General features: G+C 54.4%; 51 protein-coding genes and 1 pseudogene (1 of these 52 running past the window's edge). 19 read left to right on the forward strand and 33 right to left on the reverse strand.

Features of this window, described 5'->3' with window-relative positions:
- Positions 1 to 228 precede the first annotated feature (228 nt).
- The 3 genes and pseudogenes from OHL22_RS24160 to OHL22_RS24170 all read right to left on the reverse strand — a co-directional run.
- Positions 229 to 351, reverse strand: coding sequence for a hypothetical protein (locus OHL22_RS24160; protein WP_263342408.1), 123 nt, complete (start codon positions 349 to 351; stop codon positions 229 to 231).
- Positions 351 to 485, reverse strand: a complete 135-nt coding sequence (locus OHL22_RS24165) for a hypothetical protein (RefSeq protein ID WP_263342519.1) — start codon at positions 483 to 485, stop codon at positions 351 to 353. The genes OHL22_RS24160 and OHL22_RS24165 overlap by 1 nt, the downstream gene beginning before the upstream one ends.
- Positions 486 to 502: 17 nt before the next feature.
- Positions 503 to 637: pseudogene (locus OHL22_RS24170) on the reverse strand (cobalamin-dependent protein); the annotation flags it as partial.
- A 104-nt stretch (positions 638 to 741) separates the two neighbouring features.
- Between OHL22_RS24170 and OHL22_RS24175 the strand changes: the two are divergent.
- Positions 742 to 1,311 (forward strand): hypothetical protein, encoded by a 570-nt coding sequence (locus OHL22_RS24175; RefSeq protein ID WP_263342409.1) that lies wholly within the window; start codon positions 742 to 744, stop codon positions 1,309 to 1,311.
- Positions 1,312 to 1,566: 255 nt separating this feature from the next.
- Here the strand turns inward: OHL22_RS24175 and OHL22_RS24180 are convergent, their stop codons facing one another.
- Positions 1,567 to 3,588 (reverse strand): arginine--tRNA ligase, encoded by a 2,022-nt coding sequence (locus OHL22_RS24180; RefSeq protein WP_263342410.1) that lies wholly within the window; start codon positions 3,586 to 3,588, stop codon positions 1,567 to 1,569.
- A 125-nt stretch (positions 3,589 to 3,713) separates the two neighbouring features.
- Here OHL22_RS24180 and OHL22_RS24185 point away from each other — a divergent pair, with 125 nt between their 5' ends.
- The 5 genes from OHL22_RS24185 (at position 3,714) to OHL22_RS24205 (ending at position 9,083) form a co-directional block, all read left to right on the forward strand.
- Positions 3,714 to 4,211 (forward strand): DinB family protein, encoded by a 498-nt coding sequence (locus OHL22_RS24185; RefSeq protein WP_263342411.1) that lies wholly within the window; start codon positions 3,714 to 3,716, stop codon positions 4,209 to 4,211.
- Between the two features lie 138 nt (positions 4,212 to 4,349).
- The gene (gene metG, locus OHL22_RS24190) at positions 4,350 to 6,488 is read left to right on the forward strand and encodes a methionine--tRNA ligase (protein WP_263342412.1); all 2,139 of its coding nucleotides are present in this window, start codon (positions 4,350 to 4,352) and stop codon (positions 6,486 to 6,488) included.
- 67 nt (positions 6,489 to 6,555) lie between these two features.
- Entirely contained in the window at positions 6,556 to 7,395 is an 840-nt protein-coding gene (locus tag OHL22_RS24195) for a TatD family hydrolase (RefSeq protein WP_263342413.1), read from the forward strand.
- 99 nt (positions 7,396 to 7,494) lie between these two features.
- A complete protein-coding gene (locus OHL22_RS24200; RefSeq protein ID WP_263342414.1) occupies positions 7,495 to 7,995 on the forward strand; it encodes a YajQ family cyclic di-GMP-binding protein in 501 nt (166 codons plus the stop codon).
- Positions 7,996 to 8,093: 98 nt separating this feature from the next.
- Positions 8,094 to 9,083 (forward strand): polyprenyl synthetase family protein, encoded by a 990-nt coding sequence (locus tag OHL22_RS24205; RefSeq protein WP_263342415.1) that lies wholly within the window; start codon positions 8,094 to 8,096, stop codon positions 9,081 to 9,083.
- A gap of 36 nt (positions 9,084 to 9,119) precedes the next feature.
- Here OHL22_RS24205 and OHL22_RS24210 read toward each other — a convergent pair whose 3' ends face one another.
- The 10 genes from OHL22_RS24210 to cpaB form a co-directional block, all read right to left on the reverse strand.
- Positions 9,120 to 10,208 (reverse strand): AI-2E family transporter, encoded by a 1,089-nt coding sequence (locus tag OHL22_RS24210; RefSeq protein ID WP_263342416.1) that lies wholly within the window; start codon positions 10,206 to 10,208, stop codon positions 9,120 to 9,122.
- Between the two features lie 245 nt (positions 10,209 to 10,453).
- Positions 10,454 to 12,052 carry a hypothetical protein gene (locus tag OHL22_RS24215; protein WP_263342417.1) on the reverse strand — a complete coding sequence of 533 codons (1,599 nt, stop codon included), beginning with the start codon at positions 12,050 to 12,052 and terminating at the stop codon, positions 10,454 to 10,456.
- Between the two features lie 317 nt (positions 12,053 to 12,369).
- Positions 12,370 to 13,158, reverse strand: coding sequence for a glycosyltransferase family 2 protein (locus OHL22_RS24220; protein WP_263342418.1), 789 nt, complete (start codon positions 13,156 to 13,158; stop codon positions 12,370 to 12,372).
- On the reverse strand, positions 13,151 to 14,959 hold the full coding sequence (locus tag OHL22_RS24225) for a hypothetical protein (RefSeq protein WP_263342419.1): 1,809 nt from the start codon (positions 14,957 to 14,959) through the stop codon (positions 13,151 to 13,153). The genes OHL22_RS24220 and OHL22_RS24225 overlap by 8 nt, the downstream gene beginning before the upstream one ends.
- 254 nt (positions 14,960 to 15,213) lie before the next feature.
- Positions 15,214 to 15,405, reverse strand: a complete 192-nt coding sequence (locus OHL22_RS24230) for a Flp family type IVb pilin (RefSeq protein ID WP_263342420.1) — start codon at positions 15,403 to 15,405, stop codon at positions 15,214 to 15,216.
- A gap of 626 nt (positions 15,406 to 16,031) precedes the next feature.
- Positions 16,032 to 16,223: a Flp family type IVb pilin gene (locus tag OHL22_RS24235; RefSeq protein ID WP_263342421.1), complete on the reverse strand. Its 192-nt coding sequence runs from the start codon at positions 16,221 to 16,223 to the stop codon at positions 16,032 to 16,034.
- A gap of 259 nt (positions 16,224 to 16,482) precedes the next feature.
- A complete protein-coding gene (locus OHL22_RS24240) occupies positions 16,483 to 17,625 on the reverse strand; it encodes a glycosyltransferase family 87 protein (protein ID WP_263342424.1) in 1,143 nt (380 codons plus the stop codon).
- Positions 17,626 to 17,730: 105 nt separating this feature from the next.
- Positions 17,731 to 18,159 (reverse strand): DUF192 domain-containing protein, encoded by a 429-nt coding sequence (locus tag OHL22_RS24245; RefSeq protein WP_317890920.1) that lies wholly within the window; start codon positions 18,157 to 18,159, stop codon positions 17,731 to 17,733.
- A gap of 47 nt (positions 18,160 to 18,206) precedes the next feature.
- Positions 18,207 to 19,781, reverse strand: coding sequence for a type II and III secretion system protein family protein (locus tag OHL22_RS24250; protein WP_263342426.1), 1,575 nt, complete (start codon positions 19,779 to 19,781; stop codon positions 18,207 to 18,209).
- Entirely contained in the window at positions 19,778 to 20,632 is an 855-nt protein-coding gene (cpaB, locus tag OHL22_RS24255; protein ID WP_263342428.1) for a Flp pilus assembly protein CpaB, read from the reverse strand. The genes OHL22_RS24250 and cpaB overlap by 4 nt, the downstream gene beginning before the upstream one ends.
- 320 nt (positions 20,633 to 20,952) lie before the next feature.
- Here cpaB and OHL22_RS24260 point away from each other — a divergent pair, with 320 nt between their 5' ends.
- On the forward strand, positions 20,953 to 22,551 hold the full coding sequence (locus OHL22_RS24260) for a hypothetical protein (RefSeq protein ID WP_263342429.1): 1,599 nt from the start codon (positions 20,953 to 20,955) through the stop codon (positions 22,549 to 22,551).
- A gap of 186 nt (positions 22,552 to 22,737) precedes the next feature.
- Here OHL22_RS24260 and OHL22_RS24265 read toward each other — a convergent pair whose 3' ends face one another.
- The 6 genes from OHL22_RS24265 to OHL22_RS24290 form a co-directional block, all read right to left on the reverse strand.
- Positions 22,738 to 23,154: a DUF192 domain-containing protein gene (locus OHL22_RS24265; RefSeq protein WP_263342430.1), complete on the reverse strand. Its 417-nt coding sequence runs from the start codon at positions 23,152 to 23,154 to the stop codon at positions 22,738 to 22,740.
- A 384-nt stretch (positions 23,155 to 23,538) separates the two neighbouring features.
- Complete coding sequence (locus OHL22_RS24270; protein WP_263342431.1) at positions 23,539 to 24,450, reverse strand: type II secretion system F family protein; 912 nt, start codon at positions 24,448 to 24,450, stop codon at positions 23,539 to 23,541.
- Between the two features lie 9 nt (positions 24,451 to 24,459).
- Positions 24,460 to 25,431, reverse strand: coding sequence for a type II secretion system F family protein (locus tag OHL22_RS24275; protein WP_263342432.1), 972 nt, complete (start codon positions 25,429 to 25,431; stop codon positions 24,460 to 24,462).
- Positions 25,432 to 25,449: 18 nt separating this feature from the next.
- Positions 25,450 to 26,730: a CpaF family protein gene (locus tag OHL22_RS24280; protein ID WP_263342433.1), complete on the reverse strand. Its 1,281-nt coding sequence runs from the start codon at positions 26,728 to 26,730 to the stop codon at positions 25,450 to 25,452.
- Positions 26,731 to 26,760: 30 nt separating this feature from the next.
- Entirely contained in the window at positions 26,761 to 27,951 is a 1,191-nt protein-coding gene (locus OHL22_RS24285; protein WP_263342434.1) for an AAA family ATPase, read from the reverse strand.
- Between the two features lie 85 nt (positions 27,952 to 28,036).
- Positions 28,037 to 28,543, reverse strand: coding sequence for an A24 family peptidase (locus tag OHL22_RS24290; protein WP_263342435.1), 507 nt, complete (start codon positions 28,541 to 28,543; stop codon positions 28,037 to 28,039).
- Between the two features lie 572 nt (positions 28,544 to 29,115).
- Between OHL22_RS24290 and OHL22_RS24295 the strand changes: the two genes are divergently transcribed.
- The 7 genes from OHL22_RS24295 (at position 29,116) to polA (ending at position 39,044) form a co-directional block, all read left to right on the forward strand.
- Entirely contained in the window at positions 29,116 to 30,513 is a 1,398-nt protein-coding gene (locus OHL22_RS24295) for a sigma-54 dependent transcriptional regulator (RefSeq protein WP_263342437.1), read from the forward strand.
- Between the two features lie 50 nt (positions 30,514 to 30,563).
- A complete protein-coding gene (locus OHL22_RS24300) occupies positions 30,564 to 32,003 on the forward strand; it encodes a hypothetical protein (RefSeq protein ID WP_263342438.1) in 1,440 nt (479 codons plus the stop codon).
- 158 nt (positions 32,004 to 32,161) lie between these two features.
- A complete protein-coding gene (locus OHL22_RS24305) occupies positions 32,162 to 33,064 on the forward strand; it encodes an ABC transporter ATP-binding protein (RefSeq protein ID WP_263342439.1) in 903 nt (300 codons plus the stop codon).
- The gene (locus OHL22_RS24310) at positions 33,057 to 34,325 is read left to right on the forward strand and encodes an ABC transporter permease (RefSeq protein ID WP_263342440.1); all 1,269 of its coding nucleotides are present in this window, start codon (positions 33,057 to 33,059) and stop codon (positions 34,323 to 34,325) included. The genes OHL22_RS24305 and OHL22_RS24310 overlap by 8 nt, the downstream gene beginning before the upstream one ends.
- 51 nt (positions 34,326 to 34,376) lie before the next feature.
- A complete protein-coding gene (locus tag OHL22_RS24315; protein WP_263342441.1) occupies positions 34,377 to 35,090 on the forward strand; it encodes a lysophospholipid acyltransferase family protein in 714 nt (237 codons plus the stop codon).
- Positions 35,087 to 36,208 carry a tRNA preQ1(34) S-adenosylmethionine ribosyltransferase-isomerase QueA gene (gene queA / locus OHL22_RS24320; RefSeq protein WP_263342442.1) on the forward strand — a complete coding sequence of 374 codons (1,122 nt, stop codon included), beginning with the start codon at positions 35,087 to 35,089 and terminating at the stop codon, positions 36,206 to 36,208. Before OHL22_RS24315 ends, queA begins: the two co-directional genes overlap by 4 nt.
- 22 nt (positions 36,209 to 36,230) lie before the next feature.
- Positions 36,231 to 39,044 carry a DNA polymerase I gene (polA, locus tag OHL22_RS24325; RefSeq protein ID WP_317890921.1) on the forward strand — a complete coding sequence of 938 codons (2,814 nt, stop codon included), beginning with the start codon at positions 36,231 to 36,233 and terminating at the stop codon, positions 39,042 to 39,044.
- Between the two features lie 16 nt (positions 39,045 to 39,060).
- On the opposite strand, the gene OHL22_RS24330 is transcribed toward polA, so the two are convergent.
- From OHL22_RS24330 to OHL22_RS24360, 7 genes are all read right to left on the reverse strand, one after another.
- Complete coding sequence (locus tag OHL22_RS24330; RefSeq protein WP_263342444.1) at positions 39,061 to 39,492, reverse strand: PIN domain-containing protein; 432 nt, start codon at positions 39,490 to 39,492, stop codon at positions 39,061 to 39,063.
- Between the two features lie 271 nt (positions 39,493 to 39,763).
- A complete protein-coding gene (glmM, locus tag OHL22_RS24335) occupies positions 39,764 to 41,125 on the reverse strand; it encodes a phosphoglucosamine mutase (protein ID WP_263342445.1) in 1,362 nt (453 codons plus the stop codon).
- Positions 41,122 to 42,711 carry an exodeoxyribonuclease VII large subunit gene (xseA, locus tag OHL22_RS24340; protein ID WP_263342446.1) on the reverse strand — a complete coding sequence of 530 codons (1,590 nt, stop codon included), beginning with the start codon at positions 42,709 to 42,711 and terminating at the stop codon, positions 41,122 to 41,124. Before xseA ends, glmM begins: the two co-directional genes overlap by 4 nt.
- 25 nt (positions 42,712 to 42,736) lie before the next feature.
- Complete coding sequence (locus tag OHL22_RS24345; protein ID WP_263342447.1) at positions 42,737 to 42,961, reverse strand: DUF2905 domain-containing protein; 225 nt, start codon at positions 42,959 to 42,961, stop codon at positions 42,737 to 42,739.
- Between the two features lie 40 nt (positions 42,962 to 43,001).
- A complete protein-coding gene (locus OHL22_RS24350) occupies positions 43,002 to 43,337 on the reverse strand; it encodes an Hpt domain-containing protein (protein WP_263342449.1) in 336 nt (111 codons plus the stop codon).
- Between the two features lie 16 nt (positions 43,338 to 43,353).
- Positions 43,354 to 43,725: a response regulator gene (locus OHL22_RS24355; RefSeq protein ID WP_263342450.1), complete on the reverse strand. Its 372-nt coding sequence runs from the start codon at positions 43,723 to 43,725 to the stop codon at positions 43,354 to 43,356.
- Positions 43,726 to 43,758: 33 nt separating this feature from the next.
- Positions 43,759 to 47,253, reverse strand: coding sequence for a PAS domain S-box protein (locus OHL22_RS24360; RefSeq protein ID WP_263342451.1), 3,495 nt, complete (start codon positions 47,251 to 47,253; stop codon positions 43,759 to 43,761).
- A 277-nt stretch (positions 47,254 to 47,530) separates the two neighbouring features.
- Here OHL22_RS24360 and OHL22_RS24365 point away from each other — a divergent pair, with 277 nt between their 5' ends.
- A complete protein-coding gene (locus tag OHL22_RS24365; RefSeq protein ID WP_263342452.1) occupies positions 47,531 to 48,454 on the forward strand; it encodes a S1/P1 nuclease in 924 nt (307 codons plus the stop codon).
- 63 nt (positions 48,455 to 48,517) lie between these two features.
- Here OHL22_RS24365 and OHL22_RS24370 read toward each other — a convergent pair whose 3' ends face one another.
- From OHL22_RS24370 to cdd, 6 genes are all read right to left on the reverse strand, one after another.
- Entirely contained in the window at positions 48,518 to 49,048 is a 531-nt protein-coding gene (locus OHL22_RS24370; protein WP_263342454.1) for a DUF2062 domain-containing protein, read from the reverse strand.
- Between the two features lie 275 nt (positions 49,049 to 49,323).
- The gene (udk, locus tag OHL22_RS24375; protein ID WP_263342455.1) at positions 49,324 to 49,986 is read right to left on the reverse strand and encodes a uridine kinase; all 663 of its coding nucleotides are present in this window, start codon (positions 49,984 to 49,986) and stop codon (positions 49,324 to 49,326) included.
- Entirely contained in the window at positions 49,983 to 50,885 is a 903-nt protein-coding gene (locus tag OHL22_RS24380; protein ID WP_263342456.1) for a purine-nucleoside phosphorylase, read from the reverse strand. Before OHL22_RS24380 ends, udk begins: the two co-directional genes overlap by 4 nt.
- Before the next feature lie 36 nt (positions 50,886 to 50,921).
- Complete coding sequence (locus tag OHL22_RS24385) at positions 50,922 to 52,187, reverse strand: NupC/NupG family nucleoside CNT transporter (RefSeq protein ID WP_263342458.1); 1,266 nt, start codon at positions 52,185 to 52,187, stop codon at positions 50,922 to 50,924.
- Between the two features lie 55 nt (positions 52,188 to 52,242).
- Positions 52,243 to 53,601 carry a thymidine phosphorylase gene (locus OHL22_RS24390; protein WP_263342459.1) on the reverse strand — a complete coding sequence of 453 codons (1,359 nt, stop codon included), beginning with the start codon at positions 53,599 to 53,601 and terminating at the stop codon, positions 52,243 to 52,245.
- 67 nt (positions 53,602 to 53,668) lie between these two features.
- Complete coding sequence (cdd, locus tag OHL22_RS24395; RefSeq protein ID WP_263342460.1) at positions 53,669 to 54,109, reverse strand: cytidine deaminase; 441 nt, start codon at positions 54,107 to 54,109, stop codon at positions 53,669 to 53,671.
- A 246-nt stretch (positions 54,110 to 54,355) separates the two neighbouring features.
- On the opposite strand from cdd, the gene OHL22_RS24400 reads away from it, so the two are divergent.
- The 4 genes in view from OHL22_RS24400 to OHL22_RS24415 are tightly spaced (at most 40 nt apart) and all read left to right on the forward strand, a layout consistent with a single transcriptional unit that may run on beyond the window.
- Complete coding sequence (locus OHL22_RS24400; protein WP_263342461.1) at positions 54,356 to 56,674, forward strand: chemotaxis protein CheW; 2,319 nt, start codon at positions 54,356 to 54,358, stop codon at positions 56,672 to 56,674.
- Entirely contained in the window at positions 56,671 to 57,150 is a 480-nt protein-coding gene (locus tag OHL22_RS24405) for a chemotaxis protein CheW (protein ID WP_263342462.1), read from the forward strand. Before OHL22_RS24400 ends, OHL22_RS24405 begins: the two co-directional genes overlap by 4 nt.
- Positions 57,151 to 57,190: 40 nt before the next feature.
- Entirely contained in the window at positions 57,191 to 57,559 is a 369-nt protein-coding gene (locus OHL22_RS24410; RefSeq protein ID WP_263342464.1) for a response regulator, read from the forward strand.
- Positions 57,560 to 57,671, forward strand: the 5' portion of a protein-coding gene (locus tag OHL22_RS24415; protein ID WP_263342465.1) for a protein-glutamate methylesterase/protein-glutamine glutaminase. It continues 1,076 nt past the right edge of the window; only the first 112 of its 1,188 coding nucleotides appear in the window; it begins with the start codon at positions 57,560 to 57,562; its stop codon lies off the right edge, out of view.

A 57,671-nucleotide genomic window follows, 5' to 3' on the forward strand; every position in this document is an offset into this window, starting at 1 on the left:
CTGCGATAGCTCAGTCGGGCATTCTTATGAATGTCCATTCGATCCTCCGAAGATTCCTAGTTGCTCGTCACAACCAGCTTCTCCGGTCCAAATCGAATGGACAACCTCCTGAAAGATCACAGGTGCCCCACATCTCGATTTTGAGATGTGGGAACCATAAAAGCCTGACAGTGTCACCTCACCGGCTCTTGCTTTTATTGTCCCTCACTCCCGAAGGGAATCTGTTTTTCACTGACCTAGCGCCAAACTCTGCAGCACCGCCGTCTTCGGCTTAACATACCCCCGCAAAAACGTCACCACAGTATCCAGCGGCGTCCCCGGCCCAAACACCGCGACCACACCCATCGCCATCAGCCCGGCATATCCATCTGCGGAATCGTCCCGCCGCCGATCAGGATGTCCTCAGCCCGCTGCTCTTTGAGCAGAGCGACAATTCGTGGTACCAGCACATTGTGCGCCCAGAGAGAATGCTCAACCCGATGCAATCCATATCCTCCTGAATCGTTGCATGCACAATACTCTCCGGCGTCTTCCGCAGCCCGGTGTAGAGCACCTCCATACCCGCATCGCGCAGCGCCCGCGCAATGATCTTCGCCTCCCGGTCATGGCCATCCAGCCCAGCCTTAGCCACCAACACCGTATTGGTCGAGTTGAGGACTAGATTGACACAAGCGTAATGTTAGCTCATGTCCGCGAAGAGGTTGCTACACTCTCGTAGATATGGCTAGAGCAGAGTCAATTATGAAGTGGGGGCAAGAAGGGGAATATAAGTGGATTGAGTTGGCTCAAGGTTCGAGGGCGCATTTGAGAGTTCTGTTAAAGCGCTGCCCTCAGCTATTTGCCGGAAAATGCGTGGTTATAACGTCTTACGATTCAGGACCACTAACGCCAAACGAGAAAGAAATCGCTAGAGGCTGGAAGAAGTGCGGAAATTTGTTCATCGTGCCGAGCGTCGAAGACGTAAGCGATCTTCCCTTCGAGCAGTACGATGAATGGTATATATTTCCGGAGTACACAAGACCTGAAATAGATACTGTCTTTGTAAATTGCGGATTGTTCAGTATCAAGAGCCCACAGGCGCTAATTGAAGAGGAGGTAGCAGCGATGGGGCAGTATGTTGATCTCGTAGGAGCCAAGTATCGTGCGAACATTTTGTATGAGATGCAATTGTGCTTTTGGGATCAACTGAGGCGTGTGCAGCCGGAAAGCTTCATAGCTAGCGGTGACAGGTTTATCTTCGTAACTTGCAAACCGCAGCAGTTCGAAGCGATCAAAGACATCTTGGGTTACCAGACGTGCTTTGTTCTTTGAGCAAAGACTTGCCCCACTGAGAACCAGTGGCAACATAACGATCAATTGCGTGGAATTAATCGCTATTAGTTCACAATAAATACAGCCAATTCCGGCGCAAACCAGTATTGATGAGTTGCGGACAACTTCATCCCTGTTATCAAAACCGTAATCAGTTTACCAATCCGTTATCACCCAGAAAATTAATTACCCCCTCCCCCCTTTCTGACCGTAAGCCAAGCAGAATCAGCAAAGGAAGTCGGTAAAACAGGCGAATTACATTGCCTCAGGCGCTTCAATTCCAAGCCAGGAAAGCAGCGTAACCATTTCGCGTAGTGCAACAGCCGCAGTTGCCAGTAACAATGTCTTCCGAGCGGGATCCTCTTCAATCAGAATCCGGTGCTTGTGGTAGAAGTTGTTGAACTCCTGAGCCAATTGAAAAACATGCCGCGCCACATACGCCGGCTCCGAAGCCGCAATGCATTGGTCCAATGTCAGCGATCGTTTCGCAGCCCGTAGCCACAATCCCCAGATGTCATCGGCCTCAGCCAGCAGGGAAGTAACCGCAGCCTGATCTAGCGCCGCAAACTCCGTCAACGCAGCCTCCGGCTCAATCCCCGCCTTGCGGAAGATATTCCGCGCCCGAACGATCGCATATTGCGCATACGGCCCGGTATCGCCTTCAAAACTAAGCGCATCCTTGAAATCAAAAGCAATCACCGAGTTCCGCGTAAACTTCAGCATGAAGTAGCGCAACGCGCCAATCGCAATCTGGTTTGCAATTACGGCGCGCTCGTCGGCTGTTCGTTCGGTCTGCCGCGCGTCCACTTCCTTCCGTGAAGCGGCAATGAGCTGGTCGATCAGGTCATCGGCTTTCACGCCAAAGCCCTTGCGCCCGCTCACCTCGATGTATGGTCGCGCAAGATCCTCCTCGGCGACCGTATAGCCAAGCTCCACCGCGCAGCGCGGGGTGAGCGCAACCATCTCATAGCTGAAGTGGGTATAGCGGTCGGCCTCAGCCGTATGTCCCATGCCCCGCAGCGCGTGAATTACATTCGCCTGCGGATCGCTCTGCCGCGAATCGATCACGTTGTAGATCGCCTGCGCTCCGCCAAAGTGCGGATGCTCAGCTTCACCCTGTTCCGCCGAGATCCAGCAAAGATGATCCAGATACTGAAAGAACGGCTTGTACCCGAAATCACGTCCCAGCAGCCCAAACTTCCAAAGGTGATAAGCAATGTCCTTGCCGACGTAAGTCACCGTTCCGTTCGACCGGACAATCACCTTAGCGTCCTCATCGACACCGCTCTCCTGGCCATCCTCAGCAGCAGCCGCGTCCGAGCCGTTTCCGGAACCAGGACGGCTCATAACCCAACAACCCTTGTTCTTACCCTCGGTCTCGAAGTACAGCACTCCAGACTTCTTCAGTAGCTCAAACGCCAGCTCCCAGAAATGCAGGTGCAGAATCTCGCTCTCACGCGGCAGAAAGTCATACTCGATATTCAGCCGCAGCATCGTCTCCAGGTGACGCCGCAGCACCGCAGTAGAAATCAGGTCAGCCGCCTCGGCCGTCTCATTGCCGCCGCGCTCAATCTCGTGCAGCGTGGCATAACGGATCGCCTTGCGCTGCTTGTTCTCCTCTTCCGTACCTGCGTCGTACCACTGCGAGACCCGCGCATAAAGATCCCAGCAGAGGTAGTCGAACTTCTCATCCTTCGCCTCGCATGCGGAGATAATTGACCCGATCTCGGCCAGCGATCTGTTTTCCAGATGCAGAAATCCGACGACCACATCGGCCACCTGAACGCCAGTGTTATCGATGTAGTTCTGCACATCCACCGTTTGCCCGTTGGCGCGCAGAATGCGGACGAAGGTATCGCCGAGGATAGCATTGCGCAGATGGCCAACATGCGCTGCCTTGTTAGGGTTAATGCTCGTATGTTCAACTAATACATGAAGTCCCGCGCCGGAGTTTAAGCCCTCGTTTTCCACAGAGAGCCGCAATGCTGTGGCAACTCGATTCAGCTTCACGTTCAGGTAGCCGGCACCTGCTGCCCCAAAGCTGGTAAAAGCGGAATCGTCACTTTGAGCAGACAGAGCTTCGGCAAGTTCGCCTGCAATGATCTTTGGAGCCTTGCGCAGCTTGCGGGCCAATTCGAAAGCTACCGGAGTAGCAAATTCGCCAAGCTTCACATCCGGCGGCTGCTCGATGGCAATCGACACCAGCTCAATTCCATATTTGCTTTGAATCGTCTCCCGGATCCGCTCCGAAAGCTGCTGTTGCAGTTCAAGATACACGTACAAAACCTCAAATATGCTTGTATTCCTTGGCGATTTTAGCAGGGCTTGCCTTCCGCAGGATGGTCTCGCATCTTCGGACGTAAACCCATATCCTCGATCATAAGGAGTGGAGGTCCATCGAAATGGTTGCGATCACTGGAGAGGAATTGCTGAAATGGGGAAAACACATCTCCGATAGCTGGAAGCAGGTGCTTTCGGAACATCCGGAGGCATTGGCTTTCCCATGCGATATTCGCGAGACGAAAACTGTCGCGCAGCTGCTGCAGCACATCGTCGCAGCTGAATTGCGCTATGCCGAGCGACTCAATGACCTTCCACAAACGCAGTATGATGCAATTCCATTCGATTCGGTAGAGGCGATCTATAAGACCCATGACCGAGCGATGAACTTATTGCGGCCTCTGTTGGATCGGGACGAAGCCTTCTGGGAGACGGTCACAGATTTCCAGACAAGATCGGTCGGGACCCTACATGCATCCCGTCGCACCTTTTTTGTACATCTGCTGACGCACTCGATTCGACACTACGCGCAACTCGCAACCTTGGTACGGCATCAAGGGATAGAGCACAATTGGACCGCCGACTACCTGTTCATGGGACTTGAACGGCCAATTGCCTGAGCCAATCGCGTGAGGCTGTTGCGTTCTCTTCAACGCAGTGGTTACGTTCAGATTGGAAGAGACGCAATGCCGTAAGATGGAGTGTTGTGCCTTCCACTCTGCACGGTGGTTGCAGTTCATTTATCAGTTCCTTTATTCATGACAAAGCCAGAGACAAAGCCCGATTCCGGTGCGAACCGCTTCTATATCACCACGCCGATCTATTACGTGAACGCGCGGCCGCACTTGGGGCACGCCTACTCCACGATCGTCTGCGACGCTATCGCTCGGCGCAAGCGCGCGCAGGGCGTCGATACCTGGTTTCTGACCGGCACGGACGAGCACGGGCAGAAGATCGAGCGTTCGGCAGCTAAGGCCGGTAAGAGCCCATCTGAGTTTGCCACCGAGGTCTCAGCTCAATTCCGCAGCCTATGGGATCGGATGGGCCTGACCTACGATGATTTCATCCGTACCACCGAAGAGCGGCACAAGCGTGGGGTGCAGAAGCTTTTCCGCACGTTGAAGGAAAAGGGATACATCTACAAGGGCACCTACACTGGCCAATATTGCATTACGGATGAAGCCTTCGTCGATGTGGGACCGGGTGCGCCATGCCCTGATTGCGGGCGAATCACCGAAACGGTGAGCGAAGAAAACTATTTCTTCAAGCTCTCGGCTTTCGAGCGCGTGTTGCTGGAACTTTACGAAAAACATCCTGAATTCATTCAGCCAGAAGCACGGCGAAACGAGGTTATCGCCTTTGTTCGTAGCGGTTTGCGTGATCTTTCCGTGAGCCGTTCTAGCTTTACCTGGGGCATTCCTGTGCCGGACGACGAAAAGCATGTCATCTATGTCTGGATGGATGCGCTCGCCAACTATGCGACTGCAGTCGGCTATGGTTCGGACGATCCAGCGGACAAGGTAAAGCTCGAGAAGTTCTGGCCCGCTGATATTCATCTTGTTGGTAAAGAGATCATTCGCTTCCACTGCGTCTACTGGCCCGCATTTCTACTTGCAGCCGAACTTCCCCTACCGAAATCAGTCATTGCCAACGGTTGGCTGCTCTTCGACAAGGCCAAGATGTCGAAGTCGGTGGGGAACATTGTTCGCGCAGAGACGGTTCTGGAGGTGCTGGGAGCCGACGCGCTTCGCTATTTCCTGCTGCGTGAGATCAGTTTCGGCCACGATGGCAACTTCACTTTTGAGTCGCTTGTGCAGCGCTACAACGCTGATCTCGCCAACGGCTACGGCAACCTGGTGAGCCGAGTCGTAAACATGGTCCACAAGTACTTCGGCGGCGTTTTACCGGAGATAGGACCGCCAGGAACGCCGGAAATCTCGATCCAAAACGATGCAGCTCTCACAGTTACCGAGTTTGAAGCTCAGTTTGACGCACATGATTTTTCGCGCGCGCTTGAAACTCTCTGGGCATTGGTAGCAGCCGTAGATGGTTATTTGACAGCATCGGCGCCGTGGAAGAAGCCGGTGGATATAACTCCGGAAGAGCACGCAAAGACTCAGGCCCGCGTGTTGTCCACAGCTGCCGAAGCCATCCGGATCATTACAGCACTGGCTTATCTTGTACTTCCGGATTCGACAGCTAAAGTATGGCAACAAATTGGTTTAGGCGATTTATCTGAAGCCGCAAGACGAGGCGATCTAAAATCTCTATCCTGGGGTGGTCTGAAAGCTGGAACCCGCTTTGGCGATCCCTCTCCACTCTTTCCACGGGCAGAAAAGGACGCAGTTGATCGTATGCAAAACCTTGAAAATCAGTCATCTACGCCTGTTTCTTCAAGCGAGGCGGAGAGCAATTCGCCTGTCGTGAGTGAAGCGACAGCTCCTCCGTCGGAAACTAAAGTGGCTTCTATTCCAGCGGAGACATTGCCCTCCGCTCCGGAGCCCGAGCCGCGTTCTACATCTGCAGCTGCGACGCCTGAGGTGTCAACGAGTAGTCCTGAGGGAGTAGCGCACATCCCAATTGACGACTTTGCAAAAGTTGATTTGCGTGTAGCACAGATTCTTGTGGCCGAGCGTATCCCCAAGGCAGACAAGCTTTTGCGGTTGGAAGTTGATCTAGGTTATGAAAAACGCCAGATCCTCGCGGGCATCGCTCAGTACTATGAGCCAGAGAAGTTGATCGGACGCAAAGTAGTCATCGTTGCCAATCTGGCTCCGCGCAAGATGCGCGGCCTTGAGTCAAACGGCATGGTCGTGGCTGCATCGGTCGGCGATCAAGGAGCGCCGGTGCTGGCCGGGTTCTTGGAAGATGTACCGCTTGGCGCGCGTTTGCGATGAGAGTCAAGACCCTTTTTGTAAACAGATAGGAAACTTTCTTCAGGGGTTTGCCGGCAGGGAGAGAACGTTGCTCGTCGATTCGCACGCACATCTGGATAGTGATAGCTTCACTGCTGAACTTCCCGAAATCCTGAATAGGGCTGGAGAAGCCGGGGTCGGTGCTATTCTCGCAATCGGCATCGGCGAGGGTCCGGCAGAAATGCATCAGGCACTAGATATCTGCCGGCGGTACAACGCCGCCGACTCGAAGCTGCCACGGCTCTATGCCAGCGCCGGAATATATCCCCACAGTACAACGGAAGCGGACGATGCAGCATTTGCAAAACTAGACGTCTTGCTGGCTGAGCCGGAAGTGATTGCCTGCGGCGAGATTGGCCTTGACTACTACCATCAGGGAGCACCGCATGATGTTCAGAAGCGGGCCTTTATCCAGCAGATGGAAATTGCAGCTCGGCGTAATCGGCCGATCCTGATTCATTGCCGACCAAATGATGGCGACGATCAGTGCTGGGAAGATACGCTGGCCTTGCTGGCGGAGCATTGGCGGGTCACAGGCTCGGACGGTGAGTCCGTTGGAGGGATCCTTCACTGCTTTTCAGGCGAATGGTCTTATGCCGAGCGAGCCATGGAACTCGGATTTATGATCAGCTTTGCAGGACACCTGACATATCCCAAATCTCTGGTGCTGCAGGAAGTGGCCGCGAAGGTCCCGCTGGATCGCATACTGGTTGAGACCGACGCACCGTATCTGGCTCCCGTTCCATATCGCGGTCAGCGCAATGAGCCGGCATATGTAGCTCAGACTGCCCGCTTTCTGGCCGATTTGCGCGGTATTTCCCTGGAAGAATTAGCTTCGGTCACAACGAAAAACTTCGAGCGGCTGTTTCGCTTGCCCCCTGGCATGTGAAACTTAAGGTGGAGGCTCCGCTTACGCGATCATCACTTGAACGTCGGCAGCGGACCTCTGGCATCAAATCAGAGCAGGTATGACAGCAGGACAATTGCGATGGCGCAAGACAACTCATTCGATATCGTCAGCAAAGTAGACATTCAGGAAGTTCGGAACGCAGTTGATCAGGCTCTCAAAGAGATCAACAATCGCTTCGATCTCAAGGGCTCCAAGTCCGAAATCAAGCTTGAGGGTGAGAAGGAGATTCAACTCGCCTCTGCCGATGAATACAAGCTTGATGCCGTGAAGGAGATCCTCGGCCAGAAACTGGTCAAACGGGGTGTTTCGCTCAAAAACCTGACCTACGGCAAAGTGGAACAGGCGCTGGGGAGCAGCGTCCGGCAGAAGATAACGCTGCAGCAGGGTGTTCCGGTTGAAAAGGCCAAAGACATCGTGCGCATCGTGAAAGACTCGAAGCTTAAGGTGCAGGCATCGATTCAGGGAGATACAGTGCGAGTGAGTGGCAAGGACCGCGACAGCCTGCAATCAGTGATCGCTTTGCTGAAGGGCAAAGATCTGGGCATTGATTTGCAGTTCACCAATTACCGTACAAATTAGCGGTACATCGCGGGACTGGAAACATCCAACAAAGCGGATACTGGAAGTATTAGCCTCAGACGGCACAGATACGCCATAAGAAAGCGAACTTCTCAACCTTGAGTACATTGGCGATAGCAACGGCACAGGAAGTTTTCGATCTACTCCGCGACGACCTTACGGCCATCGAACGCGAGTTGGAGCGCGATGCCGTTTCCAGCGTGACCGCGATTACGGAAATTGCGGAGTATCTAAGAGCTGGCGGCGGCAAACGCATTCGCCCATCACTGCTGCTGCTTGCCGCTCGATCGCTTGGCTATACCGGCCATGGCATGATCCGGCTCGGCGCGGTCGTTGAGCTGGTGCATACAGCCACGCTGGTGCACGACGACATTATTGATGGCGCCGATACGCGCCGTGGACGCCCTAGCGCCAACACCACCTGGGGTAACGAAAAGTGCGTGCTGGCAGGCGACTGGCTTTACATGCAGGCCTTTCGCATTGCGCTCGAAGAGCGCAACTTCAAAGTGCTTGACCTGTTGATTGGTCTGACCCAGCAGATGGTTGAGGGCGAACTGCTGCAGATTCAGACCCTGGGCCGTGCCGTAAACGAAGCTGAGTACTATGAGCTGATCTATCGCAAGACGGCATGTCTGTTTTCCACCTCGATGCAGCTTGGCGCGACCCTTGCGCAGGGTACGCCCGAACAGGAAGAGGCGCTCGCCAATTACGGACGATCCGTTGGCCTGGCTTTTCAGATCGTCGACGATGTTCTTGACCTGACTGCGACTGAGGAAGTGCTCGGCAAGCCGGTGGCGAGTGATCTGCGGGAAGGGAAGACTACGCTGCCTGTCATCCATGCATTGGAGCACGGTACAGCGTCTGAGCGGGAGAGCATCCTGTGGGTTCTTGAGGATGGTGGCTTTCGGCGTACACCTCGGGAACAAATACAGGAAATTCTGCATCGGAATGGCTCGGTGGACTACGCAATGGTTGCCGCCGACCGCCACGCTGAACAGGCGCGCGAATCCCTGGTGGATCTTGAGGACTCTGAGTTCAAGCGTGCTCTGCTCTGGGTGCTGGATTTTGTCGTAGCTCGCGACAAGTAGCTAAGCCTGGCTGTCCCTAAAAACGGATATAAAAGGTCATGACTGTCCCTTATGGGTTTCTTCGTGACCCTTTAACGCCCGCGCAGAGGGTTTGGGAATCGTTTTTTTGGGTGCTTCTGGCAAGAGAACAGCGGATATCCCAATGATTGCTGCCGCAAATGGAGCAGCCAGCGCTACGCCGATAGGTCCCACGATCGTCGCCAACAGTAGCTGCATGGTCAGCGTGAGGGCCGGTGGCAGGCGAACGATATTGCGCTCAAGCAGCGGAGTAACGACGTAGCCCTCCAGCATGAAAACGATCGCGAAGACAAGCAGCGTCAGAAGGCCTTTCATCGGGCTGATGGCGAGAGCCAATAGTGCTGCTGGCGTGATTGCCAGGAAAGGCCCGATATTTGGGATGAAAGTCATGGCTCCGGCGATAATGCCGAGTGTTCCGGCCAGCGGCAAACCGACAACCGCGAGTCCGATGGTGGTGAGGATCCCCACCATGGTCATGGCCAGAAACTTGGTTAAAACCCACCAGCGCAGCACTTCTGTGACGGCTGAGGCGCAAGCGTCAAGCTTGGCTCGGTAGTCTTCTGGCACCAGTCGCCGCAAGCCGTTGTAATACATTTCGGGCTCGACCGAGAGATAGACGCTCAGGCTGAAAACGATGAATAAACCGACAAGGATGGTTGCACCACTGACGACAATGCCACCGATGTGTGTCACAGCGAAGCTGAAGCCGTTCGCAATCTGTTCCGCGCCGGGAGTTTGCCGCAGCAACCATTGACCCCATGCATGGGACTGCATCTGCTTAAGCAAGGACTGAGCCGCCATTGGCAACTGCGTTTCAAGTTCGGAGAACTGCTGCACTACATTTGGGCCGAGGATCCAGATGACCAGAGCGATCACGCCAAGAGAGACGAGAATAAAAAGCGCCATCGCCGCACCATGCCGGATTCGCAGGCGGCGATGCAGCCAGTCGGAGATGGTGGTCAGGATGGTCGCACCGACGATCGAGGCGAAGAGCAGCAGGAAGATGACTCTGCCCATCCAAAGCAGCGCGATTGTTAGCGTGAACCCCGTGATGATCAGAAGCGAAAAGATGACGCGATTTCTGAACTTGTCATCAACTTCGTGCATGCGTTCCCACACCGGCCTTTCCTGTCGGTCTATCGAGTCTATCGTGAATCTTTCCGACGGAGTGGATAAGGACTATCTCGCATAGCAATTCTTGCTCACATCGATCTCACGGAGGTAGAGCCACGAATCGGCCCCTTCTGTCAGTTCTTGCAGCTGTCGATAATCTTTACTGTTGAGATTATTTCTTTGCAGGTCGTCACTTTTACTGGAATCTGAATCTTTCGGAAAAGAGCTTTTGTTGTCAGCTACTGCCGGGTTCTTTCTGGCTCGAAGATCAGATGACAGCTTGTGAGATAGGGGCTGAGGCGTGCGGGCATGGTTCCACAGAAACGGTGTGTCAAGTGGTAGCCATTCCGAGCCAACTCCCAAACTTTTGGATGGTTGAGATCAATTTTAGGGATCGCACCTGCGTTTTTTGTCTCGACAATGACCAAGTCCGGGTGGGTAGGTAGGAGGTCGTCAAATTCTTTTTCAGATGGATTCCCATCCTTCCATGAGTAGAATGGCATCGCTTGGTTTAGATAGATGTTGCGGTCGAAATAGGGGAGAATACCCGTGGCACTGGCTCCCGAGCCCAACCCATCCGCATTGCGAATGTAGGTGATCAGAATGCGTGCTTTGTTATTGACATAGGGCCTGAGGAACTGTGCGGCGGCCAGATCTGGAGAATACGGATTTTCTAGATCCCATTTCAGTGCGTATATAGACCATGCGATCTGAATTCCTATCAAGTAAACAAGTGCAATTCGACCAATTAGCTCGAAACTCGGTAGCGGAGAAGTTCGCTGTGGCCATGTGATCCAGAGGACCACGATGAGCAGGGGTACAAACAGTCCATAATGCCAATAAAACGAAGGAACGACGGCGGCAAATGCAGCGAGGAATACCAATGGCAGCAAGTAACGAAGGCTACTCCGTTGCTTGAGCATCAGAACCATCGCTATCCAGAAGGGCAGTGCGAGAATATATGGCTCTCCCGTGGGCAAAATCAGAACAGCTATGATTCGAGAAAAATATGGCGCTGGCACGTTATGGAGAGCCGCGATATGGTTAGCAAGATCAGCCGGAGGCCATGCGGTCCAAAGCGCGACAGAGTAGAGAGTGCCTAATATAGCCGCGCTTACGAAGAACCTACGACGCGAAAACTTCAGTGCACGGATACTTTTGCGATGTTCCCAGATGAAGATTATTAATAATGCTCCCGAGATCAAGCCAGCGTGAAGTGATACATTAGCGAGAACCCCGAGCAAGGCCGACAATTTTAGAGGGCCGCCCTTCCAGAAAAACGCGATTAGAAAGAGTAGAGGCGGCACGAGCACATAACTGCGGGCAACGATGGCGTATTGAAAGAGCAAGAAACAAGTGAATGGGATAGATAGCTTCAGGTATCGAGGAAACGGGGCTCCATAGACGAGGATGGCTGTGGATGTGATGGCTATGAGCCCGCATATCCAATGTAAACCGGTATATGTGACGTGTAGGTGGATCATGATCCACAACAAGAAGTGCCAAAGGCCTGGCGAACCTTCATAGCGAATGTATGAATGAAACATCTCGGCGAGCGTTGTGGTGCGTGCAATCTGCCAGGCTTGTGCTTCGTCAGACCATGCCTCGTGGTATGGAATGGCAGCAAAAACGATCGAGGCAAACGCCGTAATCGTCAACAATTCCGGCCAGCGAGCGCGGATAAAACGATCATTAATGCTTGAGCCGACGGAAATCGCGGTAGCTTGCCACGAGGGGGAAGCTGGGAAGCCTTTGTCGGACTTCAGTTGTGCGTCTGATGTCGGATTTAGTGATTGAAGATTTGAGCCGGATTGATGCTCTTGATAAGAGTGCTCCATCGTCTTCCATCTTTCCGCATTCTCTGAAAGAAATCCATGCCAAGAGTTATTGAACCCGGCGGTAGAATCCGGCGTTTGGTGAATTCGATTGAATGATCTTCCAAAGCGACTAGGTTACCAGCTGACCTGAGGTAGATCAGAACTTATGACGATCATTTCATCGGTCAGCATAAATTGCTGTCGAAGGGTTCAAGGAAAGTATTAGGGGAAGTGCATGTCCACTAACCCGGTGCGACGGCGTTGTGAAATTCGCTGGCACTTGGGGCGAGGATTTCCGGCTGCTGTTTGGTCAGAGCTCTGGTTAGATCAGCGTGTCATTATGACTGCTGAGCCATTCCCGCATAATACTTTTGCGTCACCTTCCTTCCTGTATGATCGAAGCGCGGTTGGTGAATCCAACCGAGTCTGTGCGCGACAAATGAGACTGTGGTGCCGAGCACGCCGAGACCATACTTCACACTGCGATGGAAGTTGATCGAGGACGCCTCTGGGAAGTACTTTGTGGGACAAGATATCTCGCCGATATTGTATTTGAACATCACTGCCTGAGCGATCATCTGGTTGTCAAAGACAAAATCATCGGAGTTCTCAAGCAGCGGAAGCGTCTGCAGCAATTGCTTTGAGAATGCGCGATACCCGGTGTGATATTCCGATAGTTTGACGCCCAGGAAGAGATTCTGAAAGGCAGTCAGCATGCGATTGAAGACGTACTTGTACAGCGGCATGCCACCTTTCAGAGCACCCCTGCCTAGAATGCGCGAAGCCAGAACCATGTCATAGACTCCGCTGGCAACCATGCTGGCCATGGCAGTCACGAGTAGAGGTGTGTATTGATAGTCGGGATGAACCATGACGACGATGTCGGCACCGGCGGCGAGAGCTTCGCGGTAGCAGGTCTGCTGATTGCGGCCATATCCGTAGTTAGCGTCGTGGACATAAGTTTGTACGCCAAGCTTTCGTGAGAGGTCTGCAGTGTCGTCCTTGCTTGAATCATCAACCAGGATCTTGATATCGACGATATCGGGCAGTTCGGCCACCGTCATCTCGAGTGTCTTGGCAGCATTGTAGGCTGGCATGACTACCGCTACGCGCTTTCCGTTAATCATGGTTAAATTCCTCCGCTTCGATTGATCCCTGCCCTGGCATGGGGTATGTCTTGGGATGTTGCAACAGATTAAGCAGTGTTTGATCTGAATACGGTGTAACAGTCGCTGGAAGATCATCGGCATTAACCAGCCATACTCGACGATCTTTGTAGTACCGGATTAATTCTGAATTATCTCCCGGACTCATGGCTCTTGCCCATATCACTTTTTGACTATCGATGTCTGCTCCGTTGTAGACCCACTCGTCAAGTACGTTACGCCGCGAGCCGCGGTACACGATTGCCAACTGCTTTCCCGGCTGATTTTCAAGTTCGTCCGCAATTGCGGCTCGTTCCGTTCCAAAGTGTCCTGGCCCGTACCACATCGGGTTCCATTTGATCACAGGCCACGCTGGCTCAGGAATGCCAAGTGGAACCGCAAGAACTCTCACCACTGTCAAAACTAAACAGATCGACACGCATAGACGCGTTATAAGTAACCCAACTGGTTTTTTCTCGGGCCTCCACTGACGAAGGTGACGCATTGCCTGCAAGCCAATGGCATAGAACGACGCAGTAAATGCCGCAACATAATGTGTTATGGTGTATACCTGAATAACCATACCGCATGCGAACAACACCAAGCCAATAACTAAAAAGCGAACTCGACGATCCATAAACACTCTGCGGATCATCAATAAAGGTGGAGCGAGTGCAAATCCTGAGAAGAAAAAGCATACAAATCCAGCCTTTAACAAGGTTTGCGTGACGAATTCTCTTTTCACGTCGTAGTAGTAATCAAGTTCTCCGCGGTGATAAAAACGCCGAAGATCGGGATGACGATAGGCTGGCTCGGGGCGCGGATGCTGCCAGATGAAATAAGGAGCGATTGCGTAGGTAGCTCGATTAATCGCGTAGGGAAGAGTCGTTGCTTTTCCAAAAGCAGCTTTGTCGTAATATCCAAGCCAGCCAAGTGTTATGGCAATGATCGCCAACGGAATGATTGCACGCCGCATGAGGATGGAGGGTGCCGGGCGATTTTTCCCTTTCACGATCCAGATGCCCAGAGATACAGCGACTGGGACGCAAAGCAGCATTCCTTCATACGGTCGAGTAAGGATGAGAAGGGATATCCCAACTGCCATCAGAATGCCGTGTCTCAGCTGGCATCTCTTCTTGAGCCTGGGTAGAGCCCCCAGAATGAGTGCTCCACCAATCACGCCGGGCGTTGCTGCAGCGTGATAGGTGTTGACCCAATACGTGAAGAGTGCAAGATGAATGACAGAGATGGCTCCGCCGAGGAATGCCCAGCGTGCAGGAAGCCATGCCTGCAGCATCCAGCAGATGGCAGAGCACATCAGCGCGCCACTCAGCAGAACTCCGAACCACGGATTTCCGAAGAGCACCTTACCGGCCGCAAGCAGCAGACCGTAACCCGGAAAGTACATGGATCCGTAAGTCGGCAACATGTCGACGTGCGGAGTCTCGAAATGAACCCACATTGCCGGCGTTGGATTTGCCAGGCGGCCATGCAGAAAAGTGTCAGCGGACAGCAGAAAGCTGAAGTCGTCCGTGCAGAAAGGCAACGGTATCGGACACAACGGAAGAATCGCCAGACGAAGCACAATCGTAGCGACTCCACAAAACAGCACCGCCAGACGTTTGTTGCGGATGATTGGTGTAAATGCGCGTTCGACTCGCGAGAAGAAACCTGCGCCGATGGTAGGAAAAGCGAAACACAGTCCGACGCCGATTGCCGTCAGTGCGCCATCGATAAATGCAAGAGAGATTGATGAGGAGTCCGATGAGGGGGGGATAGTCATCCGATACAGTCCCGGGCTTAGTAAGTCTCTCTCATTTGGCAGAGAGAGGCAGTCTTATAAGACCTGTATAAACTTTCACAGAGGAATGAATCCAGTGAACTGGGAGGATCATTCGCGATGGACGATGATTTTCAGATCCTGTCTTTTCACTCATGAGACCCAAAAAGCGATGGGGGCTGTTTCTCCCACCATCGCTTCTGAGTCCTAAACTTCATGAGCCTGACGGTACTGCTTGTCCGTCGAATTGGCCAAAACTACTGAGCCATCAGTGATGTGCCGATGTTTCCGAAGAAGGTGTTGATGTCGGTGGCAAGGCCCTTCATACCGGTGATTGCGCCGAGGGCGATCAGGGCGACGACGAGAGCGTACTCAACCAGATCCTGGCCTTCTTCGCGCTCGATCAGGTTGCGGAACGAAATGTGCAGCTTGTTCATCAGATTGTTCATGAGTTTTCTCCCCTAGATTGAATCCCAGTTCCTGACTGGTTGTGCCGTATACGTTGCAAGCTCTATGCCAAACTCGAGAAAGCATATATAGAATTGAAAACAAAAAACTTACATTGATTCTTCGATTTGCTGTGTGAACCGGCGTATACACTCGTTTCTTGTTTTCCGCACGCCGCGTATACATGACCGGAAAGTGTAGTAACCGAGGAAAGTGTTAGTTGGTACGGCCGGATATCTCCTTTGGGTGACCTAAGTGCACTATCGTGTCATTAGGCGACTTGAGCAGAACGATCCAGCCGTTGCGGCATTTATTGGTTCTTCCGGGTCGCGATGATGCACTGAAAAACCTGTTGATAGACCGTGAAAGGCGAGCGTCAGCTCCAGGGTAGTTTTGTCAGATACGCGAAGGAAAAAGGAGTACCTGCCTCTTTTCTCGGCAAAGTACAACCACTAACCTACAGAAAATCTTCAACAAAGGATTAGCTGAAAAGTACGGGGTAGGTCGTTCGATCCATTCTTTTCAGGTATTGAAAAAGCGATGGGGGCTGTTTCTCCCACCACCGCTCATCAAGTCCAAACTTCACTAGTTTTTCTTAGCTAATCAGTTGCCTCGAACATGGGACAGGCTACTGAGCCATCAGTGATGTGCCGATGTTTCCGAAGAAGGTGTTGATGTCGCTGGCAAGGCCGTTCATGCCAGCGATTGCGCCAAGTGCGATCAGGGCGACGACGAGAGCGTACTCAACCAGATCCTGGCCCTCTTCGCACTCGATCAGGTTACGGAACGAAATGTTCAGCTTGTTCATTAGATTGTTCACGAGATTCTCCCCAAGGTTAAATTCCAGCTCCTGACTGGTATCTTATTTGTGCAATGCAAGCCTTATGCCAAACTTAAATATTTTTATATTATTGAAAATACAAGATTTAAATAAGATTATGCGGTAATTGTGTGAACCGGAGTATACACTCTGCCCGTATTTCCCATACGGCGCGTATACACGACCGAAAATGCAGTAACCTCAGAAAATCTTGTTCGGGCAGGCATGTACCCCCTGGATGACCTCAATATCAGTCAGATCAGGAGGCGGTCGGAGCATCGTTACGGAACCACTGCTGGTCCCCGTCGATTTTCTTCCTGGTTGCAAAGATATACCAAACCAACCATGCAAGCGGCAGCACGATCGTAATTCGCCAGTTTGCGCAGATCAGAATCAGTGCAACAATATTTAGAATCACCAAACTTTTTATTACGAAGCGGCGCGGCGTGGGATCAAATGCAACCATGATGGCCGGCAACAGCACAACTTGGTCCGACAGCCAGCTGTAAGGCGAGGTAGCAATCGATAGCAGTAAGATCAGCGTGCCTTGCCGCGCCCAGTCCCACTCAACACGGTTTTTCCAGTAATAAGCCAATGCCCAGACAGTTGCTATGGTCATAGGTACCAGCGCGAGCCACACCCATTGAACATGGATGGAAGCACGCAAAAGCGTAGGTAACGTGGGGAAGTTGTTTTTGGTTAAGGTGGAATTACTGATCAGGTTTAAGTAGTCCCGCCAGATATTGGGCCGCATCAATGTTACTGCGGCAGCGGCGGTAACTGTTGCAGAGAAGCAACCAAGCAAGACAGCGATACTTCTCTTATAGATACTATGCATGAGCAGCACGGCCCAGAGCAGTACAAAGAGATGAGGTTTGATAGTCAGTAAAGCGAGAGCCACACCACTCCAGAAAGGCCGCGATTCTCGATAGCGAAGAAAAAGAGCCCATCCCAGCAGCAGCAAGGGGGATATTTGCATCATGAGAAAATTGGCGAGGACCGGCGCGAAAAGAAAAGCCACAATTCGATGTTGTTTGGGTATATCAAGTAAAACGATGGATGCAGCAATACAAGAACCAAGAAACAGAACCCAAAGATTTAGGCCCATGCGTTCGCTGAATATCCCTAGCCACGCGATGAGTGGAAGGCTCCATGGAGGATTAAGCATGATCAATGGAGAATTCAGCAGAAATCCGTGCGCCTGTTCCAACGCCAATACTCCAGCCGAGGAGTAAGGATTGGCTTGTTGCAAAAGAAGCGTTGCCGAACTCCAGTACTCTACATAATCGTTTGAAGTTGCGTGACTGCCGGCGGCAGCTATGATAGCGACTCCAGCAAGAGTAATAACAAGAATAGCGATAGCTCGCAGAATTGTTCCGACTCTCATGGTTGCTATGTTCATCCAAATTGTCCTGATTTATATGTCGCGACTGAGCAAACGGACCTCGTATTAAAGTCCGATATACAAGCCTGGAGATAGCAGCAAAGATAAATCGCAAAAATATGACTACAACCGGGCATCAGCCAGTTGAGATAGTTCCAGTTGATCCCCAACGCACGAGTCGCTTTTTGTAACGGCCCCGGCGGGTAGCTCTAGAATCGAATGCGCGATCAGACATGCTGAAATTCGCCACGGTTTTACGCCGTGGCGGATCTTCCGAATCCTACTTTTACGATCGAGATAGACAAGATCAATGGCGAATCGCATACCGAAGGTATGTACTGATTCGCAGGGTACGATCCAAAGCCCTTCTCCTTGCGACAGACTTTCTCTGTCCAGAAGTCCACGAATTCGTTCCGAGCTCGTACCCGCTAGTTGCGCGTGTTCAGCAAGAATGGTCCCGCGTGTACGGTTTAGTACACGGAAATACTTTGCTTTCATTGCGGGTTGAGCTGTTGAAGCTCGCGCAAAATCGTCGGATTGGGTATTCACCATGTAGTCATGATCTCTCTTGCAAAGATGTCTACCCAATCCATTGCGTACTATTGCGGAGCTGTCGTGGTGACAGGCGCAGGTGTCTGAGTGGTTTGAGCGCCCGTTCCAGCTTGCGCACTGCCAGCGCCAAAGCTGATTCCACCCGACTCGATGCGCATGGCTGGCTCAGGCTTCAAAGAATCCTTGAGCTCTTCGACGGGCATCGACTTCAGCGCGGGCGCCATGGTGTTGGCTGCAGTCTTAGCATCCGGATGATTCATTGGGATGTTGCTGTTTGGCGGCATGAAGCTTTCAGGGTAGTGCAGCTTGGGTAACTCTGCGCCGGCTTGAAGTGGAGCAACCACCTCCGCCGTTACGATGACAAGCAATTCCGTGTTCGATTTCGTTTTCTGAATCGATTGAAAAAGTTTGCCCAAAATTGGAACATCGCCAAGGAAGGGTACCTTTTGGAAGGTTTGTGTCTCGCGATTATCCAGCAGGCCGCTGATTGCGAAGCTCTGGCCATCGCTCAGTTCGATTTCGGTATTCATTTTGCGTGTGTCGATCGCGGGAATATCGAAACCGGATATCTGGATGGCATTGCTAAAGTCCAGTGAACTGACTTCCGGCGCAACCTGCAGGCGTATGGTTCCCCGCGGAGTGATAATAGGAAGGAAGTTGAGGCGAACTCCGTATTCTTTGAATTCGAGAGTCACTGCTCCGGCGCCGCCTGAAGCAGTTCCCTGAACGACTGGATAGGGGTATTCACCGCCGGCGAGAAAGCTGGCCTGTTTACCATTGGTTGTCATGACATTCGGTTCGGCCAACACTTCCACGACACCTTTGGTTTCCAGTGCCTCAAGAGTTGCACCAACGTTCAGACCAGGCAAGAAGGCGAAAAGATTCAGTTCATTGCTGATCGTGGTTGTTGCAGAATTGGTTCCACTCGGCAAAGTGGTACTGGGTGGACTGAACTGCCCAGTGGTGATACCACCCAGAACGTTGCCAAACCCATTGCTAAAAAAGTTGATGCCCAATTGCCTTTCCATAGTGCGATCCACGCTGGCAAAACGAACCTTCAGCAGAATCTGCGGGTCTGAGTTCGGGATATTTACGTAGAGCAGATTGACCACCTTACCGAGAGAGGACGCCATTTCTACTGCACGCTCCGAACTGGCAAGGTCTTTTGCCGTTCCACGGAGAAATACGGTATCGTTCTCGACTGAGATCTTGATGTCCTGCCCGGGAAGTGCAAGCTTCATCTCGCGGCGTAAACCTTCAAGCTTCGTTGACCCAATCAGAGCTGCCGAACGTACCGAGACGTTGAAAAACTGCCTTTCACCACCGGCTTCCCAGATGATCAGGCTGGTTTCTCCAGGTGCTTTGCCGTTGATCATGATTTCGTTAGGAGTGACTGCGGACGCTTCTGCAAAATCACCCAGTCCGACCGCTACTCGCTGAATTGGATGTGTAGTGTCAACAAGCACAGTTTTACCAACGGAGACCGTTAGTTCGTTTTCCGAGTCCTGGGTTGAGATGCCAGACGCAGCTGGATTTTGCTGGGCATACGCCATGCTTCCATGCAGAAGCGAAAAGGCAACTGTGGTCAGAGATGCGAGGGTAATTCTGATTCCTGCGTTCACTTTTGTCCCTCGGGTGTAGAGAATTTCTGATTGCTGCGCAGCGCGCCATTGATGACTTCAACCGTGTACGCCGGAGGAGCTTTCTTCACTACAATTGCTACCGGCCGTGTCTTCGATGGGGTGGGCGTCTTTGAATCTGCAAACAAGTTGCTCACGAAAGTTCCTGAGGTCTGCGCAAGCTGAGTATCCAGAGGATTGCGAAGCACTAGCTGAATATGAGTCTGAGAACTTGCGAGACTAAGCAGTTCCGCTTGTTCTGGGCTAACCTGAAGGTTGACTACCTGTACTTGCTGCGGCTTACCTTCTTTATCCTTCTGAATATCTGTGCCGGCTGATAGCACCAGAATGTTCTGCAGCAGGGTTTTTACCTTTTGACCGGTCGTATTTACGTTTTCGCGGCCCGGAGGATCCCCCGATATCAGAACATCAACGTGCATACCTGGAGTAACGAATCCGGCAACACCCACGACCTCGTCGACCTTAACGGCACATGCCCTCATTCCTGCCGGAATCGTTGCTGCGAGCCCTCCACCTGATCCGACCGGTGCAAGCCGCTCGTCGAGGATCGGTTCACCCTGATATAGGTCGGATACCACACCGCGGCCTACTGCCTGATCAGGCTTAAGAAGCGCACCCTTGGGCAAGGGGCCGGCAATCTCGACAGTTGTAATGTCGGACGGGGTCAGAACTTTGCCGAGTTTGATGTCATTGGCAGCAGCAACCACGGAGACCGTCGCTGACTGCTTTGTCGCCGCCTGCAAGCGGCTGCCAACCATGCGCCATACCATCAAGGCACAAATAGCGGCGATCACGAACGCACTGAAAAGAATTGTTAGAAGTCTACGGTTCATCAGAAATCCTGTGGCCTCTGGTTTCTAGGGGCACTGTCGCAATTGCCCTGCCAAAGTAGAAAAGTCATAACTCCGTGCGAAATCACGCATTTAGAGTCCAGAAATCCTGAAGGGTGTGAACACATGTATACCAATGCTCGCCCTTGTGTAGACGGGTAGACACGTTTATCGCAAAGATGGAGATTTCTCAAGGATTTAGAAAGAGTTTGGGTTGGCGTGTAAATTGCAACTTTCCAGGTAGAACTCGCCACACAGGCACTTCGGATGATTCAGCTCTTCCACTGTACGAACAGCACATTTGGACAAGAGAGCCAAGAGAGATGAGATTCGCGCCAATGACAACGCTCTTCGCAGAGCCGGTGCCATCCAACTCTTTTGTTTCGCCTTATCTCGTCTCTGTCACCCTGCACGCGGTCGCGTTCAGCTTCATTGGCATGCATATGTACCAGAGAAATCGCATCATCGAGCGATTTCCCGGTAGCGATCGTTTCTCTGTCAGGGTTCTCGATCTTCACAAGCCACAGCCGACTCCAGCTAAAGACGCAGGAAGCACGTCATACTCCCGCCTTATACCTTCATCTGCCGGTTCAAGCGCGCAAGAGGGACTGGCATATCGTGGCTCAGGTGCGTCAGCCGCTGCAGCGCTTCAACTGCCTGTGCCTCACGTTATGCCTGCACCCCGCCTATTGATCCAGCCAGAAGCCCCGAAAAACGTTCTTTTGCCAGAAAAGGCGCAGATTCCGCTTCTTGTCCTTTGGGGGCCAGAAAAAGTGGTTGTCAAACGGGCGATGCCCCCGCTTCCACAAACACCTTCTATCTCAGAGGTTCGTCCTTCCCTTGAGACGCCGATTAAAGAAGATAACTTGTCGGAGTTCAAGATCGCTTCGTCGCCACTCTCGGCAAGCCGACTTCCTACTCCTACAGGAACTACATCTCCAATCGTCGTCCACGGGCCCGAGCCGCAAAAGAAAATGCCGGAAACAACATCCTTGGCGAATCAGCCCAAGGCCCCTACTCCGGCCAAGATACTTTCGCTCTCGGATGTACGAGTGCACGAAGGCACAGTCGTGATTCCGCTCGCGAATCAGGGCTCTCCAAAAGCTAATCCCGGAATGGAGATTCCTGGCATATTGCACGATCCGTCTCCGGCAGGGACAAACTCCGCAAGCGGAGCTGGAAGCGGAGTCGCAGCAGGAACAAAACTGGGTACCGATCCAAAAGCGCTGGCAGAGGCAGGCAACGGTACCGGTAACAGAGGTACCGGTACTGGAGGAGCAGCTTCGGCAATGCCTGGCTCTGGCGTAGCCTCTGCTAAATCAGGTGCAGTTGGCGCAGGTTCGCTTGATGCAAAGAATGCACCGCAAGGGAGTTCCGGAAATAGCTCTTTGGGAGGAACAACTATTTTCCCTTCACAAGGCTCAGGTACTGGAAATGCTGCTGCAGCGCCCGGAGGAGCCGTTCATATCAGCTTGTCCCGCGATGGGCAGTTTGGAGTAGTTGTGGTCGGATCTTCCGTCGCTGATCAATACCCTGAGACCGCCTCGATGTGGAGCGGGAGAATGGCATCCACGGTCTATCTTCGCGTGGGGCAGCGCAAGAGCTGGATTATGCAATACTCCTTACCAAGTCTTATCGAGGCTGCGAATCCTGCTGGAGGAAAATTGGAAGCGCCGTGGCCGTATGAGATTGTTCGTCCCAATATCGATCCGGACGATGACGATTCCGACGCCATCATTCTTCATGGCTTTGTGAATCAAGAGGGGCGCTTCGAAAAACTTCAGGTGGTGTTCCCGCCCCAGGTGACGCAGGCAGCCATGCTCACCAACATGATGAATGAGTGGCAATTTCGTCCCGCGCGGTTCAATGGCAATGCCGCCGCTGTCGAGGTTCTGATTATCATCCCCGATCAATCGGAATAGACAAGCTTGCACTTCGCGTTCTTGCTCGCCATCATGAGGCTTGGAGAGCAGTGCCAGTCCAAGAATACGCTGCAGCGGTGGCGCCGCTATTCGCGGTGACCTATGGCGATTCTTTGAAGAGGTCCAATTCGGTGGGTTCAGTGGCCTTTCCCAAAAGCCACATTTCCACTCCATTCCGGACAGCCATCAGCTCGATAAGCCAAGATTTGTTGTGGCCATTTTTAACTGGCTTTCCATTTCCTCGCCGAGACAAATGAGTAACTGATCGCCGGGCTGTGTCTGAGATGAGTATATTGTGTGTGTGGGGAGCTCTAACACGCTGGTTGCATGGGTAATTAAAGGCGACACGCGAAATGTTGGGAAAGACTCGACTACATGAATTACCTTCAACGCATCGTCGAGATAGATCAGGTCAATAGGGAACAGTACCCCGATAGTGTGTACCCCTCTTGATGGAACTATCCAAAGCCCCTCGTCTAGTCCAAGAGAGAGTTTGCCAATGAGCCCTTTGAGCCGTGTCATCGTGGTATCAGCTACCGCAACGCCAAGGCTTAGAAACGACTCTCGGGTTTGGTTGTACACACAATATCGCCGCTTTTGCATTACGCCCTTCGTCGGTTCTCGTAATCGGCGCCGAGGTTAATTATGCCGGCGCCGATTACAAGAGTGCCTGTATCCCATGAGTATGTATTTAGTCGGACTATCATGTTAATAGTTGGGGGAGGCCAGTCCGTAAGCCTGTTAAGGTCAAAATTTGGCAATACATCTCCACAGGATCCAGAGCAGATCACCAATGACATGAGTCTCGGAACTCTGGGCCGGAAGAACGAAGAGTAGACATCGTCTATCTACTCTTCTATGTACGATGCCTCGTTACCGAACCCGGGTGCGACGGCGCTGAATCAGAACAATCAGCACGATCACAGCAAGCACGCCAGCTACAATCTGGATCATCGTGGTACTGTTCATGTCGTTTCTCCCTTCGTGTTATTTAGAGAACAAAGTCTTAAACGAGTCCATCATGGAGAGAATCGCTGGACCCAGGACAACCAGAAAGAGTGAAGGAAATATGCAAAGTACCAGTGGAAATACCAATTTCACGGTAGTCTTTGCCGCCATTTCTTCAATCTTCTGAATTCGTTGTGTGCGCAAATTTTCTGAGTGCGTTCGCAGCGTTTTAGCAACACTGGTGCCGAACTGCTCAGACTGAACCAGAACCGACACCAGATTGCGCACATTATCCACGTCGGTACGCTCTGCCATGTGTCGCCAGCAATCCGTTCTCGGTCTTCCAGCCCTTTGTTCCAGAACTACAATTTTCAGCTCATCGCAGAGCATCGGTTGAGCTTTCTCTAAGTCTTCTGCGGTTCGCTTCACTGCCTGATCGAGGCTGAGGCCTGCTTCAAGGCAGACAACTATAAGATCCAAAGCATCTGGTAATCCACGACGTATCTTATTCTGCCGTTTCTTAATCAGGCGTCCAAGTATCATGTCTGGCACAATGAAGCCTAGTCCTAGTGCGCAGAGGTAAATAACGATTGGATTATCATTACCGAAACCGGTAAAGAAAACGGTTGCCACAAGAACAGCCATTGCGACCACTTTGGTGCCACGAAAGAAAGCTACTGCGGATTCCTCCCGATAGCCTGCCCGAATGAGACGCTGTTGCAGAACTCCAACTTCCGCTTGACTTTTGGGGATTACCTTTTCTAGATGCTCGACAACACCTGCTAGAGAGAATCCGGATTGTTGGATTGTTCCAATAAGATTCTTGGGCTTAGTTTCCGGCGCAATGACCGCTGACAGGCGCTTGGACATCTGCTCTCGATAAAAGAGCAAGACCCCCCCGCTGGCGATCAGCAGAAAAACAACCAGGAACGAAATGATTGCAATGCCCATGAAACTCCCTTATACGTCGATGTTTACGATTTTGCTTATCCAGAGACCACCGAGAATCGTCATGCCAAGCGAAGCCCAAAGAAGCTTGATTCCGATCGCACGTGTCCAGAGCAGGCTAATGAGCTGCGGATTGATTAAAAAAATTAGTATGCCCAAGACTGGCGGCAGCAATGTCAGGATGATGCCTGTTAAACGGCCTTGTGCGGTGTGAGTCATAATTTGCCGTTTAAGACGGAATCGTTCGCGGATTACGTGAGCCGTATTTTGGAGGACCTCAGCGAGATTACCGCCGCTTTCTTTCTGTATCAGGATCGCAGTAATAACAATTTTTAGATCTTGAAGAGGGACTCGTGTAGTCAGGTTATCCATGGCGGTCCTTAGTTCCAGGCCATAGTTTTGTTCGTCGTAGCAAATACGAAATTCGGTGCTTACCGGGTCGGGGCATTCTTTCGAGACCAGGCTAAGAGCAGAGTTAAGGCTATGACCCACACGCAGCGCACTCACCATCAAGTCTAGAGATTCCGGCAATTCAGTCTCGAATTTCTTGAAGCGGCGGCCTCTCTTGAAGAGAACAAAGAGAAAAGGGAAAGCACCTAAAACAAGTCCGGCCAGAATTGCTATCAGCGAATTGTTGAGCTTCAAGTTAACCAGATAAGAAGAGACCATGAATGCTAGAAGGCACATAAGAATCAAGCCGCCAGCGGTCCATTTCAGATTGGCTTGATACAGCATCAATCGCAATCTGGGCGCGAGTTCTATCTTGCTAAGCCAACGGTTGATCCACGGCACAGCACTTAAGAGTTCCTGCTTACGAAGATCTACGACCTCGTCATTGGAATGGATCCAACTCGTGGCGAGTGCCGAATCGAGCCTCGCCAGCACCTTCTTGGTTTGCTGTGACGAACCAGTCCCTGTCGCTATCAGTACCATAGCGGCAACGCTGAATACGCCGATAAACACAACCAGAAAAATCAGACCCATCTTTACTTCCTCTACCTGCTAGTTCACTTCAAGTACGTTCTCGAAGAGGCTCGGTGGCAGGAAGATACCTGAGACACGGAGCCGCTCGAGAAATTTAGGACGAATATGCGTTGGTTGAAACATTCCGATTACCTTGCCATCGGGGCCGATACCTTTTTTCTGGAAGGTGAAGATATCCTGCATGCTGATTACGTTCTCTTCCATGCCGACGATTTCCGAAACGCTCATGACTTTACGAGTTCCATCACTCAGCCGCGATACCTGCACAACGATCGTGACAGCGCTGGAAATTTGTTGACGCACTGTTTTTTCCGGCAGGTTGAGGTTGCTCATCGCAACCATCGATTCGAGACGGCTCAGTGCGTCGCGCGTTGTATTGGCGTGAATTGTCGCCATAGAGCCTTCGTGACCAGTATTCATGGCCTGCAACATATCGAAAGCTTCTTCACCGCGCACCTCGCCGAGGATGATGCGGTCTGGACGCATACGCAGGCTGTTAATCAACAACTGCCGTTGACGGATTGCACCTTGTCCTTCCACGTTGGGTGGACGGGTTTCCAGGCGAACGATGTTTTCCTGGGCCATTTGCAATTCAGCCGCGTCTTCGATCGTGATGATGCGTTCGCTCTGCGGAATGTACGAGGAAAGAATGTTTAGAAAAGTTGTTTTGCCGGCACCGGTGCCGCCGGAGATCAGGATTGTGATTCGGGCCCGTACTGCAGCCGCCAGCACCTCCATCATTTCCGCAGAAATGCTCTTCAGAGCGACCAACTGATTTGCTGCGACAGGTCCGGTGCCAAAGCGGCGGATAGAAATAGAAGGGCCATCCAATGCCAGAGGAGGAATAATCGCATTGACACGCGAGCCATCCGGCAGGCGCGCATCCACCATCGGCGACGATTCATCCACGCGTCTGCCCACGCGCGAAACGATGCGGTCAATAATCTGCAGAAGATGCCGGTCATCGCGGAAGCTCGTATCCACGCGCTGGATACGGCCTCCTTTTTCAACGAATACATGGTCCTTATCATTGACCAGGATGTCGGAAATTTTGGAATCTTTCAGCAACGGTTCCAGTGGCCCAAGGCCGAAGACTTCATCCAGCAGGTCTGATTGAATCTTTTCCTGCTCTTCAAAGCTCAGCGGCACCTTCTGTTCGGAAACGATCTCGTTGACGAGACCCGCAACCGCTTGGCGTGCCTGCGTCGAGTTCACGCGAGACAACTTCTCCAGATCCAGCCGGGAGATCAAGGTCCGGTGTATATCCGCTTTGAAACTTTCTAAATTCAACTGTTCCACGTTATTTCCGTCCTAACGTTCGGATATCGATCAGAAGAGGCCAAACTTCTTTTTCTTTTCAGCAGCCGGAGGTAGTCCCGCTGCCGTGCGTGCCATTTGCTTGATGACTCGCGCAATCGGTGTGTCTTCCAGGGATAGCGGTGTGGCTGTATTCTGGGTGCGCCTTGCGGTTGCGTAATCATTCGGTATTTGCCAGGTTGCAGGCCGGGTCAAGGCCTTCGTAATGTGGTCTTCATCGACTCCCAGTGAGCGAGGCATGTAGCGGTTCAACACAATCTCGAGTTTGGTTGAGGTCTTCGTGAAGAACTCAGATACGAGCCGATTCGAGTTTCTAAGCTCAGGGATGCTTACCTGGGTTATGAGGTAAATGATCGTCGCCTGATCGAACAGTGATGAATCGGCTAGATCGAGCCGCGTGCCTGCGTCTACTACGACGTAATCGAAATCCTGCCGTGCCACGGCAAGCAGTTTGTCCACATCATCATGCGTTGTTTGAGATTGGGCAAATTTGCCTGGTGCAGCTAGCACAGACAATCCGGAATCATGCTTCGTTAGGAGCTTCGAGAGGAAGTTTGAATCCAGTCGGGCAGCATTTTGGAGAGCATTTACGGTTGAGTATTGTGCAGTAATTCCAAGATCCAGAGCCGCATCGCCCAGAGGCAGGTGAAGGTCAATCAAAAGGCTGTTCTGGCCGGTTTCAGTTGCTAAAGACACGGCGAAGTTACAGGCCAGCGTAGTCACGCCGGACCCGCCTTTGGCTCCCAGAAATACAAATAATTTACCGATGCTCTTTTTCGCGGGTTTGACTACGGGCTTTCGGACGGACGCTCGAACCATCGCCTCGGCGATCGTGTTTGCTTCAAAGGGCTGCGTCAAAAATTCGCGTGCACCTGCCCGCATGCAGCGGACTAACAATTCCGGATCGGTGCGTCCTGAATACACCATCACAGTTGGCGATCCCCCGCCGCATATCGCTTCTATTAAATCGAGTGCATATTCGGGATTGCTATCGAGATCGACCATGATAACGTCGTAGCCGTCGTGCAGTATGCGAGGTACTTCGTCCAGCTCTGGATAGGCCGTGAACTCGCGAGTCAGGCCCGACTGCAATCCAGCCAGAGTGATGGCAATGCCATTGCGCCGCTGTTGATCGGGACCAATAAGCGCGATCGTTAAAACGTTCGTTCCGAGAGCATCGGGATCTTGTGTCGGCATTGGCATCACTAAACCGGAACTCCTACTCAGCCATGCAATTCTGGCTGATTACCTGTTGGCCGGACTAGCCGGCATTACTGCTAATCCCAGATCAGCGGGAGAAAAACGAAAGCAATGTTCCTACTGCAATTGCTGGTGCGTATGGAATCTTCTGACGAAACGGGTCATTCACAATGGACTGGTCTGGAGCCCCTCCATCCAGTTCCGAAATCAGTTGTTTCTGTTGCCTCCAGTTTCGATATTTGTGAAACGCCAGCGTGCCCAGCGCCATCAGGCCACCGACCACGGCTGTCAATACCATTGCGAACAAGAGTTGCCGTGGTCCCACCCAGGCCCCAATCGCCGCCACTAGTTTTACGTCGCCCATACCCATTCCGCCGAAGATCGCTAGAGCTCCGTACACCAGGATTCCAAGAGCAAAGCCCTCCAGGCTTTGAGTTAATGAGTGCCAGCCATTTGCCACGGCAGGTGCAATAAAACCGAGCGCAAGGAAGGGAAAGACCAGCCAATTGGGAATGCGCCTGCTGCGGAGGTCTGTAAAGGTGGCAACGGCTAAGGCTGCGACTGTTGGCCACCAGGCAAATGCGTGCGTTCCCATGAACCCATCCTGAATCGCGTTCGTGAAGGATAGTGCAATTCTCCGGCCAAATGGGGAATTGTCATTAAGTACCGTATTACCAGTGTTGTAGATCACTTTCACAAACGTGGTGTGCACTGGCGTTTACATGCCTCATTTGGGAGTGACGCGCCTCATATACACTCCGGCATTTCACTTGCAAGACAATGCTGCAGATATCTCGGTATTCCTGGTGCCCATTAATCGGGTGGCGGAAAAGAGCGAACGATAGACAATACGAGGCCATGCACCGCCCACGATTTGGGAATCATACAGGCTAAGTTGCTCATAAATATATGGTTGGCATTGTGATAAACCCCGTTTTGGTAACGCTTTCAAGCGTAATTCTGGCGCGGTTACTACTTTGGTATTGACTGGTGTTGCGCTTCCGTGTTCTTTATGACTCAAAAGTGCCATTCAACAGAACGCCTGCACTAGCCGATAAAGGAAGTGCCCCTCCATGTATCGATTCCGCGGATGCAAGCGCGGACGGACTCTGGTAGCCGTGTATTTTGCGTGCTGCGAGCGGAGATCGGCGGATGGAGTCCAACCGGATGATTCGGATCGGATTGTTTTCGGAAGATCGCACCATGCAGCCGATATTGGCGTCAGCCCTCGGCAGAGATTTCCAACTCGTCTTTGCAGCAGAAGAAGCGCTCATGATCGAGCGGATTGAGGCCGACGAATGCGACGTGGTGCTTGTCGACCTGAATTCGAATGCAATATCTGCGGGCAAAAGGATCGAAGCAGCCCGCCGGTTGGTTAGCCAGCCGGTTCCCCTGGTCGCCATGGTGGACGATGGTCTGCGTCCTACCGGTGCTGATCTTGTGCGTCAGGGAGCTTTTGGCTATTGCCGTCGGCCACCGTCAATTCGCGATCTGAAGATGATGCTCCGCCGGGCCCATGAGAATTCATCCCTTAAACGACAACTTCAGAACGTACAGCAGCGCTTCGATGAGAAATCCCACTGCGACGGCATGATCGGTTCCAGCACCCAGATGCAGAAAGTCTACGAACTGGTGAACTGCGTGGCCGATCTCAATGCCTCGGTTCTCGTTACCGGCGAAAGTGGCACCGGCAAAGAGTTGATCGCCAGAGCAATTCACAATCTGGGTTCGCGCTCCAGCAAGCCATTTGTCGCTGTTTCCTGCGGCGCAATTCCAGAAACTCTAATTGAATCCGAACTTTTCGGACATGAGAAAGGAGCTTTCACCGGATCTGTGGGAACCCGCGAAGGTTTCTTCGAACAGGCTGGCGACGGAACCCTTTTTCTCGATGAGATTGGCGAACTTAGCCTCTACACGCAGGTGAAGTTGCTGCGTGTTCTGCAGCAGCGTGAGTTCACTCGCCTCGGCAGCAGCCGCCTTATTCCGTTACGTGCCCGTTTAGTATTCGCAACTCACAGAGACTTGGGAGAGATGGTCGCCCAGGGTAAGTTCCGGCAAGACCTCTTCTATCGCATCAATGTAATGCGCATTGATGCTCCGCCTCTGCAGGATCGTGCCGAGGATATTCCGCAGATTGCAACCCATCTGCTCGATCGATATGCGGAGGCCTACGATAAGCCGGTCCGGGGTTTCCGCCCTGAGGCGCTAGCCGCATTACAGAACTATTCATGGCCGGGCAATGTTCGCGAACTTGAGAATATTATCCAGCGGGCAATCATCGTTTGCCGGGGCGAGTCCATCGGTCTTGAAGATCTTCCGCATAACATCCGCGAAGAAAGCAACGTTGTCGATATCGGAGATTTCCATCCCGCGGGTTCCTTTGAACGGCAATTACGCGATTACAAAATCAAGCTCGCCGAAAACGCGATTCGTGAAAATCACGGGAATAAGACGCTCGCCGCGCGCAGCCTTTGTATTTCGCGTGCATATCTGCATCGCCTGATTCGCCTTGCAGATACAGAGCCGATCTTCGAAGACGAGGGTCAGCAGATCGGAACCGCGTGAGTTCCGCCAGTGTTCCGGCAGCTCTGACTGCCGGATATTCCTCTTCTGCCTTGAAACGCCTTTTTTCCTTCCCCGTCGTAATTGCATCCATGCTGTGCGTGCTGGCAGTACTGTCTGTGCGCGGTCGCTTTAATGATCCGGATATGTGGTGGCATCTGCGAATGGGGCAGATGATCTTTAACAGCCATTCCATTCCCACCGCGGATTCCTTTTCCTTTACAGCAAATCACCATCTGCTGGTTCCTCACGAGTGGCTTGCTCAACTTTCCATCTATTCGGTCTACCATTTCTTCGGTTATTCCGGGTTGATGCTCTGGCTCTGCGCAGCCTTGTCTGCAATCTATATTGCCGGATACATTCTTTGCGGCCTCTATTCAGGAAACTGGAAGGTAGCATTTCTCGGCGCTCTGGTGTTGTTTGTCTTTTCCACCGTTGGCGCCTCAGTGCGTCCACAGCTTCTTGGTTATCTTTTGCTCCTCTTCGAACTCCTCATCATCCATTTAGGCCGCACACGCAGCGTCCGCTGGTTTTGGCTGATGCCATTGCTTTTTGCTATTTGGATAAATATTCACGGCTCATTTTTCCTGGGCATTTTGCTGACCGCTGTTTATCTCGCAGCCTCATTCTTCGACTTCCGCGTTGGCTCAATCACGTCGCAACGCTGGGCTCGCGCCACTCGCGGTCAATTTTTAGCCGCAACCTTAGTTTCCATCGCCGCTCTCTTCATCAATCCCGACGGACTCCGGCAAGTGGTATTCCCGATCGATCTCATGTTGCGGGAGCCTATCAATCTGGCTGGTGTACAGGAGTGGCATCCCTTGCAGCTGACGAGCGAGCGCGGTGTCGTCCTGTTGCTTGTTCTAGCTGCGATTTTCTTGTTGGTTGCACTCCGCAGAGCCGAAATCAGGTTAGAAGAGCTTCTTCTACTTGCCCTCGGGTTATGGCTCGCTGGCGGTCATGATCGCATGCTGTTCGTCTTTGGTATCCTGACCGCCCCCGTGTTTGTGCGTCTGTTGGCAAACGAATGGGAAAACTATAATCCCGCCGCTGATCGGCTACTTCCTAATGTCATCATGATCATGCTGGCTATGGCTACGGTCTGGATAGGCTTTCCCAGACCTGCGGCTCTCCGGTCGCAAATAGAATCAGGCAGCCCAGTAGCCGCTGTCTCCTACATTCAGTCCCATCACCTGACAGGACCGATGCTCAACGACTATACGTTTGGGGGTTATCTGATCTGGGCTATGCCGGAACATCCTGTCTTCATCGATGGGCGCGCAGAGATATATGAATGGGCAGGCGTACTTAGTCAATACATGAACTGGATGAACCTCAATACCGATCCAGAAGCTCTGCTCGATCAATACCACATCCAGTTCTGCCTGTTGAACGCGAACTCTTACATGGTTCGCGTACTTACCATGACCCATCATTGGAAACTCGTCTACTCAGATCGCATGTCAGCCATCCTGGTTCGAGATCCAGCCTGAACTGCAATATCCCTGTTTCATTCTTGCCACGGAACGATTTCCCGCTTCACTGCGTACCGGTCTGCGCGCAATGATGTCTTGGACCATTTGTTACACTGACCCAGATTGCGTATCGAGATAGCGTCAGCCTGTCGAATATCCAGGCGGCGGGAGTACACATGTCAGTCGTCGAACTCGCAGGGGTTACGAAAGCCTACGAGACCAAAGTCGCCGTCAACAACCTGAGCCTATCCATCGATTCCGGGCAGATGTTCGGCCTCCTGGGGCCCAACGGAGCAGGGAAGACCAGCTCTATCCGGATGATTATGGGTATTACTATTCCCGACTCAGGTACTATTCGTCTCTTCAACCAGCCTTTTGACCGCAAAAGCCTGGAGCGTGTTGCGTATATGCCTGAAGAGCGCGGTCTCTACAAGAAGATGAAGGTTCTCGATCAGCTCATCTTCTTTGGTGAACTGCATGGCATCGCTGCCGCGGAGGCTCGTAAACGTGCTCTGGCATGGGCAGAGCGGCTCGACATTGCCGATGCGCTTGGTAAGAAGACTGAAGAGTTGTCGAAAGGCATGCAGCAAAAGATTCAGTTCATCTCATGCCTGCTTCATGATCCCGGCCTCATCATCATGGACGAGCCTTTTTCCGGCCTCGATCCTGTCAACGCGGCCCTGCTTGAGCGCACGCTGCTTGAGCTGAGAGATGAAGGCAAAGCTATCGTCTTCTCCACACATCGCATGGATCAGGTCGAAAAACTTTGCGACGCCATTTGCCTTGTCAATAAGGGCGAAGCGGTGCTTTCAGGCCGTGTACGTGAAATCAAGAGCCGCTATGAACGCAATCACGTCATCATTGAGTTTGAGGGCAGCTCCGATTTCCTCAACAGCCAAGAGATCGCCGAAGTCAATAACTTCTCCGGCCATGTTGAGATCAGGCTCAAGCACAACGGCAACGCGCAGAAGCTGCTTAAGGAGGCCTCATCCGTCGCCACGATCTATCGTTTTGAGCTTGTAGAGCCATCGTTGGAAGAAATCTTCATTCAGACCGTCGGAGGTCGCGCCGATGCATAACGTCCTTCTCGTTGCCCGTCGCGAATATCTCGAACAGATCCGTGGCCGTGCCTTCCGTCTCACCACGATCATGGTGCCAGCGGTCTTTGTGCTGCTCATCGCCATCGCTTATTTCTCCAGCATCGGTCTCGGTTCCCATCGGCATTTGGTCATCGCTTCCAACGATGCCAATCTGGCCAATGCCATCCGTACCGAGTTGTTGACACCAAAATCATCGAAGCGATCTTCCGAATCGAAACCTCCACAGATTGACGTGCTAGCTCCAGCGACTGAGACAGACAGGCTTGTGCTGCAAAAGCAGGTGCAGAGCAAATCAATCGACGGTTTCCTTTTCATTCAGACTTCGTCTTCCGCCGCGCCGATTGCCACGTACACCTCGGCATCTGCGGCAGATCTCACTACCAACGGCCGTCTCAACGATGCTGTCGATCATGCTGTAGTGGATCAGCGCCTGGCCGGATTTGGCCTCAGTGGGTCGGAAACATCGGCACTCGATAAAGGCGTCAAGATAGAAACCTACCAGATTCGCCGTGATGGCGGTGTGGTCAAGAGCAATGCCCTCGCATCCTTCTATAAGGGCTACGCTATGGCAATTCTGCTTTCCATGACCACCGTCATGTATGGCCTTAATGTTGCGCGTTCCATCATTCAGGAGAAGACTTCGCGCATCTTCGAAGTCATGCTCTCCATCGTCAAGCCCAGCGAGATGCTGGCTGGCAAGCTCGTCGGTGTCGGAGCCGTTGGTCTCACGCAGATACTGATATGGGTGGTGGCCGCAGCTCTCATCCTCACTTCAAGTCTCGCAACTGCTTATCTCAAAGGTGACTTCGAAATCCACTTTTCCTGGGTAGAAGCCATCATGTTTCCCGTCTACTTCATCCTGGGCTATTTCCTGTACAGTTCTCTCTTCTCAGGTATCGCAGCCACCTGCGAAACCGAGCAGGAGCTACAGATGTATACACCGTTGGCAGCCTTGCCTGTGTGGCTCAGCTTCTCGGTCATTCTGGTCATCATCAACGACCCCAATTCGTTCTGGTCTGTGGCCCTGTCACTCTTTCCGCCCTGTGCTCCAATCGTGATGTTCCTCCGTATGGGTTCAGAGATTCCTCCAGCCTGGCAGTTTGCGGCGTCCATTATCCTCATGGTGATTAGCATCTGGGCCATCCTGTGGGTTTCCGCGCGCTTGTATCGCATTGGCATCCTCATGTATGGCAAACGCGCTACGCTGCCGGAGATTCTGCGCTGGCTGCGTTACAGCTAGTCCCTTCTGGTTGAAGCGGTTTATCCGTTTCAGCCACTAAAATGAAAGGGAGTGACCACAAAGCACACAGGCACCAGCTCATCAGCGCGATTCACCTTTGCCCAGAGCATCATTCTTGCCGTCGTGCCGCGCATCGTCTGGGCCCTGCTGATGATCGTAGGCCGCACTTGGCGCTTTGAAGTCATGGCCGAAGAAGGTGTCACTCCGGCCTTCCACGGCTTTACCCCAGGACGCGAGATCTACTGCTTCTGGCACCAATGCGTCCTACCGTGCGCATACTACTTCCGCAACACAGGCGCGACAATCCTCATCAGCCAAAGCTTTGACGGCGAACTCATCACGCGCATCCTTGAGCTGTTCGGCTATCATGCAGTGCGCGGCTCCAGCACCCGCGGAGGCCAGCAGGGACTCATTGGCCTCAATCGTGTGCTGGATGAAGGTACTCCGGCGATCTTCACCGCCGATGGCCCACGCGGCCCCATCTATCGCGCCAAGATGGGGCCAGTCAAGCTAGCTCAGCTCTCCGGTGCGCCTATCGGCTCGTTTCATTTGCAGCCGCAGAAAGCCTGGATCATGCGTTCCTGGGACCAGTTTTTTGTTCCGAAGCCATTCACGCGTATTGCCGTGAGTTGGGGACAGTGGACCATCGTTTCGGAAGAGGCAACCAACGACGAGCTTCCCACGCTGCGCGATCAACTCGATGTCACATTGGAGCGTGTGCGCATGAGGGCAATTGCACATCTCGCGGGGAAGGACCTTGCATGACGCGCGGATCTTTGCTTGGCGACGGGACTCTGGTCGCCGATTACGACTTCTATCTGCCAGAAGAGCTGATTGCCCAGCAACCACCCCCCGAGCGCGGCATGAGCCGCATGCTCGTATTGAACCGCGATTCAGAAACGAACGGTGAGCCCTTGGTTTCAGACCGATCCTTCGCCGATCTTCCTTCGCTGCTCAATCCTAGCGACCTGCTCATTCTCAATGACAGCCGCGTCATCCCGGCGCGCCTCTTCGCTCGCCGTGCCACAAGCCGAGGCAAGCAATCTGCCACCGGTCTCATCGAGGTTCTGCTTACAGCTCCCACAGCAGAAGGGAACTGGACCGCCCTTGTTCGTCCTGGAAAGAAGGTTCGCACCGGCGACCATCTCGTTTTTCCCGATATCGCTGACGAGATTGTTCTGGAAGCCGAGGTTATTGGCGCGGGCGAGTTCGGTGAGCGCACGATTCGTTTTGCGTCGATTCAGGATTTCTACGCAATCCTCGACCAAATCGGCCACATGCCGCTGCCGCCGTACATCAGGCGCAATGACTCCACTGCTGATCGCGAGCGCTATCAGACTGTCTTTGCCCAGCAGCGCGGCTCGGTTGCAGCGCCGACGGCTGGTCTTCATTTCACTCCCCCGATTCTTGATGCAATAGCCGCTCGCGGAGTCGAGATTGCAAAGCTCACCCTTCACGTCGGCCTCGGTACCTTTGCGCCTCTCCGCGTCAACCGTCTCGACCAGATTCATCTGCATCGCGAGCGCTACACGCTCCCCGAAGCGACTGCCACAGCCTTAAACCGAGCCCGCTCCGAGGGCCGCCGTGTTGTAGCCGTCGGTACCACAGCCGTCCGAACACTCGAACACTGCGCGCTTAAGGCCGAAACCTCAACCAGCGGTCAATTCGCGCCTCACAGCGGCGAAACAGAAATCTTCATCTCTCCCGGCTTCCAGTTCCGAGCCGTCGGCGCCATGCTCACCAATTTTCATCTGCCCCAATCGAGCCTGCTCATGCTGGTCAGCGCCTTCGCGGGCCGCGAACGAGTGCTCGCTGCCTATGCTCATGCAGTGCGCGAGCATTACCGCTTTTTCAGCTACGGCGATTGCATGTTCATTCGTTAGTCCGCCAGGTGGTTAACCGGGTGTGGCATCCATCCGCGCTCCGCTGCTAGACTCGCATTCGATGACCGCCGAAACCGAAGTAGCCTCCAAACAGCCCGTTTTTCTCCTCGACACCATGTCGTTCATCTTCCGGGCCTACCACGCCATGCAGCGCAGCCGTCCAATGTCTACGCGCTCAGGCCTGCCCACAGCGGCAACTTATGTCTTCGTTAACATGATCACCAAGCTCCGCGCCGACTTTGCGCCGCACTACCTGGCTGCAGTCTTCGACGTAAGCGGAGCTGTCTTTCGTGACGCCAAAGCGCAGGAGATCGGCGTGCTTCGCCGCTGGTCAAGCAAAGACAAAGCATTTGTCGAGATCAGTTACGAGGGCTATAAAGCGCAGCGCGAGGCCATGCCCGAAGATCTCGCACGTCAGCTTCCTTACATCCGTCGTTCGCTCGAAGCACTGCACATCCCGATACTTGAAGCCGCTGGGTTTGAGGCAGACGACGTCATCGGCACCCTCGCACGCCAGGCTTCAGAAGAAGGCCACGAAGTTTTCATCGTCTCCGGTGATAAGGACATGATGCAGCTCATCAATGAGCATGTGCGCGTGCTCAATCCGCAAAAAGACAATCTCGTCATCGATCCCGCCAAGGTCATCGAAATCCTCGGTGTGCCTCCACAGCAGGTAATCGACGTGATGGCTCTGCGCGGCGACACCATCGACAACGTGCCCGGCGCACCCGGTATCGGAGACAAGGGTTCTGTCGAACTCATCCAGCAGTTCGGCAGCGTCGAGGCTGTGCTTGATCGTGCGGAAGAGGTCAAGCGCAAGACCTACCGCGAATCACTGCAGCAAAATCGCGAAACTGTGTTGCTTTCGAAAGAACTTGTCACCATAGACTGCAACGTACCCATCGAGCTCGATCTGGCGCAGATGCAGACCACAGATCCGGATCTCGAGGCAGCGCGCGAGCTTTTCACCGAGCTCGAATTCACATCCATGCTTCGCGATCTCGCACCCGGCATCAAGAAGCCAACCGCAGAGCTAATCGAAGATCCGGCAGCGGAGCAGATAACAGCCTTTTTCGCGGCAGCGCCAAAACATGGCTTCGCGTTCGCTCTCGATAAAGATGCCCGCCTCGCCAGATCCGAATCTTCCTCTGGCTCCACTGAAACGAATGCTGAAGTTGCAGAAGAAGAAGCGCTGCCGCCAATGCCCACATTGCTCGATGCATTTGAAGCAGCAGAGGAATCGCAGGTAGGCAAAGAGGCCACGCCGGAATACCTTGGTGTTTCTGTCAAGGCAGATGACAAACCAGAGCTCGCATTACGCCTGCAGTTGACTCCACAGCTTCGAACATTGCTTGAAAATGAGCAGGTCCCCAAATTTGTACACGATTGGAAATCGACGTCACACCATCTCAGCGCACTCGGTGTCACGCTGCGCGGTCCAATCACCGATACCATGCTGCTTTCGTATGCGCTCAATCCAACACATGCTACGCAGTCGCTGATCGATGTGGCGGCCCGCGCGGGCCAGCCTGTTCCTGCATCGCTGCCAGGCGCTGCGCATGCTATCCAAACGCTCACGCCCACACTTCGCAAAGAGGTCGAAGAACACAAACTCACTAGCGTCTACGAAACCATCGATCTGCCGCTCGTTCCGGTTCTCTTTCGTATGGAGTCGAGCGGTGTTCGCATCCATCTCGGCGCTCTCGACGAGCTTTCGCAGCGCTTCGGCTCCGAAATTCATCGTGTCAGTGAACGTATCTTCATTCTTGCTGACCGCCGTTTCAATATCAACTCGCCCAAGCAGCTAGGCGAAGTGCTCTTTACTCACATGGGCTTGCCTAAACCACTCATCTACGGCAAAGGCAAGAAGATCTCAACCGCGCAGGATGTCCTCGAAAACCTGGCTGAAGAGCATGAGATTGCCCAGCTCGTTATCGAGTTTCGACATCTGGCAAAGCTCAAATCCAATTACGTCGACGCGCTTCCATTGCTGGTAGATAAAGACTCTCGCGTTCACACCACCTTTAATGCCGCTTCGACGGCGACAGGGCGTCTCTCATCGGTCAACCCTAATCTGCAAAACATTCCCATCCGTACCGAGCTTGGCCGTGAGATTCGCGCCGCCTTCGTAGCTGCTCCAGGCTATCGGCTGCTTTCAGCCGATTACTCGCAAATCGAGCTACGGCTCATGGCTCACTTCAGCGAAGATCCACTCCTGGCCGACGCCTACCGGACAGGCCGCGACATCCACACACTCACGGCCAGTGAAGTCTTCGGCATCTCTCCCGACAAGATGGACAAGCACACCCGCGCCCGCGCCAAAGCCGTCAACTTCGGCATCGTCTACGGCATCTCCGCTTTCGGGCTCGCCGCTCAGCTCAGCATCCCGCAAGGGGAGGCAAAGCTTTATATCGAGCGCTACTTTGCCCGCTATGCAGGCGTGAAATCCTTCATCGACCGAACTATCGAAGAGACGCGTAAGCAGGGCTACGTGCGCACGCTCTTTGGTCGCATGCGCCCTATTCCTGACATCGAAAGCCGCAACGCCAACCAGCGCGGATTCGCCGAACGCACCGCCATCAATACTCCGCTGCAAGGCACCGCGGCAGATATGATCAAGCTCGCTATGATCGCCATCGACCGCAAACTTGCAGAGCACAAGCTGCGCACGCGAATGGTCCTGCAGGTCCACGACGAACTTCTCTTCGAAGTACCAGAGGATGAAGAAGACGCAATCGTCCCCATCGTCAAAGACTCGATGGAAAACGTCGTCACGCTCAAAGTGCCAATCGAAGCCGATCTATCCTTCGGCCACAACTGGCGGGACATGGAGTAGTGTCAATAGCACCATGTCAACTCGCGCTGCTTATCAAAGGATTGATGACACGAATCGTGCCGTATAACTGCCCGTTGGATAAGTCTTCGGAGTACAACACGAATGCTCCAGCAGTCTCTGCTGCTTGAATAATCAAGGCATCCCAAAACGAAATTCGAAAACGCTCTTCAAATTCAAGAGCCCGTACGATAGATGCCGATGTATTTGTGACAACTTGCCACGTTGAATAGTCCAGAATGAGCAGTTTGACCTCTTCTGCTGCGAGCGGCCTTGTAGCTCTCTTGCGCAGATTGTAGCTAAACTCCTGCAGCACCTGCGTGCTAAGAACACCTTCGCCGGAGTTCCAGAGTTCGTCAATTACTTTACGAGCGCGGATATGTTTGTCGCCTGCGTTGCGGTCATGCGCATAAACAAGAATGTTGGTATCGACAAAATATTTACCGCTCATAGATCTCGTCGCGAGACTTCGGGGGCGTCCAACCGAGATCGTATCCCTGACGAAGCCGCGCTTGCGCACGTGCACGAGCCTGTCGATAGCCTCTCCGCTCTTCTATCTCTCGCTGAAGCCGCTCTGCAAGCAGAGCGCTTATCGAAGAATCTTCCTCAGCAGCTAGAATTCTCGCTTCTCGCAAAAGCTCGGTATCAATTTTTAGAGTGATATTCGCCTTCATTTCGCACCGATATCAGTGTAGCACTAATTTACGTGCTATGTGGACTGGTCATACGCTTAGCTCCGCTCGAATCGCCTCAGCAATCGCCTCCGCATGGAACCGCATCCGACCCTCATCCTCAGCCTCAATCATCACCCGTGCCAAAGCCTCCGTTCCCGAATAGCGGATCACCACGCGTCCCGATCCATCCAGTTCCGCTTCGGCCGCGCGAATCCGCTCAGCCACGGAAGGGATCTCCTCGAGTGGCTTCTTCTCCCGTACCTTTACATTCACAATCACCTGCGGAAAGACCTTCAGATCGCTTGTCAGCTCTTCTATCGTTTTCCCGGTACGAGCAATCAGATCCAGCACCACCAGCGCCGTCAGCAGGCCATCACCTGTAGTTGCGAGGTGAGGGAAGAGAATATGCCCCGACTGTTCTCCTCCAAGGGCCGCATTCTTGCGTCCCATCAGTTCCAGCACATAACGGTCGCCAACCGTCGAGCGCAGCATGGTTATGCCGGACCGCTTCAACGCGGCTTCCAATCCCATGTTTGACATGGTCGTAGCCACAACAACCCCGCCCGTCAGCAGTCCACGTGCCTGTAGATCCCGCGCAGCCATCAGCAAAATACCGTCGCCGTTGATTACATTGTTCGACGCCCCGGAAAAAAGACAGCGGTCCGCATCTCCATCAAAAGTGATTCCAATCTGTGCTCCACGCTCGGCCGTCGCCGCCGCCACTGCCGTCGGATGAAGCGCCCCACAATTCTCATTGATATTTCGTCCGTTCGGAGCAACATTAAGCAGCGTGATATTTCCGCCGCCGCGTCGATGCAACTCGGCAAAGACTCGTGGAGCAATCGCAGCCGCTGCGCCATTTGCGCAATCCGCCACAATAACTTGATCGGTAATTTTCAGTTCCGGTACGGCGGCCAACAAAAAGCTCACATACTCCGCAGCCAGACTGCGATCATCCTCGACAGGTTTCAGAGAAGTGATATCGGGCGCGCTCGCACCCATCGCATGGCGAAAGATAACGTCCTCAATCTCAAGTTCTGTCTTGTCAGGCAACTTCTTGCCGTCGCCGCCAAAGACTTTGATCCCGTTATCCTCCCACGGATTATGCGAGGCCGAAACCACAACTCCTGCGCTGAATCCTTTCGCTTTGGCTAAATACGCAATCGCAGGAGTCGGCACAATACCCGCGCTGACAACCTCAGCCCCACCAGCGCGAAGTCCGGCAGCGAGCATGTTCGTGATCCAGGGGCTCGATTCACGCGTATCCCGGCCCAGAATCACGTTGGGCACAATCGCTTCAGGCCGCAACTGATGCGCCAGCGCCAATCCCACTGCATATACCGTTTGCGCATCCAGAGGAGCCGTTCCTGCCACTCCGCGAATTCCATCCGTACCAAAAAGCTGTCTCATGCCTGCGTGTCTTTACCCTTTTTCCTGCGATTTGTTGTGCTCGTGCTCACCATAGTTGCCGTCACCGCGCTTGTGAACGATCCATTTCCAAGCCGTGTCTCTACACTTGCGCCTACTTTTAACTGTGCTGCAGAGCGCACCACAGCTCCCGTCTCGTCCTGTACCAGTGCGTATCCGCGTTGCAACACGGCAAGAGGTGAAAGCGCCTGAAGCGATCCGCGCACATGCATCCACTCGGCCCGTCTCGCGTTGAGCGTTATCCCCGCTGCACGATACAGCCGCGCATCCAGCGACTGCCATTCGAATCGCACAGATGAGAGCCCACGATCCAGCACATGTTCAAGGCGGTCCCGGTTTTTCGTCAGCAGTTCCCGTGCCGCGCCAAGCTCCTGCCGCGGATCATGCCGCATCACATCTCCAGCCAGCTCCGCAACATGCCTCAGCTGCTCTTGCAGAGTTGTGTCAATCGCGGTCTCCATGCGGAAACTGAAGTCATCCAGTTGTTGCAGCATCCGATGCAACAGTGCCACCACCCGCTGTTGCGCATAGGCAATCGAAGCCCGTAACATTCTTTGCTGCGCCTGCAGCAGTTGAAAGCGCGCCGCGCGAGCAAGACGATTCCCAAGCTCTGCAACCAGTTCCTCAATCTTGTGCTGCGCAGATGTAATCAACTCCGCGGCTGCGGAGGGTGTAGGCGCACGCAAGTCTGCGACAAAGTCGGCAATCGTAAAGTCCGTCTCATGCCCAACTGCTGAAACCACCGGAAGCCGTGAAGCTGCAATTGCCCGAGCCACGCGTTCGCTGTTAAACGCTGCCAGATCCTCAAGCGATCCACCACCGCGCGCAACCACAATCACATCTGCGATGCCCGGCTCATTGGCCAGCTTCAACGCAGTCTCGATTTCGCCGGGCGCGCTCTCGCCCTGCACTGACACAGGCACTACGGTTACGCTCAAAGCAGCGTGGCGTCGTCCAACGACATTTAGAAAGTCTCGTATCACCGCGCCCGTGGGCGAAGTGATCACCGCCACACAGCGGGGAAAGGCAGGCAAAGGCCGCTTTCGTTCCGAGTCAAACAATCCTTCGGCTTTCAGCTTGTCACGCAGTTGCTCAAAAGCTACCTGCAGACTGCCTGCGCCCACCGGCTCCATCGTTTCAGTCACAAGCTGCAACTGCCCGCGCTGCTCATAGATGCTCACTTTGCCGCGCACGCGAACCTGCAAACCATCCTCAGGCCGAAAACGCAACAGCACAGCCTGCCGCCGGAACAGCACTACCGGCAACTGTGCCTCAGCATCCTTCAATGTGAAATAGAGATGTCCCGATGACGCAGGCCTGCAGTTAGAGATCTCCCCTTCGATCCAGACATCGCCAAGCTCCATCTCGACCAGCTCACGCGCCTCTGTTACCAGCTCATGTACCAGCCAGGTCCGCCGCTCGCGCCGACGCGTTACATGCGCAGGAACCTCGGCCTCAGGAGCAGCCGGAGCCTCGAAAAGCAAATTCAATTGCGGCGTAGATGGAGATTTCGGCGTCACTTCGCGCAACTCATCAATCAGCAGTGTATCTTCTGAGCGCCGTCTCATCTGTGGAGAGTGGAACAGAGATGATCTATCGCCGGAAGTGGTTCACAATCCACACCACCAGGGAAAGCAGTATGGAAATCACAATGCACGTGACGATGGGCGCGTAAAACGTAGCATTCTTGCCGCGAATCGCAATATCGCCCGGCAGTCTGCCCAGAGGCAGTCCCGCTCGCCCGGCAAGCATGATCAATCCGCCCGCAACCAGAAGTAATAGCCCAAGCCCGGCAAGAAGACGGCCAAAGTCCTGCATCTTCTCAGTCTAGAACCGCCAGCATGAAAGCAGGGAGCCATCATCCGCGGCTTGCAATCAAGTCCTTGATTTCCCGCACAATCGATTCAAGCGCCGCGGAATCGTTCGCCGTAGCTGTATCCGCCAGCATCAACTCCCCTTCACGCGCAAGTTCCGTGCCTCGTTGCAGCCCAAATGTGCCCAGCGATCCGGCGAGTTTGTGCGCGTCTGCATGCGCCACGGCTTGTTGCTCCGCGGTAAGCGATCCATCTTGCATAGCGCCGGCTGCTGCCTCAAGTGAGGCGACGCGACGCTCGATCTCTGGCAGAAATTTTGCCCAGAGCCGCGCCATGGCGTCCACCATTGAGGGCGGAACGGTTTTTGATTCGCTTGTCATCGTAGAACGGGCTACACTACCAGCCCAGAATCTGCTCCATCTGCGTCGAGAGCGTCAGCGGATCGAATGGTTTCAGCAGCACAGCTTCCACGCCCAGGTCCGCAAACCGCCGCTGATCCGGCCCCTGCACCTTGGCCGTCAGCAGCAGCACAGGAATCTTCGCCGTCGCAGGATTCTTACGCAGCTCACGGAAGGTAGTCGGTCCGTCCATCCCCGGCATCATCACGTCCAGCAGAATCGCATCCGGTTGATCTTCGAGTGCTCGCTGTATTCCTTGGGCGCCTGAGTTGGCGACAATCACATCCCATCCCGCAACGGTTTCAAGGCTGAGAGCAGCTACCTGGCGAATATCGTCTTCATCATCAATAATCAAAACTCGGCGAGACACACAATACTCCTGTATTTCCAGTCTTTGGAGCCTTTAATCAGCCGCTGTTCCCGGCGACTGATCCGGCTCCTTCCCATCAACTAAACAGAGTGATTCTTCCATCTGACGCGATCGGCGCAGCATCGTCAAGACCAGTGACTCAAGCTGCTGCGGCTGCACCTTGGCCTTGGTCAAAAAGTGCGTCGGACCAAGCTGCAATTGTGGCCGTTCAGTCGGCGCAATCTCCCGTGCCGAATACACCACAAGAGGCAGATGAGCCAGGTCTTCGTGCTGTCGCAGCCAGTCCACCACGTTAAACCCATCGCCGTCGGGCAGCGAGAGATCCAGTACCAGAAGCTGCGGCTTGAAGCTCAAACAGGCATCGAGCGCCGCCTGCCTGGTGTGCGCCAGCTTCACATCAATGCCGTCCTGCGCAAATACCGCGCCTATCACACCAGCCAGATCCACATCGTCTTCCACGACAAGAATGCGAGCTTTCTCACCAGGGCTCGAAAGCACACGCGCCAGCTCATTCAAAAGCGTCTCATCGTCGGGAGATTGCGAAACCCATCCATCCGCGCCCGTCGGAATCGGCAGCGAAGGATTCGGATGATCCACGCTGAGCAGCACAATCGGCACACCTGCTGCTTCCGGCTCCATGCGCAACCGTGGCAGGATCTCCCATCCGTTCAGCCCATCCAGCGCGATGTCCACCAGGATTGCCTCAATCGCCGCATGTGGAATGCCGTCTTCGCTCGGAGCCGCAGGCGGCTTGATAGCTGTCAGAGTCTCGTCGACGGTGGATGCCTCCACGACGGAATATCCTTGGCGTCGAAGCTGATTGGCCACCATGGCGCGGGTTGTCGCATTCGAATCTGCAACCAATATGCGACCTCGATCAAATTCAACCACTGGCGTCGCAGCCGGTGTAGAGACCATATGCGGATGGTAGGGAAGTACGACCCTGAAAGTTGATCCACAGACAGAGTTTCGTTCCGCCCAAATGTTGCCTCCGTGTTGTTGCACGATCGTGCGGCAGATCGCCAACCCGAGGCCGCTGCCACCCTTCTGCCGTGAATCCGAAGCATCCACCTGCTGGAAGCGATCGAAAATTGAATCCAGCTTGTCAGCCGGAATACCGCGACCTTGGTCGATGACCGACAACGTCACACCACTCGATCCCGCACGCAGCGTCACCGACACCGTTGATTTATCCGGCGAGAACTTGACAGCATTCGATAGCAAATTCGTGATGACCTGTAGCAAGCGATCCGGATCCGCCGAAACCTGCACATCGTTTGCATCGTGAATCAGCTGCACACCCGCCGCGTCGGCAACCGGCTGCATGCCATCGATAGCCTGACGAATGATCTCCGCAAGTGCAATTGGCCTGAACGCGAGCGGTTCGCGTCCGCTTTGAATGCGCTCCAGGTCGAGAATGTCATTGATCAACCGCACCAGGCGATCCGAATTCGACAATGCAATGCGAAGCAAATTGGCAGCTTTGTCGCCGATATTGCCAAGCAATCCAGCCGACAGCAAACCCAGCGCACCACGGATCGAGGTAAGAGGAGTTCGCAGTTCGTGGCTGACCGTCGAGACAAACTCGTCCTTCATCCGGTCCAGCGCAAATCGCTGACTGATATCGCGGAAGCTCAACACCGATCCGGAGACCCGGCCCTGCTCCATGATCGGTGTCAGCGAAAACTCAGCTGGGAAGGAGCGTCCATCGCGCTTATAGATCGTTGTTTCGGCAGAGGCGGAGCTGTGCCGCGTCAGCGCCCGCAATAGCACGCAGTCCTCTTTGCACTCGCTGCCGCCCGGTCTTGCTCCATGCAGTAGTTCATGAACGGAGATGCCGGTGAGTTCCTCTGGCGTAGCTCCGAGCAAGCGTCCTGCCGCGGGATTAACCAGGCTCGCCACGCCATTTCTGTCCGCCGCGCAGATGCCATCCTCGATTGTGTCCAGCAGAATCTGCTGCGTTCGGTGCAGCTCTTCGACTTTGTCCTGATCGCGCGACCGCGCCAGCATCTGCCCAAGCGATGAGCAAACGGTCTCCAGCGTCGCCATCGTCTCCCGGTCTTCTCGCAATCGCTGGTGGCTGTAAAACTCCAATATCGCCATCAACCGATTGCCGACGCGCACCGGAACTGCCCAGCCTGTAACCAATCCATGACGCAGAGAAGCCTCGACCCGCTGCGACTTCGGCGTTGCGCTCAGCGCCGAAGTCAGCTCTTCCATCCACACTGCGCGTCCCTGCTGCCACACCCGCCCCGGAAGATCCGGCCCCTTTACAATCGTTTGCCCCATGCTTTCCTGAATCAGCGACTCGCCGCGTTTTCCAGGAGCTCCCCAGGCTGAGTAGAACTGCAACCGCTCTTCTTCGTCGTTCAGCGTCCAGAGAATTGCCGCGTCCCACCCCTGTGAAAGACAGACCGACTCAAGAATGCGCATTGATGCCAGTTCCGGTGAGGTGCTTTGCCCAATGATCTGACTGACTACGAGTTGCAGCGCAAGCCGGCGTTCCCGCTGTTTCTGGGGCGTGATGTCACGCAGCATGCACCGGATCGCCAGCGGATTGTCTGCCTTCTGCCGGCGGCTGAGACTCAACTCCAGATCCAGCACCCGACCATCGATTGTGTGTGTGCGGACCGGCTCACGCTCAACCGTTTCGCCCTCAAGAGCCAGCTTGAACAGCCTGCCGACCTCTGAACGGCAATCTGGGCTGAAAACCATCTCCAGCGACTCAAGTTTGTTGAAATCCCCATCTGCCAGGCCGAAACACGACTTCCATACCGGGTTCACATAAACAAACTGCCCCGCCGGATTCAGCGTGGCAATCATTTCGTTTGCATTTTCAAAAAGATCCCGGTACCGCTCGCGCGACTCACGCAGAGCGCGCTCCTGGCGAGCACTCAGCGTTTGATCCAGAGCAACCGCCAGCAAGCCGTTCGGTTTGCCATCCGCGCTTCGAATTGCCGACAGATACAGCGTTGCGGGAAAGCTGCTGTCGTCGCTGCGCTTCAACTGCAGATCAATACCACGCAGTTGGCTGGGAGGGAAATTCAGAACGTAGTTGACGCAATCGCGCATCGGGTCGGTCGGAGCCACCGGAACATCTGCCGTCGCGACATTTGCATTCAATTTCCGCAACCACTGACTGATCCGGTCCATCTCCCCTGGAGCAAATAGTTCCTGCATCTTGGACAGGCCAACAAGCTCCACCGCGCGCATGCCGAGAATCCGCTCCGCCGATGGATTCACGTAGGTAAAGGTTCCATCAAGAGAAGTAGCAAGCACCATCGGGCTGCTCGCTTGCAGTAATTGCTCCGCTAGCCCGTTGCGATTACCCTTCTGCATCGATCTGCTGTTGTTGAACCCCATCAGCACAACAATCAATGCAAGGGGAACGAAAACCGCGATCAGCGCCGTAAGGATCAGTCCATTGATTCCCGGGCCCCAATAAAGGCGCGCTGCCACGCCTCCCAACGCATACGCGATCAGGCAGCTTGCCAGTATCAAAATCGCCTTTGAGCTTGGAGTCTTCACCCGGCCCCTAGATCCTTTGTTGTGCTGAACACGACGCCAAACACAATCGTCTCTGTGCGCCCCGAAGCGCCTACAACTTTAGTGTTACCCTCAGTATACGGTAGTAACTTTAGCAGGCAATTCTTTTTTTGTTTAAGCCGGTAAAGTGTCTGCTTTCTGCAAATAAGCACGTGCTAGGAACTGCATCCGCGGCATGCAGCGGTCTCTGTCTCGATCTGTCTGAAGCAGCATTTTCCAATATGCGCGAGATTAATAGCAGCTCGTTATACTGGCGCCAATGCGCGCAAATCTTCTTCAACGCTCCGCCGCGATCGCTCTCCTGATTAACCTCATCCCAAACTCATCGTTTGCATGGGGCAACGACGGCCATCGTATGATCAATCGGCTGGCAGCGGCAAATCTTCCCTCAGACATCCCTGACTTTCTGCGCAGCCAATCAGCTGTTCATGAAATTGAGTACATTGGCCCCGAGCCGGACCGCTGGCGCTCCCGCGGAGAACCCGAGCTCAGTGCCGTGCAGGCCCCTGAGCATTTCATCGACTTCGAGCCAGCCGACGCCCTCGGCCCGCTGCCCCACAACCGCCTCGATTTCGAGGCAGAGCTTTTCGCGCACGGTTTGCGTCCCGAGAAGGTAGGTCTGCAGCCATGGGAAACGCTCGAGGTCTGGCAGCGTCTCAAAGCCGACCTCCGGGAATACCGCCGTCTCTCAGCCGACAAATCCGCCAACCCTGACGACCTAGCCGCCGTCGAGCAGCTGGCCATCTTCTATGCAGGCTGGCTAGGCCATTATGTTGGCGACGGCTCCCAACCCCTCCACACCACCATCAACTACGATGGCTGGGCGCTCAAAGACAATCCAAAGGGCTATACCACGGATCACGGCATTCACAGCCGTTTTGAGACCCAGTTTGTCAGCGCCGCAATCAAGGCCGACGATGTCCAGAAGGAAATGACCGTTCCAAAGGTCATTGGCGGCGATATCTTCGACAGCTATGTCGATTACCTGCGCCACACCGCAACGCAAATCGAAAATGTCTACACGTTCGATAAGGCCGGCGGCTTCGAGAACACAGGCACTCCCGAATCTCGTGCCTTCACTGCCGAGCGTCTGGCCGCGGGAGCCAGCGAACTCCGCGACCTCATCTATACAGCCTGGGTTCGCAGTGCCGATCCGGTGCCCGAATATCACCACGCTGGTTGAGCCGCCAGAACAACAGAGGCCGGGCGCACAACCCGGCCTTGGTTTCATGATTGCAAGTTTGTCTTATTCGGCAATTTCAAGAGCTTGGGGCCGCGAAACCCGATGGATCACTGGTGTTAACAGCACCGTCAGGAGCAATAGTGCCGGACCTGCCGCCAAGCCCCAGGCCAATATTGCGTGCGAGATAGCGCCGCCCATCTGTTCCACCGCATGCCAGGGAGAAGACTGCATTTGCGCCAGCAGCCGTTCAGGCGCGATAGAGCCAGGTGCTCCCGGCACGATCCACTGCCCCAGCCGAAGAAAGGGAACGAGCAAAATTACCTGGAATGGCATAGCAATCCAGTTTGCCGCCTGAATCGCCGGCATGTTCAGCCGTAGCGCCATTGCCAGCACCGCGCAGATTGCCGTCGAGACACCCAGCATTGGCAGGCAGCCAAGCGCGAACCCAAGCGCCAGAGTAAACGCAAGCTGCCTCGGTGATATTCCGCGGCCTAGCCATTCGTTCAGTTTCGCATGCACGGAGGGCCATGAGCCGCGAAGCCTGCTCGCAAGCTGATTCCAGAGCCCTACGTATTTGATAATTTGCTGCCGCATGCTACTAAGAGTATTGGCGCAAATATGGGGTTGCTGAGAATAGCTCTTAAAGATACGGTGAACGCACCAAGGTAATCACACCCGCTCTACAACTCAGGAGATCGCCAAAAATATCGGCACAAGCCGACCCGCAAAAGCAATCCGGAGATGCAATTTTCGCTACAGCGATTTCTGAGTTGCTGTTTCCCGAAGTCGCGACATTCAAGTTGACGCGACCATCAACGAGCGGCAACCTTGGAAAGCACTCAAAAGGACACAGATACTCAGAAATCGCTTTAGCTGGGCGTTCCAATCCGGCTCAGCAACCCGCGCCTCTTCATCGTGTTCCGTATCTGCTCTACCTTAAAATCCAGCTGATCTGCGCCGTCGACTGAAAGATCGGCAACGTCAGCCAATGGCCGGACAAATGCCAGTCCACAAGGCCGTACCGTCGCCTCGTACTGCCGCCGCACCGACTCCGGCTCACGTCCGCGCTCCTCCACATCGCGCTTCAGCCTGCGCTGGAAACAAAGATCGTCCGCAGTGTCCACATAAACACTCAACTGGTAAAAGGCTCGCAATTCAGAAAAATAGAGCGCAAACAAGCCTTCCACAACCACCAGCGGACCCGGTTCAATCCTTTCGTTCTGTTCCGATAACCGGATGTACTCGGCAAAACTGTATCCCGGCCGCAGAATCGGCTTGCCTTGTGATAGCGCCTCAATATGCCCAGCCAGCAGCGGCAGCTCGATCATTGCGGGATCATCGAAGTTCACCCGCGCCCGCTCTTCCATCGGCAGGTGGCTTAGATCGCGATAGTAGGTGTCGAGCGAAAAGTGCAGCCCGCCCAGCGTCCGCGCCAGCTCCGCAGCCAGCGTTGTTTTTCCAGAGCCCGACGCCCCGGAGATCCCCACCATCACCGGAGGGAAGGGAAGCCGCGGCGTGCCTGCCTCACTCACCCTTTCGTCTCCTCGGATTGTGCCGCATGCGCAGCAATCGCCGGAGTCAGCCGTTTCAGCAGAGCCGCCAGTCTATGCTGTACTTTGCTCCCCGCCTCGAACACTTCTTCATGACTTAACTGTGTGGCGCTGATCCCGGCAGCCAAATTCGTTACGCACGAGATGCCAAGCACTTCAATCCCCATGTGCCGGGCCACAACCGTCTCGGGCACTGTCGACATACCCACCAGATCCGCTCCCAACGCGCGAAACGCCCGAATCTCCGCAGGTGTTTCAAAGCTCGGCCCTGTCGTCGCCAGATACACGCCTTCATGCAAAGCAGGCCCATCCGCTCGCGCCGCCTCCTGCGCCAGTGACCGCAATTCAACCGAATAGGCCTGCGTCATATCGAAGAACCGCAGCCCCGTCTTGACTCCATTGCCAAATCGCGGCTCATTCGGCCCAATCAGCGGATTGAACCCCAGATGGTTGATGTGGTCAGCCAGCAGCACGAGATCGCCGATCTGATATTCAGGACGAATTCCTCCGGCGGCGTTCGTCAATATCGCCGTCTTAATCCCCAGCCGCCCAAGCACCCGCATCGGAAATGTCACCTGCTCCGGCGTATACCCTTCATAAAAATGCACCCGCCCCTGCATCACCACAACGGGCACGCCCATGAGCCGCCCAGCAACAATGCGTCCGGAATGTCCCTCGACTGTGGATTGCGGAAAGTGAGGAATCTCCGAGTAGGGAATAATGGCCGTTATTTCAACTGCCTCTGCAACTGCTCCAAGCCCCGAACCCAGAACAATACCGATACGAGGCATCAGATCTGTGAGACGCGAACGCAGATAGTCAGCGGCTTCAACCACGCGATCAAAATAAGAAACAGAAGAATTCAGGCTTTCAGTCGTCATAGCAACTACTGTACCGGGCGTGAGTCAGGTCTGCTGCTACCCCAGAAACATCCCCGCTATTGAAGCCGAAATCAGATTCGCCATCGTCCCCGCTAGCATCGCCCGTATCCCCAGCCTAGCCAGGTCGTTCCGCCGATTAGGCACCAGCGCCCCAATACCGCCAATCTGCATTCCGACCGATCCCAGATTCGCAAACCCACACAGCGCAAATGTCGCAATCGTAAACGACCGCGGATCAAGCGCCGCCTTTTGCTGCCCCAGGCCGATATAGGCGATGACCTCGTTCAGTGCCATGCGCGTACCCAGCAAATTTCCGATTGCTCCCGCATCATGCCATGGCACGCCGATGAGCCACGCCACCGGCGCAAAGACAAACCCGAGAATCTGTCCCAGACTCCCCGGAAACCATCCATGTCCTGCGTGAATCCATCCCAGGAAGCTGTCCAGCAGCGCCACTAGCGCCAGAAAGCTGATTAGCATGATGGCTACGTTAAATGCCAGCTTGCCCCCATCCAGCGTCCCCCGTGCAATCGCGCCAATCAGGTTTTCCTCGGCATGTTGCTCATCCTTCGGAATCACAACCTTGCCCTCGGTCGCAGGAACCCCCGTCTCCGGCACCAGCATCTTCGCCATCAAGATCGTCCCCGGCGAAGTCATGATTACCGCACTCAACAGATGTCGCGCCTCGATTCCCTGCGAGATATACATCGCCATAATACCGCCCGAGACATGCGCCATTCCGCTGGTCATGATCGTCATCAGCTCGCTGCGCGTCGCCTCAGAAAGAAACGGTCGTATCGTCAGCGGAGCCTCTGTCTGCCCCATGAAGATCGAGGCTGCCACATTCATGCTTTCGGCGCCTGAGATGCGCATCGTCTTCAGCATCACCCAGGCTAGCCCGCGAATAATGATCTGCATCAATCCGATGTGATACATCACAGCAAAAAACGCGGAAATAAAGATAATGGTAGGCAGCACCTGAAAGGCAAAGATCGATCCAGCGTTGGGATGCCCATTGGCCGCCAGCACGTCGCCGAAAGCCCCCGCATTCGGCATACCCAGTTCACCGAACAGAATCTTCGTGCCGGCAAAGGTCGCGGCCAGCATGTTCTGTACCACCCCGCCGGCCCAGGCCATCGCCTGCTGCCCATAGCTGAAGCGCAGCACAAAGAACGCAAAAGCGAACTGCAGCCCTAGCCCCCAGTACACCGTGCGCCAGCGAATCGCCTTCCGGTTAGTCGAGCCCAGCCACGCCGCCACCAGCACGGCAACTATTCCCAGCACTCCTGTGAATCTGCCCAAAGGCCAGCTCCTCGGCACCCAACAATGAATCGCCTAACAATGAATCGATTGTTAACTACCTTACAGCATTCGCCAGATGCTTCTCTGCTTCTGATCGAGTAAATACCCGGCTCACCAGCGGCACCGGCTCCGGTGGAGTGTCGCAGAAATCAATCGCTTCCTTCAGCAGTTTTTCCGGCTCATCCAGGTGCGCCTCGTTCGTCGCATACAGCGTCGCGAGCGGCATTCCCTTTTCCACCAGCGCTCCCCGCCGCGCATGAAACACAATCCCCGCATGTGGATCGACCGGCTCACCAGCTTTCTCACGCCCTGCGCCTGTCCGCTGCACAGCCCATCCCAGCGCCGTCGTGTCCATCGATGCGATGTACCCCGAAGCCCATGCTTCGACCAGCCGAGTAGCTCCCGGTTTGTGAAATTTCTCCGGCCCATCGAACACAGACACATCCCCGCCCTGCGCCTGTACCATCGCCAGAAATACTCGTAACGCCGAGCCATCCATCATCGCGGCCTCAGCCCGTGCATATCCAGCCCCCGGTGACTCTGCCTGTCCGCCTAGATGAATCATCCATCCGGCAAGAATTAGCGACAGCTCCCGCAAATCCTCGCTCTGCGCTGGACGTTTCCCACGCATCAACTCAACCGACTCAACCAGCTCAATCCAGTTCCCAGCGGCCGACCCCAGCGGCTGCCCCATATCCGTCATCAGCGCGACCGTACGCGTCCCCGTAGCCTCTGCAGTCGCTACCATCAGAGCCGCCAGAAATTCCCCATCCTCGCGCTCACGCAGAAAGGCACCCGAGCCCGTCTTCACATCCAGCACCAGCGCATCCAGCCCCGCAGCGAGCTTCTTGCTCAAAATCGAAGCACAGATCAACCCCGCATTCTCAACTGTCCCCGTCCGGTCGCGCAGCGCATACAGCACGCGATCCGCAGGCACCAGCGCCGGAGTCTGGCTGACTATGCTCGCTCCGCACTCCCGAAGCACAGCTTCAAACTCTTCCAGCGAAAGTGCCGTCCGATAGCCGGGGATCGCCTCCAGCTTATCCAGCGTCCCTCCCGTATGCCCAAGTGCGCGCCCGCTGATCATCGGTACCACCACTCCGCAAGCTGCAGCAATGGGAGCCACCAGAAAGCTCGTCTTATCTCCCACGCCTCCTGTCGAGTGCTTATCCACCGCAACCTTGCCCAGCGGCGTCGGATCGAACTTCACGCCTGAGTCCCGCATCGCTACCGTCAGAGCGCGTGTCTCATCCAGCTTCAGTCCATTCAGCCACGCCGCCATCAGCCACGCCGCAAGCTGCTCCACTGGAATCGTCTCACCAGCCGCTCCACGAACGAGGTACCGTATCTCATCCCCTGAAAGCGTGCCGCGATCCCGCTTCTTCAGAATCAGATCGATCATATGAATAGGCATGTGAGTAGGCGAGCTCATCGATCCAAACATCCCTTCAGGTTCAGCAACTCTGTTGTCTAGTTACTTCTTACTTCAACCGCAAATCCGTTCCGTACGGCAAAATCTCCTGCAGCGTCGCGGTAAACGTCACCACCATACCAGCAGCATCTGCAGGAAAACTCAGCGGAGCATCGGCATCCATAAACTCCGCCAGCACCTGCCTGCACGCCCCGCACGGCGGACTCGCTGAACCGTTCAGATTGACCACCGCTGCCGCCGCCACGCGAATCTCCGGTCCATATTGAGCTACTGCCTGAAAGACCGCCGAGCGTTCCGCGCAAATTGTCAATCCATAGCTCACATTCTCGACATTGGTTCCCGTCACAGTTTCGCCATTCGACAACAACAGCGCCGCGCCAACGCGAAACCGCGAGTACGGTGAGTAGGAGTGCTCGGCAACTTTACGCGCCGCCTCCCCAAGCCTGGCTAGTATCAACCTGCTCTGTTCTTCATCCATGGCGTTTGACATCGATTTCTAAAAATCCACCAACTCGACACTTCCCAATCACGGTCAGCGGAGTTTCAGCCTAAACTGCCGCACCCTGCCGGCGCAAAAACGGAAACGCACTTCCCATCTGCTCGGTCGCCTGCTCATGCCTCCTCTTCGCGCGCCTCAAGTTTGATTTCAACCCTCCGATAAAACCCCTGTATCCACTAAGACCAGCCTTCTGTATTCGGGTGGTTCAAGAGCAGAGCGGGTGCCATCGGATGAACCATGGATGATCTGACACGCGAGTTTCTGATTGAAAGCCAGGAAGGCCTGGACCGCATGGAACGCTGCCTCACCGATCTCGAGGAACGTCCCGGCGACACAAACCTTCTGAGCGATATCTTTCGTTCCGTCCATACCATCAAGGGCACCACCGGCTTCCTTGGCTTTAAGCGGCTTGAAAAGCTCGCCCACGCCGGAGAAAACCTGCTCGGCGCCCTGCGCGACGGCAAGCTCTCTGCTTCTCAGCCGGTCATCACCGGACTTCTGCAGCTGCTCGATGCTCTGCGCTCGATCCTCAGTATCATCGAGTCCAGTGGCCTTGAAGGCGAGACGGATGAGGAAGTCAACGACTCCGAGCTCATCGCGCTCATGCATGAGCTGCAGCACCCGGGCGACGCGCTGCATTCTGCAACTAACGTTAACCGCCCCGCCCTGGTCATCGAAGCCAATACCACCCTTACACACACGAGCGCCAAGGCTTCGCCGCCCGCACTTCAAGAGCCCGATACCGCGCCCCCTCCTCCATCACAATCCGCTGCTGCCGCCGAGAACGATGCGCTGAAATCCGAGGCAGCCGAAACATCTCGTCCGCGGCAGAGTGCAGCCTCTGAAAGCACCCTGCGCGTCGATATCACATTGCTCAACCGCATGATGAACCTCGTCGGCGAGCTTGTGCTCACGCGTAATCAGATTCTTCAGGCCACAGGTGCCGATCCCGCATTCACCATGCTCTCGCGGCGCCTCGATATGGTTACAGCCGACCTGCGCGAGTCCGTCATGAAGGCGCGCATGCAGCCCGTATCGAGCGTCTTTTCGAAATTCCCGCGCATTGTTCGCGACCTCACGCAGCTTCTCAATCGTAGAGTGAAGCTCGTGCTTGAGGGGCAGGAAACCGAGCTCGATAAGAGCCTGCTCGAAGCCATCAAAGACCCTCTCACGCACGCCGTTCGCAACTCCCTCGACCACGGCATCGAGCCACCTGAAAAGCGCATCGCTCTCGGCAAAGATCCAGAGGGCACACTCAAGCTGCGCGCCTATCAGGAGAGCGGCCACGTCATCATTGAAGTCTCCGATGACGGTGGCGGCATCTCCGTTGAGAAGGTTCGCGACAAAGCCATCGAGCGTAGCCTCATCACAGCCGAGCGCGCTGCACATCTCAGCGAACGGGAGTTGCTCCAGCTCATCTTCCTTCCCGGCTTCTCCACGGCCGCCGCAATCACCAACGTCAGCGGACGCGGCGTGGGCATGGACGTCGTCCGCACCAACGTAGAAAAGATCGGCGGCAAGGTCGAGATCGATTCACGCCCTGGCAAAGGCACAACGCTTCGTCTGCGCATACCACTCACGCTCGCCATCATTCCCGCTCTTATCGTTCGCTGCCTCGGCCAGAGCTTTGCTCTCCCGCAAGGTGTTCTTTCCGAGCTCGTGCATATTCCACCTGAGCGAATCTCCAGTGCCATCGAGTGGATGGAAGGCGCGCCACTTTATCGTCTGCGTGGTCAACTTCTGCCGCTGATCTTTCTGGATCGCATGTTGTCTGAGCGCAAACCGGTCAACGGTCATGCAGCAATCGCTACTCATACGCCAGACGCAGCCTCGCTCCCCCAACGCGATCACTTCATCGCGGTTCTTGATGCAGATGGCCGCATGTATGGCCTGGTCGTCGATGGTCTTGCCGATCCGGAGGAGATTGTCGTCAAGCCTCTCAGCACGGTCCTTAAATCGATCGGCATCTATTCCGGCGCTACGGTTCTCGGCAATGGCGACCTGGCCCTGATTCTCGATCCCGGAGCCATCGCAATTCGCGCAGGAGTGTCCCTGAGCACCGTGCAAGAAGATATCGAAATACTTGAAGAAGAGGAGGACGCAATGAAGTCCCGATTCCTTCTCGTCGAGGCAGCACAACGCCGCGCCGCAGTTCCTCTCGGAGAAGTCCTGCGCATCGAGCGCATCCCGGTCTCGCGCATCGAGTACATCGGATATCGCCCTGTGCTCAACTTCGAGGGGCAACTATTGCCGGTCGAAGATTCCGCAGGTGTTCTCGCTACGGCAGCCGCCAATCCCGATCTGCCGCTCACTATAGTCGTCTGTCGCGAGGGCAATCGTCAGGTCGGCATCGCTGTCGGCAACGTACTCGATGTTGCCGCGGGCAACGATCTTGTGGAAGCAGGCACGCATCGCGCTGCCGCAGGCGTCACGCTACTCAACGATCACGTCACCGGCATCGTCGATCTCGGCGCCATCGAGCCATTGCCTCTTGCCGCGCAGGCCGCCAGCTCATGGCAAAGCTCAGCAAACAGTTATGAGGAGACGCTCGCATGACCGGCAAGAAATCGATCGCACTACGTAAAGACGGCCCCTCTGCAAAGATGATGGAAATATGCTCCGTGCATGTCGGTTCCACGCTCTTCGGCGTACCTATTACGCACATCCTTGAAATCGTCGGAAATACCCATCCGCACGCCGTGCCTCTGGCTCCGGTATTCGTAGGCGGACTGCTGCACTATCGCGGCGAGGTCCTCACGACCGTAAGTATGCGCCAGCTTCTCGGTCTACCGGCAACGGAGGGGCGCCAGGACATCATGGTTCTTGAAAACAAAGGCAGCTGTTTTGGCCTGCTGGTCGATTCGGTAGGAGAAGTGCTGACCATATCGGCAGCAGATCGCGAGCCAAATCCGTCCATTCTCGACACGCGCCGCCAGGAGATCTTTGCCGGAGCATGCAAGCTGCCCCAGGGGCTGCTGATCATGCTCGATCCAGAACGTCTCGATCCCATGCGTCTTGGGGCTGCTGCTTGAGTCGCTATTCGGAATGCGCTTCAACATGCGGAGGGGAACGATGCGTGCATTGATTGTCGATGACTCTCGTTTTGTACGCGACTATCTTCGCGGCCTGCTCGAAATCAAGGGCATCGAGTGTGAAGAAGCCGCTGACGGCAACGCTGGTCTTACTCAGCTTCATGAACACGGCCCCTTCGACCTGGCGTTAGTCGACTGGAACATGCCCATCATGGACGGTCTCGCCATGCTGAGGAACATGCGCGCCGAGGGCTACTCGAATGTAAAAGTCATGATGGTCACCACCGAGGCAGAAGACGACTTCATCACCCGTTCACTCGATGCCGGCGCGGACGAATATCTGATGAAGCCATTCGATAACGAAGCCTTGACCGAAAAGCTCGTCATGCTGGGCCTGGCGGAGGTCTGATTGTCCGGCTTCTCGCGTCCCGCCCGCATCCTAATCGTCGATGATTCAGCCGTCATGCGCTCACTGTTACGCTCGGTTCTCAGTACCGATTCGCGTCTGGAGCTCGCCGGTA

The sequence above is a fragment of the Acidicapsa dinghuensis genome (assembly GCF_025685685.1).
GTDB classification, from domain to species: Bacteria; Acidobacteriota; Terriglobia; order Terriglobales; family Acidobacteriaceae; genus Acidicapsa; species Acidicapsa dinghuensis.

What these genes read in the sequence shown, in the direction of transcription:
- OHL22_RS24160 (WP_263342408.1), bottom strand. Translation starts at nt 351, where the DNA reads ATGGCGATGGGTGTGGTCGCGGTGTTTGGGCCGGGGACGCCGCTGGAT.
- OHL22_RS24175 (WP_263342409.1), top strand. Translation starts at nt 742, where the DNA reads ATGAAGTGGGGGCAAGAAGGGGAATATAAGTGGATTGAGTTGGCTCAA.
- OHL22_RS24185 (WP_263342411.1), top strand. Translation starts at nt 3,714, where the DNA reads ATGGTTGCGATCACTGGAGAGGAATTGCTGAAATGGGGAAAACACATC.
- metG (WP_263342412.1), top strand. Translation starts at nt 4,350, where the DNA reads ATGACAAAGCCAGAGACAAAGCCCGATTCCGGTGCGAACCGCTTCTAT.
- OHL22_RS24200 (WP_263342414.1), top strand. Translation starts at nt 7,495, where the DNA reads ATGGCGCAAGACAACTCATTCGATATCGTCAGCAAAGTAGACATTCAG.
- OHL22_RS24210 (WP_263342416.1), bottom strand. Translation starts at nt 10,208, where the DNA reads ATGCACGAAGTTGATGACAAGTTCAGAAATCGCGTCATCTTTTCGCTT.
- OHL22_RS24215 (WP_263342417.1), bottom strand. Translation starts at nt 12,052, where the DNA reads ATGGAGCACTCTTATCAAGAGCATCAATCCGGCTCAAATCTTCAATCA.
- OHL22_RS24220 (WP_263342418.1), bottom strand. Translation starts at nt 13,158, where the DNA reads ATGATTAACGGAAAGCGCGTAGCGGTAGTCATGCCAGCCTACAATGCT.
- OHL22_RS24225 (WP_263342419.1), bottom strand. Translation starts at nt 14,959, where the DNA reads ATGACTATCCCCCCCTCATCGGACTCCTCATCAATCTCTCTTGCATTT.
- OHL22_RS24230 (WP_263342420.1), bottom strand. Translation starts at nt 15,405, where the DNA reads ATGAACAATCTGATGAACAAGCTGCACATTTCGTTCCGCAACCTGATC.
- OHL22_RS24240 (WP_263342424.1), bottom strand. Translation starts at nt 17,625, where the DNA reads ATGAACATAGCAACCATGAGAGTCGGAACAATTCTGCGAGCTATCGCT.
- OHL22_RS24245 (WP_317890920.1), bottom strand. Translation starts at nt 18,159, where the DNA reads ATGGTGAATACCCAATCCGACGATTTTGCGCGAGCTTCAACAGCTCAA.
- cpaB (WP_263342428.1), bottom strand. Translation starts at nt 20,632, where the DNA reads ATGAACCGTAGACTTCTAACAATTCTTTTCAGTGCGTTCGTGATCGCC.
- OHL22_RS24260 (WP_263342429.1), top strand. Translation starts at nt 20,953, where the DNA reads ATGAGATTCGCGCCAATGACAACGCTCTTCGCAGAGCCGGTGCCATCC.
- OHL22_RS24265 (WP_263342430.1), bottom strand. Translation starts at nt 23,154, where the DNA reads ATGCAAAAGCGGCGATATTGTGTGTACAACCAAACCCGAGAGTCGTTT.
- OHL22_RS24270 (WP_263342431.1), bottom strand. Translation starts at nt 24,450, where the DNA reads ATGGGCATTGCAATCATTTCGTTCCTGGTTGTTTTTCTGCTGATCGCC.
- OHL22_RS24275 (WP_263342432.1), bottom strand. Translation starts at nt 25,431, where the DNA reads ATGGGTCTGATTTTTCTGGTTGTGTTTATCGGCGTATTCAGCGTTGCC.
- OHL22_RS24285 (WP_263342434.1), bottom strand. Translation starts at nt 27,951, where the DNA reads ATGCCAATGCCGACACAAGATCCCGATGCTCTCGGAACGAACGTTTTA.
- OHL22_RS24290 (WP_263342435.1), bottom strand. Translation starts at nt 28,543, where the DNA reads ATGGGAACGCACGCATTTGCCTGGTGGCCAACAGTCGCAGCCTTAGCC.
- OHL22_RS24295 (WP_263342437.1), top strand. Translation starts at nt 29,116, where the DNA reads ATGATTCGGATCGGATTGTTTTCGGAAGATCGCACCATGCAGCCGATA.
- OHL22_RS24305 (WP_263342439.1), top strand. Translation starts at nt 32,162, where the DNA reads ATGTCAGTCGTCGAACTCGCAGGGGTTACGAAAGCCTACGAGACCAAA.
- OHL22_RS24310 (WP_263342440.1), top strand. Translation starts at nt 33,057, where the DNA reads ATGCATAACGTCCTTCTCGTTGCCCGTCGCGAATATCTCGAACAGATC.
- queA (WP_263342442.1), top strand. Translation starts at nt 35,087, where the DNA reads ATGACGCGCGGATCTTTGCTTGGCGACGGGACTCTGGTCGCCGATTAC.
- OHL22_RS24330 (WP_263342444.1), bottom strand. Translation starts at nt 39,492, where the DNA reads ATGAGCGGTAAATATTTTGTCGATACCAACATTCTTGTTTATGCGCAT.
- glmM (WP_263342445.1), bottom strand. Translation starts at nt 41,125, where the DNA reads ATGAGACAGCTTTTTGGTACGGATGGAATTCGCGGAGTGGCAGGAACG.
- xseA (WP_263342446.1), bottom strand. Translation starts at nt 42,711, where the DNA reads ATGAGACGGCGCTCAGAAGATACACTGCTGATTGATGAGTTGCGCGAA.
- OHL22_RS24345 (WP_263342447.1), bottom strand. Translation starts at nt 42,961, where the DNA reads ATGCAGGACTTTGGCCGTCTTCTTGCCGGGCTTGGGCTATTACTTCTG.
- OHL22_RS24350 (WP_263342449.1), bottom strand. Translation starts at nt 43,337, where the DNA reads ATGACAAGCGAATCAAAAACCGTTCCGCCCTCAATGGTGGACGCCATG.
- OHL22_RS24365 (WP_263342452.1), top strand. Translation starts at nt 47,531, where the DNA reads ATGCGCGCAAATCTTCTTCAACGCTCCGCCGCGATCGCTCTCCTGATT.
- OHL22_RS24370 (WP_263342454.1), bottom strand. Translation starts at nt 49,048, where the DNA reads ATGCGGCAGCAAATTATCAAATACGTAGGGCTCTGGAATCAGCTTGCG.
- OHL22_RS24380 (WP_263342456.1), bottom strand. Translation starts at nt 50,885, where the DNA reads ATGACGACTGAAAGCCTGAATTCTTCTGTTTCTTATTTTGATCGCGTG.
- OHL22_RS24390 (WP_263342459.1), bottom strand. Translation starts at nt 53,601, where the DNA reads ATGCCTATTCATATGATCGATCTGATTCTGAAGAAGCGGGATCGCGGC.
- cdd (WP_263342460.1), bottom strand. Translation starts at nt 54,109, where the DNA reads ATGTCAAACGCCATGGATGAAGAACAGAGCAGGTTGATACTAGCCAGG.
- OHL22_RS24400 (WP_263342461.1), top strand. Translation starts at nt 54,356, where the DNA reads ATGGATGATCTGACACGCGAGTTTCTGATTGAAAGCCAGGAAGGCCTG.
- OHL22_RS24405 (WP_263342462.1), top strand. Translation starts at nt 56,671, where the DNA reads ATGACCGGCAAGAAATCGATCGCACTACGTAAAGACGGCCCCTCTGCA.
- OHL22_RS24410 (WP_263342464.1), top strand. Translation starts at nt 57,191, where the DNA reads ATGCGTGCATTGATTGTCGATGACTCTCGTTTTGTACGCGACTATCTT.